Here is a 42042-nt window from a genome sequence, read left to right as displayed (position 1 = left end):
GCCCCTCAGAACAGCGCCTCGCTCTCGTCGAGGACGCGCGCCGGACCGCCGACCTCCCAGACGTCGGTGTCGACGCCGATCTCGGCGATCCGGCCCTCGACCTCGTCGACGTGGTCCGCGAGCGTGTTCACGTACACCGAGGCCCCGGTGTCGGTCGAGAAGTAGACGGGGACGCCCGACTCGCGGAGTTCGCGCACCGCGTTGAACACGGCGATCGTCTCGGGCTGCCAGTACACCCATCCCGCGGGGCCGGTCATCGTCGTGGCCGTCAGGGACAGCGAGTCGTGCTCCGCCGTCTCGAAGATCCGGTCGAAGTCGCCCGTGCGGAGCGCGTCGGTCATCTCGACTAGCTGGTCTTGGACGTGCGCGGTCCGCGCCTGCATCATGTGGCTCGCGGCGGCCTCGCGGTGGGCCTCCTCCGTCTCCTTGTACGCGGGGACGTGTGCGGCGACGATTCGGAGGTCCTCCTCGGGGTCGAAGCCGTCCTCGCTCACCCCCACGTCGAGCCGGGAGGAGCGACAGTCCTCGTCGTTGAGCCCGGCGTCGAGCCGCGAGTACGCGCCCGTCACCGAGCGGGCGGCAGAGGAGGAGCCGCGGCGGGCGACCGTCGAGACCTCCGGGAGAGACATGTCGAGGCCCGCGGCCTCCACGAGGGCGAGTGCGGCGGCCGCGAAGCCCGACGAGGAGGAGCCAAACCCGATGTTCGACGGGAAGGAGTTCTCGCTCTCCAGTCGGACGGCGGCGTCGACGCCGGCCAGGTCGCGGACGTGGTCGACGACCATGTCGATGCGCTCGGCCGCGCGGCCGTCGACCGCCTCGCCGCCGATGACGTATGCGTCCTCGCTCGCGTCCGGCTGCCACTCGACGGTGGTCGTCGTGGCGGTCGGCGCGGTACAGAGGCTGATGCTGTCGTGGTACGGGAGCCGCAGTTCCTCGTCGCGCATCCCGTGATACTTGACGAGCCCCTGAATCGGGTGGGCTCGCGCGGTGGCCTTGCCGGTCATGTCTCGGGAAGCGTCCGGCGGGGGATTAGTCGTTGCGATAGGTGGGAGGCGGTGCGCGACCGTTGTCGGAACAAGATATTACTGAGATGCGACGCAGGGCCCGACATGGTCCGCCGCGACGCGCTCCTCCGCCGGCCGCGAGCGAAGCCGTACGCCCTCGCCGCCGTCACGGCGGGAGTGGTGTTCCTCGAAGCCGTGACTCGGTCCCGCCAGTACGCGATACGGGAGGGACAGCCGGTGACCGCCCGAACGCCGCTCGACCTCGTGGTCGACGTCGCCGGAACCTACCTCGTGGTGCCGGGGCTTCTGTTCGTCGCGTTCTACGCGCTTATCGCTCCCGGCTCGCGGATTCCACTGACCGGCCGGTCGTTACTCGCGCTCTTCGCGGGCGCGCTCATCGGCGGGCTCGCGGGACAGTACGTCGGAGTCGCTCCCCACTCGCTCAGGACCCTGCTGTGGTCGGGGACCTTCGCGGCCGACCCGCAGATCCTGCGCCTGTGGGTCGACGTGTTCGGATCGATCGGTCGCGACTTCCTCGTCGCCGTCGGCGTGTTAGTCGTGGCGCGGACCGTTCGTGACAGGCGGAACGAGCGCTCGGACGCCGCCGCGTAGCGACCGAGCGCTCGCTTCCGTCCCCGCGCCGGCGACGGGATAGAGGGAACCCTTTTTGACCGGTCGGCGGGTACTCCGCGCCATGACAGAGTACACCGTCGAGTTCGTCGGCACCGACGAGACGATCGAGGTGGCCGACACGGAGACGATCCTCAGCGCCTGCTTCGAGGAGGGGATCGCTCAGGAGTACTCCTGCCGCGTCGGGATGTGTCTCGCCTGCTCCGCCGAGATCGTCGAGGGCGAGGTGACACAGCCCGCGGCTCGCGGCCTCTCCGACGAGGAGGCCGAGCGGTACGCGCTCACCTGTATGGCCCGCCCGCAGTCCGATCTGAAGCTCGACCGCGGGAAGTACCCGCCGAGCATCGAGGACGACGCGGCGACCGCAGCGGGCGACGGCGCGGCCGCGGACGACGACTGAACTACCTCATCATCTCCGGTCCTACTCGGCACGCTCGAACCGGTGTCTGACCACGTCGGCGTCGTCGTCCCACTCGAAGTTCCCGCCGTGGGCGCGGACCATTCGCTCCTTGTACGCCGACAGCGACGGCGACCCCTCGCGTTTCGCGTCCTCGTCGGTCATGTCGCCGAGCGTGCGCTCGGTCACCTCGACCAGTTCGAAGGCGACGCCGTCGATCTCGAAGGTGTCGCCCTCTTCGCCGTATCGGTTCCCGCGGTGGAGCTGCGTCACCTCGCCGTCGAGGGCCGCCTGCTTCACGCGGTCGTTCGGGAGCAGGTCGGCCGGGTCGTTGTCTGCCATGCGATCCGCTTCGGTCCGCGGCGGCTTATGTACGGCGGCGAGGGGCCGGCACGGCGGCGAGTCTTCGACTCTGTCGCGCCGATCCCGGACCGGTTCGGGGCGCGTTGCGGATATCGAAACGGCGACCCGAGCGGGTACGCACGTCCGTGAACACCCGCGCTGCGCCCCGAGCCGAGGGATTCAAGATACTGCCGACACCCATCTCTGACGATGCGACAGGACCACCTCATCACCGCGACCCAGCTCTCGCGGGATGACATCGAGGCCGTACTCGACCGGGCCCGGGCGGTCGCCGACGACCCCGCCGCCTACGCGGACCGGCACGCCGGCCGCGTGCTCGCGCTCTGCTTCTTCGAGCCGAGCACGCGGACCCGGATGAGCTTCGACAGCGCGGCCAAGCGCCTCGGGATGAACACCATCGACATGGGCGACGTCGACTCCTCGTCCGTCTCGAAGGGGGAGTCGCTGTCCGACACCGTCCGCGTCATCGAGGGGTACGCGGACGCCCTCGTCCTCCGCCACCCCAGCGAGGGTGCCGCGACGCTCGCCGGGGAGCGCGTCGACGTGCCGGTCGTCAACGCGGGCGACGGCGCCGGACAACACCCCTCCCAGACGCTCCTCGACCTCCACACGATCCGCGAGGACCACGGGCTCGACGACCTCACGATCGGGGTCATGGGCGACCTGAAGTACGGCCGGACGGTCCACTCGCTTGCGGCCGCGCTGACGGAGTTCGACGCCAACCAGCACTTCATCAGCCCCGAGTCGCTGCGGCTCCCGCGCTCCGTGCGCTTCGACCTCCACGAGACGGGCGCGCAGATCCGCGAACACGACGATCTCGAACCCGTCCTCGACGAGCTCGACGTGCTGTACGTCACCCGGATCCAGAAGGAACGGTTCCCGGACGAGAACGAGTACCACCGCGTCGCGGGCGAGTACCAGATCGATGCCGAGACGCTGGCGGACGCCCCCGACGACCTCACCGTGATGCATCCGCTCCCGCGCGTCGACGAGATCGCGCCCGACGTCGACGAGACCGACCACGCCCGCTACTTCGAGCAGGCGCACAACGGGATCCCGGTGCGGATGGCGCTGCTCGACACCCTGTTGGAGAACGCGAACCCCGACGGCGACGAGGGGACGGAGGTGGGTCGATGAGCGATCACGAGCTGCGCGTCTCGAAGATCCGCGACGGCACCGTTATCGACCACGTCGAGGGGGGCCAGGCGCTGAACGTCCTCGCAATCTTAGGCATCGACGGCTCCGAGGGGTTGGGCGTCTCCGTCGGGATGAACGTCCCCTCCGACCGGCTCGGCCGCAAGGACATCGTGAAGGTCGAGGACCGGGAGCTGTCGCAGTCGGAGGTCGACGTGCTCTCGCTCATCGCGCCCGAGGCGACGATCAACATCGTCCGCGACTTCGAGGTCGTCGAGAAGAACCGGGTCACCCGTCCCGACGGCGTCACCGGCGTGCTCTCCTGTCCGAACCGCAACTGTATCACCAACGCCGGCGAGCCGGTCGAGACGCGGTTCGACGTGGTCGCCGACGGCGTGCGCTGCGACTACTGCGCGACGATCCTGCGGTCCGACATCGCCGATCACATCGACGTCTGAGACGGCCGGCGCCGCGGGTCGCTCCGCTCGGGGCAGCCTGTTTTCGGTCCGTCCTACTCGGGGCGACCTGTCTTGTTCCGACCTATTCGGGGCGACCTGTTCTCGGTCCGGTAGGTTTTACCGCCCACCGTTCCAACCGGCAAGTATGAGCAAGAAAGCCAAGCTCGTCCTCGTCCTGTCGCTCGTCGCGCTCGCGTACTTCCTGTTCGCCGGCGACAAACAGCCGGTCGAAGTGGAGTAACCGCGAGACGCCGCGCTCGCGCTCTCCGCTCGACGCCGCGCTCGTCACACCACTCGCCGCACGGCACGCCGAATTAGACTCCGCGTCGACTCGCCTCCCCGATCGACCACCCCGATACCGTCCGTTTTTACCGACCAGTCACGTATACAACTCCATGTACGGGGTCGTCACGCGCAACGCCGACGAGGTCGCGATGGAGCCGTTCGACCTCGGCTTCTACGAGGTGAAAGACGTCACGGGGCGGGCGGCCGAGCCCCTGCCGGACGCCGTGAACATGGTGTCGTGCTTCGGCGACAACGCGGCCGCGAGCGAGGACGACGACCTCGTCCCGGTCGACGAGCGCGGCGAGCCGGCGACCCGCGACCGCGACTACTTCGACTGGGCGTACATCTGCCCGACACACCCGGAGTACCGCGAGGGACTCTTGGAGATCATCGCGGACTGCGCCGCCGAGAACGAGGACGTGCGCCTCGACGACGTGGGGTTCCCCCGCGAGGGGTTCTGTCACTGCGACCGCTGCGAGCGCCTGTTCGCCGAGAGCGACCGCGAGGAGTTCGCCGACTGGCGCGCGGACGTGATAACCGACTTCGTCGCCGAGGCGGCCGATCTGGTCCCCGGCCGACTCCTGCTGACGCTGTATCCCGACCCGTACCCCGACCACCTCTACGAGCGGGCCGGCCTCGATGTCGACCGCCTCGCCGCCCACGTCGACGAGTTCGTCGTCCCGCTGTACGACACCGAGTACGCGACGACCTACTGGCTGGAGACCATCGCGCGGGGGTTCCGCTCGATGCTCGGCGGCGACTACTCCCTCCACGGCGCGCCGCCGGAGACGCCGTTCTCGCTGGAACTGTACGCGGTCGAGGTCGACGTCGACGACCTGATCCACGCGACCGAGGTCGCCGAGACGTACGCGAAGGACGTGTTCTTCGGCTACGACGCGAACAACGCGGCCGCCGCGGTCCGCCGGAAGGACGCCGACTCGCGCGACGGCGAGGTCCACCGGCCGGAGTGACCGGGCGCGTCGGCCGTCCGCTTGCGACTCCGTGGACGAGGGTTTAAATACGCCCGCGGTCGACTGCTACTCGACCGGCCGCCGGCGTGCGACACAACCGGTCGTCTCGCGTTCGCGCGAGGCGATCGCCTTTCAACGTCCGCGCCGTAGCGGCGGTCGTCCTACACCGATGAGCCGCCGGCTCGCCGCGCCGCCTCAGCGGTCGACCTCTCCCATGATCGTGTCGAGACTGCCGAGCGCGGCGATCAGGTCCGGTATCGACTCCCCCTCGGCCATCTCCGGCAGCGTCTGGAGGTTCGAGAACGAGGGCCCGCGGATCTTGAACCGGGCGGGCTTGTCGGTGCCGTCGGCGCGGATGTAGATGCCGAGTTCGCCCTTGGCGCCCTCGACGGCCCGGTAGATCTCCGTGTCGTCGTCCGGCCGGATCGTCCGCGGGACGTTCGCCTGAACGGTCCGCTCGTCCTCGGGCCAGTCTTCGAGCAGGTCGACGCACTGCTCGATGATCTTCGCGGACTCCTCGACTTCGCCCATCCGGACGAGCAGGCGACTGTAGTTGTCGCAGCCGTCTTCGGTCACCACATCCCAGTCGAGCTCGTCGTAGTAGCCGTACGGGTCGTCGCGGCGGAGGTCGTAGTCAACCCCCGAGCCGCGGACGACGGGGCCGGTCGCGCCGTAGCTCTTCGCGACCTCCGGCGGGAGGGTTCCCGTGTCCACTGTGCGGAGCTGGAGGATCTCGTTCCGGGTCAGGAGGTCGTGGTACTCCTCGATGCGGCGCGGGAGGCCGTCGAGGTACTCGCGGACGCTCCGCAGGAACTCCTCACGGGGTTCGGGGAGGTCCCACGCGACGCCGCCGAGCCGGAAGTAGTTGAACATCAGCCGCTGGCCCGTCAGGTCCTCGACGATGTCCTGAACGCGCTCGCGCTCCTGTATGGCGTACATGAACGTCGCCGTGAAGTCGCCGATCACGTCGAGCGCGTACGCGCCCATCGCCAGCATGTGCGAGAGGATCCGGCTGAACTCCGCGGCCATGGTGCGGACGACGTGCGCGTACTCTGGCACCTCGATGTCGGCGAGGTCCTCGGCGACCCGGGCGTACGCCCACTCGTTGAGCAGCCCCGCGCCGCCCCAGTCCCAGCGGTCGGGGTACGGCATGATCTGGTGACGGTACGTCCCGGACTGCGCCATCTGCTCCTCGCAGCGGTGGATGTAGCCGATGTCGGGCTCCACGCCGACGACCGTTTCGCCGTCGAGGGTGACCTGGAGGTGTAAGACGCCGTGGGTCGCGGGGTGGTGCGGCCCGATGTTGAGCAGCATGGTGTCGCTGCCGGTCGCGGTCGACGACCCGGGTTCGATCGGCTCGTTCTCGGAGAGGGCGGCGATCTGCGGCTGATCCTTATCGTAGTCCATCGACAGGGGGTGCCCCTGCCACGTCTCGGGGAGCAGGATCCGGCGGAGGTCCGGGTGGTCGTCGTACTCGATCCCGACGAGGTCGTACGCCTCGCGCTCGTGCCAGTCCGCGGTGCGGAACACGGACGCGGCGGACTCCGAGACCGGGTCCTCCTTGTCGGTGGGAACCACGACGCTGAGCTCTCGGGTCGGGTCGTCGTAGGAGCGCAGGTGGTAGATCGACTCGTACCGGTTCTCGTACTCCTGTGCCGTGACGCAGGCGAGGTGGTCGTACCCCGCCTCGTCTCGCAGCGTGGAGAGCGCTTCCTGAACCGCGTCGGGTCGGACCCTCGCCGCGGGGGCGTTCAGGTGGCTCTCACGCCCCGTGATCAGCCCGCGGACGGACGAAAACGCGTCCGCCGTCTCCTCGTCGTCGCGCTCGCGCAGCAGCTCTGTCGACATACCGGAAGAGACGCGAGCGCACGACCCGAGGCTTCTGCCGGCTCAGTACGGATATTTATAAAACCGCCGTCGTCATTGTCCGCCGTGAAGTATCTGCGCCTCGAACTCCGGTACCCGCCGGAACTCATGCATCCGATGCACCGACTGGTCGACGAGTCGGACGCCATCGGTCGGGACGTGCTCCTTCACGGCAGCCTCTTCGACGAGACCGCCGACACCTTCCTGTTCTACGTGGAAGGGGACATCGACGTGTACGTCGACGCGCTGCGGTCAGTCGACCGCATCCGGGAGTTCGAGGTCACCCGGATCGACGGGACGGGCTACTACGTCTTCCTCACGCAACGGCGCGACGCCGTCGACGACGCGATGTTCGGGTCGCTCCGGCGGACCGGCATCGTCGTGGTCCCGCCGATCGACTTCCGTCCGAGCGGCGTCGCGAGGCTGACGATCCTCGGGGATCACGAGCCGCTCCGGGAGGGCCTCGCCGCGCTCCCGGAGCGGATCGAAAGCGAGGTCCTCCGCATCGGCGAGTACGACTGGCGCCAGCACCTCTTCGACCCGGGACTGACCGACCGGCAGTTCGACGCGGTCGCGGCCGCCGTCGAGTGCGGCTACTACGAGTCCCCGCGCGCGGCGTCCGTCTCGGATGTCGCCGAGCGGATCGGCGCCTCGCCGAGCACCGCGTCCGAACACCTCAGGAAAGCCGAATCGGCCATGATGAACGCGTTCATGCGACTGCGCGACGTGGCCTGACAGCGGGTGGCTGACGGCGTTCTCGCCCGACGATGCGCCAGGCCGACGACGCGTCCGTCCGACGACGCGCCCGTTCGACGACGCGTCCGTTCGACGACGCGTCCGTTCGACGACGCGCCCGTTCGACGACGCGCCCGTTCGACGATTCTCCTCAGTGAACGGTCCGGTCGTCGCTCGTGTCGATCTCTTCTCTCGGGTCCGCGTTGCCGAACTCGGGCGTCGGCCCGTCGCCAGGCTCCGCCCAGCCGACCGCGTTCCGGAGCACCCGTCGGACGTCCTCGTCGTAGTAGATCGGGTACGTCTCGTGACCGGGCCGGAAGTAGAACACCCGCCCGTTCCCGCGGCGGTAACAGCAGCCGGAGCGGAACGTCTCGCCGCCCTCGAACCAGGAGGTGAAGACGAGCGTGTCCGGCGCCGGCACGTCGAACCGCTCGCCGTACATCTCCGTCTCGTCGAGTTCGATCGCCTCGCCGATCCCGTCCGCGATTGGGTGGCTCGGCTCGATCGCCCAGAGCCGTTCGCGCTCGGCGGCCTCACGCCACTTCAGCGAGCAGCTGGTCCCCATCAGCCGCCTGAATATCTTCGAGTAGTGGGCGGAGTGGAGGACGAGGAGGCCCATCCCGTCGAGGACGCGCTCGTGGACGCGGTCGACGACCGCGTCGCGCACCTCGTCGTGAGCGGCGTGGCCCCACCAGACGAGCACGTCGGTGTCGTCCAAGACCGCTTCAGTGAGCCCGTGCTCCGGTCCCTCATCGAGGGTCGCGGTGCGGACCTCGTGGCCCCCCTCGCGGAGCGCGTCGGCGACGACGGCGTGGATGCCGTCGGGGTACACCTCGGCGACGGCGTCGCTCTCGCGCTCGTGGCGGTACTCGTTCCAGACCGTGACGCGTGCCATGCCCGGGGTCGACGCCGCACCGACTTGAGCGGTCGGCCTCGCCCTGGCGCGCGGACTCGGCGATAGGCGCCCACCCGAAGGTACTTGCTCCGCGCGCGAGACCACGGCATATGGCTGGTCCCCGACAGTTGTACCGCCGGGCCGACGACTGGGCGCGCGGCCTCTCGCGGCTGCGCTACGCCCTCTTCACCGGCGCCGTGGTGACGGCGTCGGTGCTCGCGGTCGGCGTCGCTCTCGGGGCGTCGACGACGGTTCAGGCAGTCACGATGGGCGTCGTGATGGCCGCGCTCTACTACGCCGGCGACGTGAACGCCGAAGACGGTTGAGTCCGTGTCGCGGCCCCGAACGTCGACTCAGGCCGTCGCTTCGACGTCCGCGAGCCGGTCCGCGAGGTACTCAGCGATGGAGACGGCCTCCTCCTCGACGAACCGCGCGACCTCCTCGCCCTCTGGCGACTCGACGACGACGGTTGGGATAAGCCCGATCTCGTACGCCTCGACGAGTTCGCCCTCCTTCCCGTCCGGGCCCTTCGTCACCGGGAACGACTCGATGCGGTCGTCCGGGACGCCGGCGGCGGCGAGCGCGGCACCGAACTCGGGGAGCTGTCGCTGGCAGTCGATACACCAGTCGCCGCCCCACACTTTGAACACGTAGTCGTCCGCCGCGAGCGCGTCGAGAACCGAGTCGTCGAACGCGTCCGCGTCGAGGTCGTCCGCGGGCGCGAGCGTTTCGAGAGTCATGGGGATCGATAGATCACGGAGGCACGTAAACGGCGCGTCGGTGGCAAGAGCACATTCGCTTCGGGTCCGTCGACGACACCTCGTCGAGTTCGCAGACACGCCTGATTTCTGTCCTCGGCTACAGACCGACTGCTGACACCCCCGAAGCCCCAGCCGCGGGCGACATCGATTGCCGGAGTCCGCGGGGCCTTTGGGTCACGACCGCCTCGGTTCGGGTAATGGACGACGACATCCTGTCGACGCTCGGCTCGCCGCTGGTGCGGGTCGACGCGCCCGCGGGGACGACGGTCGCGGCGAAGGTCGAGTCCCGCAACCCGGGCGGCTCGGCGAAGGACCGCCCCGCGCTGTACATGGTCGAGGCCGCCGAGGATGCGGGCGAGATCGAGCGGGGCGACCGCATCGTCGAGCCCACGTCGGGCAACACCGGCATCGGCCTCGCGATGGTCGGCGCGGCGCGCGACTACGACGTCACCCTCGTGATGCCCGAAGGGAAATCGATCGAGCGCCGCCGACTTATGCGGGCGTACGGCGCCACTGTCGAGCTCGTCGACGGCGACATCTCCGACGCGAAGGACCGCGCCGACGAGCTGGAGGCGGAGCCGAACACCGTCCAGCTCCGCCAGTTCGAGAACTCCGCCAACCCCCGCGCGCACTACGAGACGACCGGCCCGGAGATACTCGATCAGGTGGGCGACCGCACCGTCGACGCCCTGGTCGCCGGGGTCGGCACCGGCGGGACGATCACCGGGATCGGCCGCCGTCTCCGAGAGGCGTTCCCGGACGTCCGGATCGACGCCGTCGAGCCCGCGGACAACGCCGTCCTCTCGGGCGAGGAGCCGAGCGCCGACGACTTCCAGGGGATGGGGCCGGGTTTCGTCTCGCCGAACCTCGAGGTGGACCTGATCGACGAGGTCCACACGGTCGAACTCGGCGACGCCGAGACCGAGTGCCGCAGGCTCGCTCGCGAGGAGGGGATCCTCGTCGGCCAGTCGTCGGGCGCGTCGAACCTCGCGGCGAAGGTCGTCGCGGCCGAACTGCGCGAGAGCGGCGCGTTCGTCGGCGAGGAACCCCTCGTCGTCACCGTCTTCTGGGACAGCGGCGAGCGGTACTTGACGGCGGGGACCTTCGGCGAGTGACCGCGCCGCGGCGGTCGACCCCGGTGTTGATTAGCGTTCGGCGCCCAGATCGGGCGTGAACACGCGCGCCGAATCGGAGACGGAGCCGCCCGACCGCGACCCGGCCGACGGCGGTCCGACGGGGGGCTCGGACCGCCGCTTCGACGGACCGTGGCTCGCCGCGATAGCGGCGACCGTCGGAGCATGGACGGTCCTGTACGCGGTCGACTGGGCGCTGCTGACGCCTGCGACCCCGGTTGGACCGGCCGTCGCCTTCGCGCACAGCTACCTGCTCGCGCCCCTGGCGACCGCAACGATCCTGCTCGACGCGCTCTCGCTCGCCGAGCGACGCGTCGCCGACCTGGGCGTCTTCAAGTGGATCTACGCGCTGGCCGCGCTCCCCGCGCCTCCGGTCGCCGCGCTCTACTACGCGCACCGCGAATGGCTGAAGCCGGACGACACGACGCTTCTCGGGGAGCCCTGATGCCGGCCGATCGGCGACCCGAATCGAACGATGCGGACGCGGGCCCCGGCGCGGTCACTGCGCTCGTGACGGCCCCCGAGGGCGGCGCCCCGCCGGTCCGTCGCGAGGCGGTCGAGGTCTGTCCCGACGGCGTGGAGGGGGACCGCTACCGCCGCGGCGACGGCCACTTCCAACTCGACGGCTGCGCGGTCACGCTCGTCGCCGGGGAGGCGCTGACCGCGGTCCGTGAGGCGACCGGCATCGACGTGCGCGACGGCCGTCACCGTCGCAACGTGGTCGTCGAGGGGTTCGGCGCGGAGATGGACTCGCTCCTCGGCGCGACCGTCGCGGTCGGCGACGCCCTCCTGCGACCGACCCGACGGAGACCGCCGTGTGCGCACCTCGAGGAGCTCGCCGGCGAGGACGGCCTCGCGTCGGCGCTCCGGAACCGCGGCGGCCTCTGCTGTGACGTGGTCGAACCGGGGTCCGTCGCCGTCGGCGATCCGGTGACGGTGCGGGAGGCCGACCCGCGGACCGCCGGCGCGGCGATCGCCGACCGGTTGCGGGAGCGATCGTCGAGCGGTCACGAGTAGCGACCCCGCCTCGTCGGGCATCGGACTGCCGCCGGAGATCGGCTGTGCGTGTGAATTACACCTGCGCTGCGGATTTTATACGCTCGAAGCCGGAGACGACGACATGTACCGAACCCGTCGCGCGGCGCTGGCCGGGATCGCGGCGGTCGGCGGGGCGTCCCTCACCGGCTGCCTCGGGGGCCGAGCGACGGACTCCGTCACCGGAGGCGCTGAGGACACGGGTGCCGGAGCTCCCCCGCCGACCGTCGACGCCGGCTATCACCTCGCGTACGAGGCCGACACCCTCGTCTCCGAGTCGCTCGACGGCGGCGTCGGCAAGGATGGGATCCCTTCCGTCGACGACCCCGCGTTTCGGCCGATCGCGGAGGCGGATATGGCTGGCAACGAGCCGGTGTTCGGCGTCGTCCGCGGCGGCGAGGCGAAGGCGTATCCACGTCGCATCCTCTCGCACCACGAGATCGTCAACGACGAGGTCGGCGGCGAGTCGGTCGCGATCACCTACTGCCCGCTCACCGGGACGGCACAGGGGTTCCGTCGCGGCGACACGACGTTCGGCGTGTCGGGCCGGCTCGTGAACTCGAACCTGATCATGTACGACCGCGCCACCGACAGCTGGTGGCCGCAGATGCTCGCCACCGGGGTCGACGGGTCGATGGCCGACGAGACCCTCGACGAGTTCCGCGTCGTGTGGACGACCGCCGGCGAGTGGGCGACGCGACATCCCGACGCTTCCCTCATGACCGAGGAGACCGGCTACGTCCGCCGCTACGACAGCGACCCGTACGGGAGCTACGCGCCGCTGAGCGGGTACTACGTGCGGGACGGGACCAGGTTCCCGCCGCTCGCGTCCCCCGAGGACGGCCACGCGAAGTCCGTCGTCATCGGGGCGCGGACCGCGACGGGCGCGGTCGCCTTCGACAAGACCACGCTGCTCTCGGAGCGAGTGCTGACCGGGAACGTCGGCGAGGGCGGCCCCGCCGTCATCGCCGTCGCCGACCCTGCCCTCTCGACGGGGTACGTCTACCGGAACCCCGACGAGGTCGCGGTCGAACCGGACGGCGACGAGTACCGAGTCGACGGTGAGGGCGGGTTCGAGGCTGCGGACCTGCCGCTCGAACGGCTGCTCGCGTTCGACGCGATGTGGTTCGCCTGGTACGGCTTCTACCCGGACACCGCGTTCGTCGGGGAGCACACGCGGGCGGGCTATGGGGGCTGAGACCGCCGCGCCGGCCGCGTCGCCGCGCGCGTGGCTCGCCGGACTCGTCCGCCGGACGGTGTTCGCCGTCCGCGCCGCCCTCGGTCGGCGCGACGGCCGGGCGACCGCGGGTGCCGTCACCGGCGCCTATCTCATTGCCTACCACCTCGGACTCGGCCACCTCGGTCTGCGCGCCGGCGCGGTCGAGTCGGCCGGGACGCCGCGGTTCGACCTCGTCGTCGCCGCCGACCCGGTCGCGCTCGCGACCCGGCGCGTCGCGCCGTTCCAGTACGAGCCCGTGGCGCTGCTCTCCGCGGGACCGGTCGAGTACCTCTTCGCTCCCGTCAACGCCGCCCTCGGGCTCGCGCTCGCGGTGCTCGTCGGCGTCACGCTCGCCGTCTCGGTTGTCGCGTGGCGCGGCCCCTCGGCCTGTCGGATCGGCGCCGGCGCGGGGGTCGCCGCGGGCCTTCCGGGGATCCTCTCCGGGGTCGCCTGCTGCGGCCCCGCGTTCCTGGCGGTGATCGGCCTTCAGGCCTCGGCGGGACTGCTCGCCGCGTTCCGGTGGTTCATGCCGGCGTCCGTGGCCGGGCTCCTCCTCACGCTCCTGTGGGTCGGGAGCCGGGTCGACCCGGGGGCCGTGGGCTGACCTCGCCCGACCGGCTCACGGCCTGCTGGAACCGAAAGTGTTGACGGCCGACCGCCCCGATGAGTCGCCCGTGACTGTCGGATGAGCTGGCGGTACCGCCACACGGTGTTGACGCTGTGTATGCTGGCGTTCTTCGTGACGTACTTCGCGCGGCTGGCGATCAGTCCAGTCGTCCCCCTCATCATCGACGACTTCGGTGTCTCGAACACGGCGGTCGGGGTGGCGCTCTCGGGGATGTGGTTCGCCTACGGCCTCTCGCAGTTCCCGAGCGGGATCCTCGCAGACCGGTTCGGCGAGCGTCGGGTGATCCTCGTCGCCGTCGGCGGCACGACCGCGATGAGCCTCGCGCTCGCCGTCGTACCGGTCTTCCCCGCGTTCGTGCTGGCGGCGGTGCTCCTCGGGCTCGTGGCGGGGCTCCACTACGCGGTGGCGACCACGCTGCTCTCGCGGACGTTCGACGACCTCGGCACCGCGGTCGGGATCCACTCGCTCGGCGGCCCGCTCGCCGGGCTCGTGGCGCCGGTCGCCGCGACGTGGGTCGGCGTCCGCTACGGCTGGCGGCCCGGGGTCGCGCTGGCCGCGGTCGTCGGGGTTCCCATCTTCCTCCTGTTCGCGCGGCGGGTCCGGCCGACCGAGCCGCGGCGCCCCGACCAGCCGATGGCGGAGCGGCTCCAGGTCGGCCCGCTGCTCGAACTGGTCGGGCGCCGTGAGGTGCTCGTCCCGCTCGTCGTCGCCACGCTCGGCACGTACGTCGCGCAGGGCGTCATCTCTTTCCTGCCGACGTTCCTCGTGGAGCTCCGGGGGTACGACCCCGCGTTCGCCGGCGGCGTCTTCTCGGCGTTCTTCGTCGTCCGCGCCGGCGCGCAGGTCGGGCTCGGCCGGCTCTCCGACCGGCTGGGCCGCGACGCGAGCATCGCCGCGGCCCTCCTCAGCGGCGCGCTCGGCCTCGGAGGGCTGGTGGCGCTCCCCGACCTCGTCCGGCTGCCGGTCCCGGTCGGGCTACCGGCGCTGCCGACGGTCTCGTGGGCTCGGGATCGTCGTGCTGCTCGCCGGGCTCGGGTCGAGCTTCTTCTCCGCCATCGACCCGCGATTCATGGACGCCCTCGGCGACGCGGAACGAGGCGCCGGGTTCGGCCTGATACGGACCGTCTACACGGTGATCGGCTCGGCCGGCTCGGTCGGCGTCGGGCTCGTCGCGGACCTGTTCGGCTGGGGCGCGTCGTTCGCCGTCATCGCCGGCATGTCGGGGGTCGCGTTCCTCGTCATCTCCGCGAACGCGCTCGTCGGCGAGCGGCGGTGAGGGATGGCGCCTCGCCGACGTACTGCCCGTTAGCCGACGTACGGCCGCCTAACCGACGTACCGCCGCCTCGTCGTGCGCTCGCCGTCGGGGGCGTACACGGTGACGACCTCGCCCTCGTCGTCGAGCGCGGGCGCGTCGCGGCCGAGGTAGTGGTCGGTCGCCGTGTCCGCGCCGGCGCCGACGTGAACCGTCAGGGTCTCGTCGGGCCCGAGCGTCGCGTCCGGGAGGTCGTCGCGCTGGCCGTCGAGGTCGATGACGTACCCGGTCAGGCCGATCGGCTCCGCCGCGGCGTTCCGCAGGGTCACCGACTCGTCGAGCGCGTCGCCGGTCACGTCGCCGGCGTCACCGTTAGCTCCCGCATCGCCGCCGCTCCCCGGGCCCGCGTCGACGGCCTCGATCACCAGTCCGTCGGGGTTCGCCTCGGCCGCGAACGCCGTGATGTCCGCCAGCGTGTACCCGTCGGTCGCCGTCGGCTGCGGGAGGCTCGGCTCCCAGCCGTCGGGCGCGGCGTTGGGGTAGGCGGTCTCGTCAGCCTCGATCAGCCCGATCAGTGTCTCGGCGACGATCCGACTGCCGACCGCGCCGAGTCGCTCGCCGTCCTGCTGGTAGTCCGCCTCGGCGAGCACGTAGTACCAGAGCGGCGAGTCGGGGTCTGCGCCGCGACCGTGCGCCCGCAGCGTCTCCATGATCGCCGATTCGTCGCCGAACGCCTCGTTGCGGATCGGATCGTACCCCATCCGCGCGGCGACGTCCTGTCCGGAGGCCAGGCCGAGCGCCTTCCCGCGCCGGAGGTTCCGGACGGCGAGCGAGGAGTCCCCGGCGATCGGGAGGTTGAACAACGTCGGCGCGAGGAGGGGCTCGATCTTCCGCGAGGGCTGGTAGTCGCCGTCGCCGGTGTCGAGCAGCCGCGACCAGTCGACGACGAGGTCGCTCGGGACCGGTCGGCCGCCGCGGAGGTTCCGCCCGTCCCCGGGGCCGGTCGGGAACAGCGGCACCTCGCCGACCTCGTCGTTGACGTCGAACGCGTGTCGGATCATGCTGTGGCCGAAGCGGTACGCGGCGCCTCCGAACTCGACCGGGATCGCCGGCGTGCGCCCCGGCGGCACGAAGTGTTGTCGGCCCCGCTCCTCGATGTCGGCCAGGACGTAGCGGTCGCAGATCCGGGGGAGGAAGTCGCGTCGCACGACCCACTGGTAGTGCCACCTGACGAGTCGCTGCGCGGCTTCAAGGACGGACTCGCCGTCCTCGACGAGCGACGATCCGGGACCGCGGAGGTGGTCGACGACGCGGTTGTGGAAGTTCACGAAGGCGAGCTCGAGCTGCGAGACGACGACGTTCTCGTCGTTCCGCGGGTCGCCGATCAGCGCGATCCCCTGCTCGTTCCGCTGGAGGTCCGTCCCCGGGAGCCCCGAGAGCCCGCCGCCGTCCTCGGCGTCCGGCGCGACCGCGTCGCCGGTGAGAAGCTTTCGCTCGTCCGTCTCGTGGTCGTAGAGGAACGGCGCCGCCTCCGCGTTCGTCCGGTACAGCGAGTCGAGGTCGAGCGCCGGCGTCCGGAAGTTCCGCAGCGCGGCCGGGTCGTTGCGCCGGTCGATGTCGGAGGTCGGGTCGAACGTGAGGTCGTGGTCGACGAACTGACCGAAGATGCCGTAGCCGGCCGGCGTCTCGGCGTCCCCGACCGGGTCGTCGGGCGACTCCATCATCGGCGCCCCCGCCTCGCCGTCGGCGCCGCCGAGCGTCCGGAGTAACTCCTCGTCGCGGTCGTACGGGTCCAGCTCGGGGAACTGCGTGTGGAACCGGTGGCTCCGGACCGGGCCCGCGGCCGTACACGCGGCCTCGTTCATCCCGCGGTGGTCGCTCCCGCCGTGGAGGGCGACGCTGCGCGCGTTCACCGAGAGGTGGAGCGCCGCCTCGCTCCCGTCCGGTCGTCGCCGCCGTCGGACCGGCTCCTCGGTCCCGCCCCGCGCGGGGTTCCGCACGGTGAACGAGACCTTGTCGAGGTCGGCGCCGCCGTCCGCTTCGAGGACGAAGTTCCCGTCGTCCTCGGTCATCCAGTGGCCGATGCGGTCGCCGTCCTCCCGTTCGCCGATGACTATCCGCCCCGCCAGCGGCCGGGAATCGCCGTCGACGACGCGACATGTTATCTTGTCGGTAGCGCCCATGGGTTGATGTGACACACATAAGTATCAAAAAATTATCTAAATGAACTTTCAACTCGTTTCCCGGATTATATTGCTGGCTTCGCTCCCGTCGGTCGGGCGACGCGCGCTTGACGGGCCTCCGCACGCCAGCCGTTCGCACGCGACCCGAACATTCGAGTCCGCCCGAGACGAACTGCCGTCGTGTACGACTACCACGCCCACACGAACTACTCGGACGGGGCGTTCCTCCGGTGGATGGTCGAGGCCGCCGCGGACGCCGGGCTCGACGGGATCGGGCTCGCAGACCACTGTAACGTCTCGCCGGCGCCGAACGCGCGGGAGCACAAGCGCGCGTTCGGGTTCAACCTCGACCTGACCTACGAGCGGCGCCGCGACGCGATCGAGTCGGTCCGCGACGACGTCGACGTCGACGTGTTCGACGCGGCGGAGATGGACTACGACCCCGAACACGCGGACGCGATCGCCGAGTTCCTCGACGAGGCGGACTTCGATTACGCCGTCGGCAGCGTCCACGACCTCGACGGCGTCAACGTCCACACGCGCTCGCACTTCGCCGACAAGCCCGAGGCGGAGCGCCGCGAACTCGTCGACCGGTACTTCGAGAAGCTGGTCGCCCTGGTCGAGTCGGAGCTGTTCGCGATCGCCGCGCACCCGGACTTGGTCGAGCGCAACCCCCACCTCCGCGGGTTCGCGACCGAGGACCACTACGCCGCGGTCGCCGAGGCGTTCCGCGACTCGCGGACCGTCCCGGAGATCAACGCCGGGCGGCTGCTCGACGGCTACGGCGAGTTCCACCCGGCCCCCGCCTTCCTCGACCGCCTCGTCGACGCCGGCGTCGACGTGAGCGTCGGGACCGACAGCCACGAGCCCGACGTGATCGATCCCCGGGTACAAGAGATCGAGACGGAACTCGACCGTCGCGGGCTGGAGCCGGTCCCCCTCGACCGGATCGTCGCGGACGCCTGACGCGGTCGCTCACGCCCTCGAGAGAGCGACCTTCGAAAACGCAGCTATTTCCTCGTTTGATTTCGGCTTACGCCTCGTCAAACAGCGCAGCGCTTCGCGCTGCTGGCTCGCCCCGGCTTACGCCGGATCGGACGACGGGAATCGGAGATTCGCTCGCCCGACGAAGCTACGCTTCGTCGAACACCGATAGGCTCGCTCCGCTCTCCTATCGAGTTCGACTTCGGCTTACGCTTCGTCGAACAACGTCTCGCCCTCGACCATGTGGTCCTCGACGGCGTCCATGTCGAGCGTGACGCCGAGGCCCGGCTCTTCCGGCACCTCGATGTACCCGTCCTCGATCACACTCTCCTCGACGAGGTCCTCCCACCAGCCGAGCTCGTAGGAGTGGTACTCGATGGCGAGCGAGTTCGGGATGGCGGCGCCGACGTGCGCCGCGGCCATCGTCGCGACCGGCGAGGCGACGTTGTGCATCGCGACCGGCACGTAGTACTGGTTCGCGATGTCGGCGATCTTGCGGGTCTCGCGCATGCCGCCGACCTTCGGCAGGTCGGGCGCGACGATGTCGACCGCCTGGTTCTCGATGAGCCGGCGGAGCTCGGTGACGCGGTAGCGGTTTTCGCCGACCGCGATCGGCGTGACCGTGTTCTTCGTGACCTCCTCCTGGACTTCGAGGTTCTCCGGCGGGACGGGGTCTTCGAGCCACCACACGTCGTACTCCTCGATGGCGTCCGCGAGGCGCTTCGCGGAGCCGCCCGAGAACGTCCAGTGGCAGTCGAAGGAGACGTCCGCCTTGTCCTTCACGCGCTCGGTGACCTTCTCGACGATCTCCGCCTTGTGGCGGATCTCGCCGGGGCGGAGGTGGCGATTCGCGCGGTCCTTCTCGTGGCCCGAGGGGACGTCGAGGTCGAACTTCAGCGCGTCGTAGCCGAGTTCGTCGACGACGCGCTCGGCCTCGTCGGCGCAGGCCTCGGGGTCCGCCTCGTCCTCGGTGTGACAGTCGCAGTAGACGCGCATCTCGTCGCGGTACTTCCCCCCGAGCAGCTGGTAGGCGGGCACGTCGAGAATCTTGCCGGCGAGGTCGTGGAGCGCGACTTCGATGCCGGAGATGGCCGTGACCGTGACGCCCTCGACGGAGCCCTCGCCGGACATCTTCTGGATCAGGTGCTCGTAGAGGCGGTCGATGTCGAGCGGGTTCTCGCCGATCACGAACGGCTTCATGCGCTCGATCAGCTCCGGGACGCCGGCGCCCCAGTACGCCTCGCCGGTGCCGACCACGCCCGCGTCGGTGTAGACGCGGACGAGCGTCCACGGGAAGTTCCCGTCGACCATCGTCGTCTGGACGTCCGTGATCTCGACGTTGCGATCGCCGCCGCGCGTCCCCGTGGTCCCCATCGTCTCGGCGGAGAGCTCCCGCATCGTGTACTCCGCGTTCGGGTCGTGGAGCGACTCGTAGTTCCGGCTCATACCCCCCAATTTATTCGGAACAGGGTAAACGTTTACCATCGGGCGTGGGACGCCTGAACAGGTGGCTTTTCATCCCCGTGCGCGCAACGGGTGGGCATGGTCGAAATCACGGATTCTCTCGCGTGTCTGTACACGGGTCGGGTCGAGTCCCGCGGCGACGACTACGTCGTCACCGTCCCCGCGTCGGAGATCGAACACGGAAGCGTCAGCGTCGGCGAGACGTACCGGATCGCCGTCCTCGACCGCTCCGACGGCGAGCCGTCGGCGGCGGCCGACGACGGGGCCGCGTCGTCCGTTCCCGACGCCGACGCCGACGCCAGCGGCCCCCCGTCCGACGGGGGCGATCGACCCACCTCTCGCGGGGCCGCCGGGGCCGTCCAACCCGACCCGCCCGTCTCGGAGGGAGAGGTCCGCGAGGTGACGATCGAGACGCTGGGCGACAAGGGCGACGGGATCGCGAAGATCGAACGCGGTTACGTCGTCATCGTCCCCGACGCCGAGCCCGGCGAGGAGCCGACCGTCGAGATCACGAGCGTCCGGGAGAACGTCTCGTTCGCGAACGTCGTCGAGGAGTAGCGCCGCGCTGCGAGGTCGCGAGACCCTTCGAGGCCGCCGTCACGCGTCTCTCTCTACGCGGCCTTCCTCGGGCGGCTCGGCCCGCGAGAACAGCGCCCGGAGGTTCGACGGCGAGAAGAACGAGGACGGCTCGTCCATGTGGACGCCGATCTCGCCCGAGAGCGCCCGCAGCCCGACCCGCTGGACCGGCTCCGGCAGCGAGTAGCACCGCCGTATCGCCTTCCCGAGCCGGATCTCCGTCGACAGCTCCTCGCGCCACTGCGACTCGTAGTCGGCGAGCGTCGCCGGGTCGCGCGGGTCGATCGCCGCCGCGGCGACATCGGCCGCGCGCATCCCGTATAAGATTCCGCCTCCGGTGAACGGCTTCGTCTGCGCGGCGGCGTCGCCGATCAGGAAGCCGCGGTCGCTCGTCGTCCGCGCCGGCGGTCCCACGGGGATCGCGCCCGAGCAGCGACGGTCCGTCGTCGCGCCGTACGCGTCCGTGAGCCGGTCGAAGCCCGCCGACACGTCCTCGCTCGGCGGCGCCGCGAGCCCGTACTCGACGCCGGCGTCGCCGCGGGGGATCCGCCACGCGAAGAACGTCGGCGCGGTGAGGTGGACGTCGACGTAGTCGCCCGCGTCCGCCGCGTCGTCGAACGCGAGGACGCCGTGGAGCAGTTCGTCCGGCTCCGGGAGGTCGAGCGCGCGGCGCACCCGCGAGGTCGGACCGTCGCACCCGGCGACCATGCGCGCCTCGAAGCGCTCGGTGGCGCCGTCCGCGAGGCTAGCCTCGACGACGACGCGGTCGCCGCGCTCGTCGACCGAGACGACGGTGTGGCCCTCCCGGAGGTCCGCGCCCGCGTCCTCGGCGAGGTCCGCCAAGGTCCGATCGAGGCCGACCCGGTCGATCACGTTCGACACGGGCTCCCGCTTGTAGAACGGATAGGGGGCCGACTCCGGCCCGCCGACGTGGAACCGCGCGCCGAACACTCGGTTCTGCCGGAGCCGGTCTACCGCCCCGTCGTCGACGTACTCCCAGAGGTCCGTCGAGACGTGGCCGGAGCAGGCCAGCGGTTCGCCGACGGTCCCCGACTCCAGCAGGAGGACCTCGCGTCCCGCCTCGGCGGCCCGGCGCGCGAACCGCGACCCGGCCGGCCCCGCTCCGACGACGACGAAGTCGTACACGCCCGTAATCACCGTCCCGAGACGGCTAAACGGTTCCGGCTCCCGACCGGTTCGCGGATCACTCGTCGCCGCCGAGCCACGCGAGCGCCGCATCGAGGTCGGTCCGGGGCGGCGAGCAGGCGAACCCCTCGCAGACGTAGGCGGTCGGCTCGCCGTCGGTCGCGTCCCGGTCCGCCCAGATCGGCGGGGCCTCGACCATGTCAAGGCGGTCGAGCCACTCGTCAAGGCCCGCGTCCGTGGCCGGGCGCGGCGCGACGAGCGCGCCCGGCAGGTACCGCTCGCCGAGCGTCTCGCGCCACTCGTCCGGCACCTCGTCGGCGGCGACCGTCACCTCGATCCCCCCGGTCTCGACGAGGTCCGCGGCCCGGACGAGCGAGGCGTGTTCGAGCGGACCGCCGCGGATCCGGTCGGCGTGGGTCGTCACGACGCGCTCGGCGATCTCCCGGAACTCCCCGCCGGTCCGGAACCCGTCGAGGAGCGCGAGCGTCTCGGCCGCGACGCCGAGGCTCGACGGCGTCGACCGGTCGGTGAACTCCTGCGGCCGGGCGATGAGCGGGCCCGCGTCGGCGCGCTCTCCCGCCCCGCCGGTCCCGTCCCCGTCGAGGTCGCTCGTGAAGTATATCGTATCGTCGTCCGCGTCGTAGAACTCCGCGACGAGCGCGTCGGCCAGATCTAAGGCGAATCCGAGCGCCTCCGGGTCGCCGGTCGCGGCGTAGGTGTCGAGCGCGCCGCGGGCGAGGAACGCGTAGTCGTCAAGGTACCCCGGCCCGCGCACGTCGCCGTCGAGCCAGCGCCGGGCGAGCGCGCCGGTCTCGGCGTCGGGGTCGTAGAGCCGGTCGCGGCAGAAGTCGAGTGCCTCGCGGGCGCTCTCGGCGTACGGCTCGCCGAGAGTGTCCCCGGCCCGCGCGAACGCCGAGATCGCACGCCCGTTCCACGCCGCTAGCACCTTCTCGTCGCGGGCGGGCCGCGGTCGCGACTCGCGGGCGTCGAACAGCGCCGTGCGCGCCTCGGTCAGCGTCTCGCGGACCGCCTCGGGCGACTGCTCGCGGTCCGCGGCCAGCTCCGCGACCGACGCCGCGACCGTCGGGACCGTCGTGCCGCGCTCGAAGTTCCCGCCGGGCCGGATCCCGTACCGCTCCTTCGCCAGCGACGCCGCCGGCTCGTCGAGGACGGCGTCCACCTCCTCGGGCGTCCAGACGTAGAAGGCGCCCTCCACGTCCTCGCCGTCGCTCGCGCCCTCGCCGTCTCCGCGGCTCGCATCCCCGTCGTCCCGGCGGCTCGCGGGCTGTCGGCTCCGCGCGTCGAGCGTGCTGAAGAAGGCGCCGCCCTCGTGTCGCAGCTCGCGGTCGAGGAACGCTAGCGACTCGCTCGCGACGCGAGCGTACCTCGGGTCGCCGGTGAGCCGGTAGCCGTCGAGGTAGACCATCGGTAGTTCGGCGTTGTCGTACAGCATCTTCTCGAAGTGGGGGACGGTCCACTCGCGGTCGACCGCGTAGCGGTGGAACCCGCCGCCGATCTGATCGTACATCCCCCCGTCGGCCATCCCGTCGAGGGTTCCGGTCGCGGCCGACAGGAGCGCGTCGCGGCCGCGGCCGGCGTACGCCCGCATCAGGAGGTCGATCCGGCCCGGCATCGGGAACTTCGCGCCGCCGCTCCCGAAGCCGCCGTGTTCCTCGTCGTAGCCGCGCAGCGCGGCCGCCGCGGCCGTGTCGAGCAGGTCGTCGCCGGGCGGCGAGGCGCCCCCCTCCTCCGAAGCCGGCGGTTCCGGCGTCGGCACCGACTCCAGCTCGTCGCGCGCGCTCTCGGCCCACTGGTCGGCGCGCCGCTCCATCTCCTCGCGCTGCTCGGGGTCGCTCCACGAGTCGGCGATGCGCTCGCAGAGCTCGCGGAACCCGGGCTGGTTCCGCCGCGGCTCGGGCGGGAAGTACGTCCCGACGTAGAACGGCTTCCCCTCGGGCGTACACCACGCCGAGAGCGGCCACCCGCCCCCGCCGGTGACGAGCTGGGAGACGGTCATGAACGTGCTGTCGACGTCCGGGCGCTCCTCGCGGTCGACCTTGATCGGGACGAACGAGTCGTTCACGACCGCCGCGACCGACTCGTCCTCGAAGCTCTCCTCGGCCATGACGTGACACCAGTGACACGAGGAGTAGCCGATGGAAACGAACACCGGCGCGTCGTGCTCGCGGGCGCGCTCGAACGCCGCGTCCCCCCACGGCTGCCAGTTGACGGGGTTGTCGGCGTGCTGTCGGAGGTAGGGACTCGCCTCCCCGTCGAGGCGGTTCCGCTCGGTCGGCTGTGACATGGGCCCGGTTCGGCCCGGCGCGACAAAAGGCGTCCGGGGCGCGCCGAGCGCCGCCGCCCGCGACACGGGTATCCACGAACAAGCACATATCGGGCCGCGGAGAGAGTAAGGTTTACACTACCGTGCGGTCACCCGTCGGGCATGACGGAGACCGTGCTGCTTGTGGGGGGCGGCGGCCGCGAACACGCGCTCGCCCGAGCGGTGGCTGACGACTGCGCGCTGTACGCCTGCGCGAGCGTCCGGAACCCGGGGATCCGGCGCCTCGCGGACGGGTTCGAGTCGATCGACGAGACCGACGCCGAGGCCGTCGCCGAGTACGCGACCGCGGTCGGCGCGGACCTTGCGGTCATCGGCCCGGAGTCGGCGCTGGAGGCCGGCGTCGCGGACGCCCTCGACGACGCCGGCGTCTACGCGTTCGGTCCGCGGGCCGCGGAGGCCCGCCTGGAGACGGACAAGGCGTACCAGCGGGAGTTCATGGAGCGGAACGCGATCCCCGGCTGCCCGGACTACGCCGTGTTCGACGACACCGAGGCGGCCTGCCAGCACATCGACGAGTACGACGGCGACCTCGCGGTCAAGCCCGCCGGGCTCACCGGTGGCAAGGGCGTGAAAGTGATCGGCGACCAAGTGACGGCGGCGGAGGCCAAGGCGTACCTCCGCGACTCCGACTACGACCGCGTCGTCCTCGAGGAGCGGCTCGTCGGCGAGGAGTTCACGGTTCAGGCGTTCGTCGCGAACAGAGACGTGCGGACGACCCCCGCGGTCCAGGATCACAAGCGCGCCTACGAGGGCGATGAGGGGCCGAACACCGGCGGGATGGGGTCGTACACCGACACCGGCCGCTCGCTCCCGTTCATGGCCGAGGGCGACTACGAGGCCGCGGTCGACGTGCTGGAGGCCGTCGTCGACGCGCTCCCCGACTACAAGGGCGTCCTCTACGGACAGTTCATGCTCACCGACGAGGGGCCGAAGGTCGTCGAATTCAACGCGCGGTTCGGCGACCCCGAGGCGATGAACACGCTGCCCGTCCTCGACACGCCGTTCGTCGACGTGCTCGCCGCCGCTCGCGGCGGCGACGCGCTCCCGGAGCTCGACTTCTCCGGCGAGGCGACCGTCTGTAAGTACGCGGTCCCCGACGGCTACCCGACCGACCCTGACGCGGGCGCGGCGATCGCGGTCGACGAGGAGAGCGCGGGGGACGCGCTCCTCTACTACGCCAGCGTCGACGAGCGCGACGGCGGGCTGTACACCACCACCTCGCGGGCGTTCGCCGTCGTCGGCCGCGGTGACTCGATCGCGGCCGCCGAGGCGCAAGCGGAGGACGCCCTGGCCGCCGCGGGCGACCGCGTCCGCATCCGCCACGACATCGGGACCGCCGACCTCGTCCAGCGCCGGATCGACCACATGGACGAACTGCGACCCTGAACCGGCCCGGCCGCTCGGTCGGCGGGTCGGCGGCCCGGAGCGACCCTTTTATCCTCCCCGTCCGAACGGCGTGACGTGACAGACGACGACCCAGACGCGACGCGCGAGGATTTGTCCCGAAGCGACCGCCTCGACAGGTTCCCGACGCCTGGCGTCCGGAACTCCCTGTGGTCGTGGCCGGACGCGAAGTCGCCGCTCGCGGTCGTCCGCAACTACGTCGTCATCGTCCTCGCGCGGATCTGCCCGAGCCTCCGGCTGAAGAACTGGCTGCTCCGGCGGATCGGCGTCGCGGTCGGGGAGGGCGTCTCGTGGGGACTGGAGTCGACACCGGACGTGTTCTGGCCGGAGCGGATCCGGGTCGACGACGACGCGATAATCGGGTACGACGCCACGCTGTTGTGTCACGAGTTCCTCCACGAGGAGTACCGGCTCGGCGACGTTGTCGTCGAGGAGCAGGCGATGATCGGCGCCGGGGCGGTCGTACTCCCCGGCGTCACGATCGGTGAGGGCGCGCGCGTCGCCGCGAACTCGCTCGTCGCGGAGGACGTGCCGCCGGGCGCGACCGTCGCGGGGGTCCCGGCCGAGGTCGTCTCGCGGTCGGACCCGGCCGCGAGCGACGACTGACCGGGGGGCTACGCGGCAGCGGTTTACACGGCGTCGTCGTCCGCGTCGCCGCCGTCGCTCGCGGTCCCTTCCTCCTCCGCGTCGGTGATGTGTGCCTCGGTGCTCACCCGTTCGAGGTCGACGCCGACCTCCTCGGCGACGGCGTCGAGGACGGCCCGCTGCTCGGCCATCTCGTTTTCGAGCGTCTTGACGCGCTCAGAGGTGTCTATCACCGTCTCCTGCGTCTCGTCGACCTCGTCGCGGAGCTCGCTGATCTTCTTGTAGGTGCGCTCCGCGCGGTCGGCGAGCGTCTGGATCTTCTTCGCGGTGTCCCCGAATCCCATACCGACGCGTCGGTCCGGCGATACGTGTGCTTTTCCGTTCGGTGCGGCCCTCCCGAACCGTCGGTTCGCCGACCGCCGCGGCCCCGACCGACGGTGGACTTTTGCCCGACTCGCCCCTGATACGGGTATGAGCGTGGACCGGATCCTCCTGACCAACGACGACGGCGTCGACGCCGCGGGACTGCGCGCGCTGTACGACGCGCTCGCCGAGGAGTACGCGGTGACCGTCGTCGCGCCCGCGGCCGACCAGTCGTCCGTCGGCCGTCTGCTCTCCGAGGACGTGGCCGTCGAGGACCACGAACTCGGATACGTCGTCGACGGCACCCCCGTCGACTGCGTCGTCGCGGGGCTCGACGAGCTCGTCCCGGAGGTCGACGCGGTCGTCGCGGGCTGTAACGAGGGCGCGAACCTCGGGGCGTACACGCTCGGGCGGTCGGGGACCGTCTCGGCGGCGGTCGAGGCGGCGTTCTTCGACGTGCCCGCGGTGGCGGCCTCGATGTACGTGCCCGGCGGCGACGATTGGTGGAAACGCGAGTTCGAGGGCGCCGACTTCGCGCACGCGGCCCGGGCGACGCGGTTCCTCGTCGACGAGGCGGTCGAGGCGGGCGTGTTCGACCGCGCGGACTACCTCAACGTCAACGCGCCGATCGCGGACGAGGACCGCGCGCCGCTCCGCGTCACGACCCCCTCGACGTGGTACGGGCTGCGCGCGGAACGGAACGGGGACGGTCGCGTCGGGTTCTCCGATCCGATCTGGGGCCTGATGAACGACGACGACGTCCCGGACCCCGTCGGCACCGACCGGCGCGCCGTCGTCGACGGCGAGGTGTCCGTCTCGCCGCTATCGGTCCCCCACGCCGCCGAGCCGGAGGCGGGCCTCGACGAGCTGGCGGAGGCCTACGAGGCGACGGTGCGGTCGTGAAAAGCGGGCCGCGCTACTCGCCGTCGCCGGTGCTGACGGTCACCTTCGCCTCGCTCAGGACGCGGTCGCCCATCTCGTAGCCGGGCTCGTACACCTCGTGGACGGTCCCCTCCGGGCGCTCGCTATCGACGCGGAGCATCACCTGATGGCGCGCGGGGTCGACCTCCTCGCCCGGCTCGGGGTCGATCGCCTCGACGCCCTCCTCGGCGAGCACGTCGTCGAACTTCTCCAGCGTCGACTCGACGCCGGGGCGGAGGTCGCTCCCCTCGTCCTGGTCGAGCGCGCGCAGCAGGTCGTTCCGGACCGGCGTGAGCCGCTCGACGAGCGCCTCGGAGGCGCGCTCCCGGATGTCCTCCTGCTTCCGCTTCGCGCGCTCCTTGTAGTTGCTGAAGTCGGCCTTCACGCGGGCGAGCTTGCTCGTCAGCTCTTCGACCTCCTCGTCGCGCTCGCGGAGCGCCTCGCGGGTCTCGGCGAGGTCCGCCTCCAGCGCCGCCACCTCGCGGGCGAGCGCCTCGTCGTGCTCGGCGACGGCCGCGGCCAGCGCCTCGCTCTCGGCGCGGGCGCCGCCGTCGTCGCCGGCGGCCGACTCCCCGCTCGCTCCGTCGGCGGTCGCCTCCGCCGTGCCGTTCGCTCTCGCCGCGTCGCCCTCGTCGTCGGCGGACTCGACATCGACGGCGTCGTCGTCGCTCATACCCGATGGAAGTCGGTCGGCGGGGATAAGCGTTCAGAACCGCGGCGAGATCGACCCAGCGCTCCGCGATCTCGTCGGCGAGGTCGTCAACGCCGAACACCTCTCCGACGCCGCGGTCGGCGCCGACTAGGCCCCGAGCGTCACGGCGCTGACGGGGATCGCCTCCATCGCCGTCGACGACGGCGACGAGCGGTGGACCGTCGGCGGGTGGGGCGCGGCCTACGAGGACGTGGAGGCCGACCGGATCCACGTGACCGGCGCCGCGGCCCCGACCTGGGCCGAGCTAGCGGAGTGACGCGAATCTGGGCGGCGGAGTGACGCGAATCGGGGCGGCGGGGGCGACGCCGATCGAAGTGGCGACGTGACGCCGCCCGAAGCGCTCGACTCTGGCTCGCGCGACGGGCGGATTTATGCTCGTCGCCACCCACGATCGGTTCCGTATGCCACCTCGACCCTCGACGTTCTCGATCGCCGCGCGCGATCCGGAGACGGACGCGGTCGGCGTCGCGGTCCAGTCCAAGTTCGTCGGCGTCGGCGCCGTCGTCCCGTTCGTCAGCGCCGACGCGGGCGCGGTCGCCACACAGAGCTTCGCGAACGTCGCCTACGGCCCCGACGGGCTCGACCTGCTCCGCGAGGGGCACGCCCCCGCGGAGGCGATCGACCGGCTCACGGGCGCCGACGACGAGGCGCCCTCGCGGCAGGTGGGGATCGTCGGCGTCGACCCCGAGGAGCCCCCGGCGGCGTTCACGGGCGACGAGTGTCACGACCACGCGGGCGACCGACAGGGTGACCATTACACGGTCCAGGGGAACATCCTGGAGAACGCCGACACCCTCGACGCGATGGCCGCGGCGTTCGAGGAGACCGACGGGGGGCTCCCGGAACGGTTGATCGCCGCGCTCCACGCGGGCAACGAGGCCGGTGGCGACAAGCGCGGCGAGCAGTCCGCGGCGCTGTACGTCGCGAAGCCCGAGGGCGGCTACGACGGCAGGAACGACCGCTGGGTCGACGTGCGCGTCGACGACCACGAGCGGCCGATCGACGAGTTGGAGCGCGTGTTCAAGATATACGACGTGACCCTCCTCGAACGCGAGGCGCCCGACGAGACGCGGGAACTGGCCGGCGAGACGGCGGTCGCTGTCGGGTCGGCGCTCGCCGACCTCGGCTTCTACGACGGCGAGCCGACCGCGGAGTTCGGCGAGGACGCTCGCGACGCGCTGGAGTCCTTCCGCGGCATGAACAACTTCGAGAACCACTCGCTCGCGGTGTTGGAGGACGCCGTCGCACGCGGGTGGGAGGAGACGGCCCCCGGTGACGACGCCGAGTCGCGGCTCGTCGACGCTATCTGGAACGGGCTCTCGCGGCTCGACCGCGTCTGAGCGCGCTCCCCTTGCCAGAGCGCGTTCGCCCCGCCGGACGTGGCCGGTCGACTTTTGCCCCTCCGCAACCGAGCGGGACCATGCCGATCGAACCCGACAAGGTGGCCGACCTCATAGAGGCGGACCTCCCCGACGCGGTCGCCCGGGTCACCGCGCCCCGGATCCACAACGACGAGGACGAGGACGCCCACTTCGCGGCCGTCGTCGTCTCGCCGGCCTTCGAGGGCGAATCGCTCGTCGACCAGCACCAGCGCGTGTACGACGCGGTCGGCGATCACATGACGCAGTCGGTCCACGCGTTGGAAATCAAGACGTACACGCCCGAAGCGTACGTGGAGCACGGCGACGGTGCGCTCGCCGGTGACCTCCGCGATGCCGGGCTGCTCCCCGTCGACGAGGCCTGAAACTGCGCCGCGTTTTCGCCGACTTCCCGCTTCCACCCTCCACGCTGATGCGATCCGAACTCGTCCGCGCCGTCCGCGGGGTCCTCGCCGCGGTCTCGCTGCTGGCGTTCGTCGCGCTCTTTCTGGCCGTCGAGGCGCGCGTCACCTCTGCGACCGTCCTCGGCGGACTCGCCGCGGTCGCGGTCGCGGCGCTGTTCGCGGCCGCCGGCCGCTCCGGGATCCGGCGGCTGCTCGGCCGGGGGGATTCGGGTCCCCGTGGAACAGCGGAACGGACCGCCGAAGGCGACGCGTGGCTCGACGAGCCGGTCGACGATACGGCGTGGACTGACCGATCCGACCGTGCTGGCGACGACCCCGAGACCGACCGGCCGCTCGCGAGGCTCGAACCCGCGCTCGACGACGCCTGGAACCGGTGGTCGGACGCCGCGCTGACGCTCGGGCTGGCCGCGCTGGGAGTCGGCGCGCTCGTGCTGCTCGCGACTTATCCGGGCGACGATCCGCCGCTCGGGCTGCTGTTGCTGGTCGCGTTCGGGATCAACGGGGCGCTCGTCACGCTCCCGTTCGTTTTTAAATAAGGGAGTGCGGCGTCGGCGTTTCGGTCAGCCGTCCTCGCCGGTCTCGCTCGCAGTCGGCTCGTCGAATTCGGCCGCGGAGTCGTCGACCTCGTCGTCGTCGTCGCCGGCACCGTCGTCATTTGCGGCGCCGGCGCCGCCCGCGACGCGGTCGGCGACCAGTTCAGCGAGCGGGTCGACCGTGACGGTCAGGCGGGCGACGAGGAACACCACTGGGACGAGCGCGACGAACAGGAAGGCGGCGTCGTACGCCCACGCGGCGCCGTTCAACACGGGGACCGCGACGCCCGCGAGCCCGCGGTACGCGGCGAGTACCGCCCCGAAGACGACGAGCCAGTGGACCACGCCGCCCGCGTTCTCGGCGATCCGGTCCGGGCGAGCGTCCCCCTCCGCGTCGGCCTCGCCGAGCGCCAGGCGCGTCAGCAGCGCGAACTTCGGCGCGGCGTACAGGAGGATTCCGGCCACCGCGAGCGCGACGACGCCCGTCGCGACCGCGGCGAACGTCACCGGCGCGAACGGGACGAGCCGGTCTACCCCCGGTAGCAGCGTCACGAGCGAGAGCACGCCGACGACCGCCAGCGCGCCGATCAGCAGTCTGCTCGTCGACCGGACCGTGTCGCGGTCGAGCGCCGTTCCGATCGCTGAGTCGTTCGAGCTCATTGGCGCTCGGCCGTTGCCGCCGGACCGACATATAACGGGAACGCCGTCGCCCCGAGTTGAACCGGTTTTAGTCGAGTTAAATTCCCGGCCGAGAGCGGCCGATACATCTCAAGTGTGGCGCCACAGGCGGTTTCGTGGCGGCGCTCGCCCCATCGGGCCAGTCGACGGAACCCTCGTAAAAGTCGTGCTTCTCGGTGGCAATTGTGTTGCTACCGTACCGCACGATTTCACGTGGGTGACGCCTTCCAGTACCTTTTACAGCGTCTCGCGGGAAGGCCGAGGCATGGGAGACGACTACCGCACGGAGGAGGACAGCCTCGGCGAGATGCAGGTGCCGGCGGACGCCTACTGGGGCGCGCAGACCCAGCGCGCCGTCGAGAACTTCCCCGTCTCGGGGATCGGGATGAGCCGGCGGTTCATCCGCGCGCTCGGCGTCGTCAAGAAGGCGGCCGCGCAGGCCAACCGCGACCTCGGGCTCGTCGAGGACGACACCGCGGAGGCGATCGTCGCCGCCGCCGACGAGGTGATCGCGGGCGAGCACGACGACCAGTTCCCGGTCGACGTGTTCCAGACCGGCTCCGGCACCTCCTCGAACATGAACGCTAACGAGGTGATCGCCAACCGCGCCGCCGAGATCGCGGGCGCGGAGATCGGCGACCGGGTCGTCCACCCCAACGACCACGTCAACTACGGCCAGTCCTCGAACGACGTGATCCCCACGGCGATGCACGTCGCCGCGCTGGAGGCCGTCGAGAAGGACCTCGTGCCCGCGCTGGAGACGCTCCACGCCGAGCTGGAGGCCAAGGAGACCGAATTCGACGGTGTCGTCAAGACGGGCCGGACGCACCTCCAGGACGCCACCCCCATCCGACTCGGCCAGGAGTTCGGCGGCTACCGGACGCAGGTCTCGAAGGGGATCGAGCGCGCCGAGGCCGTCCAGTCGAACCTCCGCGAACTCGCCCTCGGCGGCACCGCGGTCGGGACCGGGCTCAACACCCACCCCGAGTTCCCGGAGCTGGCCGCGGAGTACATCTCCGACGAGACCGGGACGGAGTTCCGCGAGGCGGAGAACCACTTCGAGGCGCAGGCCGCCCACGACGCGATGGCGGAGGGCCACGGCGCCCTCCGAACGATCGCGGGTAGCCTCAACAAGATGGCCAACGACCTGCGGCTCCTCGCCTCCGGCCCGCGCAACGGGCTCGGCGAGGTCGAGCAGCCGGAGAACCAGCCCGGCTCCTCGATCATGCCCGGGAAGATCAACCCCGTCGTCGCCGAGTCGGTCAACCAGGTCCACAAGCAGGTCGTCGGCAACGACGCCGCCGTCTCCGCGGGCGCCGCGCGCGGCGAGATCGACCTGAACCTCTACAAGCCGGTCATCGCGCACAACTTCCTCGAATCCGCGAAGCTGATCGCGAACGTCGCCGAGACGTTCGGCGAGCGCTTCGTCGGGAAGCTGGAGGCGAACGAGGAGTTCGCGCGCGAACGCGTCGAGCAGTCGATGGCGCTGGCGACCGCGCTGAACCCCGCGATCGGCTACGATAAGGCCAGCAAGGTCGCGAAGACGGCCCTGAAGGAGGGGAAGAGCGTCCGCGAGGCCGCGGTCGAGGCCGGCTACCTAACCGAGGAGGAGGCCGACGAGGTGCTCGCCCCCGAGGCGATGACCCACCGCGTCATCCTCGGCGACGAGGACTGAGCCGCCCGCTCGGCGACCTCAGTCGGTGACTTCGCAGCCCAGTGCTTCCAGCCGCCGGACGGGCGCGGCGCGGTCGTCCCGCTTGACGAACACGTGGTCGGTCGCGTACGACGAGACGACGAACACCGAGGCGTCGACCTCGGCGAGCGCCGTCGCGACCGCCGCGAGGAACCAGACCAGCTCGAAGGGGAGCTCGGGCTCGAAGGTGAGGCGCTTCCACCCGGGCTCGACCGCGTCGGTCGCGACGGCGTCCGCCTCGTCCTGGTCGACCACCACCGTCGTCTCACCGACCTCCCGGACAGTCGCGAACGCGCCGGGGTGTTCGCCGTCGGTCCGGCAGACCGCGTACGTCTCCGCCGGGACGCTGACCGTCCCGTTCCGGAGGAGTTCGGCGGGATCCATGGGGGTAGCAGACGCCCGATGCCAAAGGAGGCGCGCCGAATCGGAACCATTTAAGCCGGTGTCGGTACCGATCCCACACGGATGAAACTTCACGAATATCAAGCGAAGTCTCTCTTCGCCGACGCCGGGATCCCGGTTCCGGACTCCCGGCTCGCGACGAGCGTCGACGAGGCGCTCGACGCTGTCGACGAGATCGGGTACCCGGCCGCGATCAAGGCGCAGGTCCACGTGGGGGGCCGCGGCAAGGCCGGCGGGATCAAGATCGCGACGGACCGCGAGGAGGCCGAGCAGTACGCCGACGAGATCCTCGGGATGGACCTGAAGGGATACACCGTCGATCAGGTCCTCGTCGAGGCCGGCGTCGACTTCGTCGACGAGCTGTACGTCGGCGTCACGATGGACCGCGGCGAGGGGAAGCCGGTCCTGATGGTGTCGACCGAGGGCGGCGTCAACATCGAGGAGGTCGCCGAGGAGAACCCCGACGCGATCGCGCGCGAACACGTCGACCCCGCGTTCGGCCTCCACCCGTACCAAGCCCGGAAGGTCGTCTACGAGGCCGGCGTCGACGCCGACGTGGCGCTCGACGTGGCCTCGATCCTCTCGACACTGTACGACCTCTACGAGGAGAACGACGCCTCCGAGATCGAGGTCAACCCCGTGATGATCACGGGCGACCGCGACGTGATCGCCGCGGACGCCGTGATGAACATCGATGAAGACGCGCTGTTCCGCCAGTCCGACCTGGCCGACATGGCCGAGGCGTCCTACGAGGACGACCTCGAACGCAAGGCCGGCGAGTACGGCTTCGACTACGTCCGCCTCTCCGGGAACGTCGGCATCATCGGCAACGGCGCCGGGCTCGTGATGACGACCCTCGACCTCGTCGACTACTACGGCGGCGCGCCCGCGAACTTCCTCGACATCGGCGGCGGGGCGAAGGCCGAGCGCGTCACGCAGGCGCTCGACATGGTGTTCTCCGACGACAACGTCGACGCCGTCGTCTTCAACATCTTCGGCGGGATCACCCGCGGCGACGAGGTCGCCAAGGGGATCAACGAGGCCCTAGAGCAGTTCGACGAGATCCCCAAGAAGGTGGTCGTCCGGCTCGCCGGCACGAACGCCGAGGAGGGGATGGATATTCTGAACACCGACCTCGTCGAGGTCGAGAAGACGCTGGAGGACGCGGTCCAGCGCGCGGTCGCGAACGCGGAGGAGGTGACCCAATGAGCATTTTCGTCGACGACGACACCAGAGTGGTGGTCCAGGGGATCACCGGCGGGGAGGGGAAGTTCCACGCCGGCCAGATGATCGAGTACGGCACCAACGTCGTCGCCGGCGCGGTGCCCGGCAAGGGCGGACAGGAGGTCGACGGCGTCCCCGTCTACGACACCGTCGACGAGGCCGTCGAGGCCGAGGACGCGGACGCCTCCGTCATCTTCGTGCCGCCGGCGTTCGCCGCCGACGCGATCTTCGAGTCGCTGGACACTGACCTCGACCTCGCGGTCGCGATCACCGAGGGGATCCCGACGCAGGACATGGCGAAGGTGAACAAGCGCCTGAGCGAGACCGACACCCGTCTCATCGGTCCGAACTGCCCCGGGATCATCACGCCCGGCGAGGCGAAACTGGGCATCCTCCCCGGTAACATCTTCTCCGAGGGGAACGTCGGGCTGGTCTCTCGATCCGGCACCCTCACCTACCAGGTCGTCGACAACCTCACCGAGCGCGGGCTCGGCCAGTCGACGGCGATCGGCATCGGGGGCGACCCGATCATCGGCACGTCCTTCGTCGACGCCCTCGAAGCGTTCGAGGCCGACACCGACACCGACGCGGTCGTGATGTGCGGCGAGATCGGCGGCGAGGACGAGGAGCAGGCCGCGAAGTTCATCGGCGAGCACATGGACACGCCGGTCGCCGGCTTCATCGCCGGGCGCACCGCGCCGCCGGGCAAGCGGATGGGCCACGCGGGCGCCATCGTCTCCGGCTCCGGCACCGGCACCGCGCAGTCGAAGATCGACGCGCTCAACGACGCCGGCGTCCCCGTCGGTGACACCCCCGAGGAGGTCGCCGACCACGTCGAGGACTTCCTGTAAGGGCCCCGCGGTCGGCGGGCTTTTCAATTTCGGTATCCGGAGCGAAAGCTAAAACTACCGGTAGGGGAACACACGCACATGAATTCTGAACCCGGCGACGCCTCTGCGGGGACCGGAGCGGCCGCGTCCGACGCGCCGGGATCGAACGCCGACTCGTCCCGATGTGTCCTGTTCGTCGACGACGAGCCGGGGGCGGCTGACCTCGCGGCCACGCACGTCGATCGGCTCGTGGACGGGATCGAGACGCTGACGCGGCTGTCGCCGGACGAGGGGCTGGAGGTGGTCCGCGACGGCCGCGTCGACTGCGTCGTCAGCGACTTCGACATGCCGGGATCAAACGGGCTCGAGTTCCTCGAATCGGTCCGCGATGTCGACCCCGGGCTCCCCTTCGTGCTGTTCACCGGGAAGGGGAGCGAGGAGATCGCGAGCGACGCCATCTCCGCTGGGGTGACGGACTACCTCCAGAAGGGGGCCGGTCGCGACCGCTACGAGATGCTCGCGAACAGCGTCGCGAACGCGCTCGGCCGCCGCCGGGCAGAGCGGGACCTCCGTGAGGTGAACGCGAAGGTCACGGCGATCCACGAGTTCGCGGCGGAGCTGGCATCGGTGACCGACGTTGCGACGGTGTTCGACCGGACGGTCGACGCGGCCGAGGACATCTTGGAGTTCGACCGCTGCGTCACCGCCCGCCGCCGCGGCGATAAGGTCGTCCCGGCCGTCCTCTCCGAGAGCGTCAGCGAGGAGGAGGTCCGGGCGTTCGACATCGGCGAGGGGGTCGTCGGGACCACGGTCGCGGAGCAGGAGACGATGGTGGTCGACAACCTCAGCGTCGACCCAGCGGACCCGGACGAACTGGAGGACCCCTCGTCTCCGGGTCGGTCGTCGGTCGGAGCCGACCGCCGGACCGGGTCGGAGGTGGCGGACCCGGTCGCCGACGACATCCGGTCGGCGATCAGCGTCCCGATCGGTTCCCACGGGGTGTTACAGGCCGTCTCGAACGGGCACGCCGCGTTCGACGAGCGCGACGTCGAGTTCGCGGAGCTGCTGGCGGCCCACGCGGCCAACGCCATCGAGCAGATCGAGACGGAGAACGCGCTCCGCCGGGAGCGAGATCGGCTGACGGCGCTGTTCCACGACCTCCCCCTCCCGGCGGTGCGCACCGTCGCCCTCGACGGGGGCGGCCGTCGCCTCGACGCCGCCAACGAGGCGTTCCGGGAGACGTTCGGCTACGGCGCCGACAGCGGGTACGAGGAGGTCTGCGACGAGGTCATCCCGGACAGCGCCGAGCGGTTCGAGCCGGAGGCGGTCCTCGAACGCGGCGAGCCCTCGCGGCTCGAAGTGCGCCGGCGGACCGTCGACGGGATTCGCGATTTCATCCTCCACGTCATCCCCGTCAAGCAGTCGGACGAGACGGTCCTCTACAGCGTCTACGCCGACATCGACGACCAGAAACGCATCGAGCGGACGCTTCGGCGGCTCCACGCGACGACCCGCGAGATGTTCGGCGGCGACTCGCGGGCGGAGATCGCCGAGGTGGCCACCCGCGCGGCGATCGACACCCTCGGGTTTCCGAGCAGCGGGGTCCGGCTGTACGAGCCGGAGACGAACGTCCTCCGCCCGACGGCGATAAGCGAGGAGGCCACCGCGGCGTTCGGCGACCGCCCCGCGTTCGGTCCGGGCGACGGCCGCGTCTGGGAGGCGTTCGAGTCCGGCCAGCCGATCGTAGTCGACGACCTCGACACGGTCGACACCGCGGTCGGGTACGGCGAACACCGGAGCCTCCTCGTCGTCCCGCTCGGCGAACACGGGGTGATGCCGTTGGGGTCGCGGGAGCCGGAGTTCTTCGACGCGACGGACGTCCAGTTGGCCCGCGTCCTCGCCGCGAACGTCACGGTCGCGCTCAACCACGCCGAGCGGACAGAACAGCTGCGCGAGCGGGACGCGGCGCTCCAGCGGGAGATAGACCGGCTGGAGAAGTTCGCCGGGCTGGTCTCTCACGACCTCCGGAACCCGCTCAACGTCGCGGCCGGCCGGACGGACCTGGCTCGGGCGCTGACCGACGACGCGGCGGTCCTCGATGAGCTCGATCGGGTGGAAGACGCCCACGACCGGATGACGCAGCTGATAGACGACCTCCTCGCGCTGGCGCGGCAGGGTCGGACGGTCGACGACATCGAGCCCGTCCCGCTGGACGAGGCGGCCGAACGCGCGTGGCGCACCGTCGACACGGCGGGCGCCACGCTCGACGCGTCGGCTGCGACGGACGCGGTCGACGCCGACCCGGAGCGGCTCCGGACGCTCCTCGAGAACCTGTTTACGAACAGCGTGGAACACGGTTCCACGAGCAGTCGGGCAACGCCCGACGACGGCGTCGAGCACGGCTCGGGCGACGCCGACGACCTCACGGTCTCCGTCGGATCGCTCCCGGACGGCTTCTACGTCGCGGACGACGGACGCGGTTTCGACATCGACCCCGAGGCGGCGACGGAGTACGGGCGATCGAGTACCCCGGACGGGACGGGGTTCGGCCTCGCGATCGTGCGAGAGATCGCGGCCGCTCACGGCTGGGAACTGTCGGTCGACGACAGGGACGGCGCGCGGTTCGAGTTCCGCCCTGAATCATAGTATATAAAAAGACGGTTGGCGTGCGCAGGGTGCGCACAGGCGGGCCACGGTTATGCGCGATTCGCCCCTGTAAGTAACGTATGGACGACGGAACCCGCGAGCTGCTCGAACCGCTCCCGCCGAGCGCCAAACTGGTCTACTACGTGCTCGACGCGGAGGGCCGGTTCGACCAGACCGGCCTCGCCGAGGAGACCCGCCTCTCGACCCGCACCGTCCGGTTCGCGGTCGAGAAGCTCACCGAGGTCGGCCTCGTCGAGGAGGGGCTGTGCCCCCGCGACGCCCGCCGGTCCGTCTACCAAGCGGTTCCGCCGGCCGAGCGCGACCCCGTCGACGAGCCGGAGGCGACCGCCGACTCGGCCTCCGAGGCCGACGCGCCGACTGCCGCGGTCGCGGAAGACTGACGCGGAACGGGGCCGACTCGCCGGGCCGCCGACGCCCCGATCCGTCGCGCTTTTGCCCTCGGGACCGATAGTAAGGACACTCCGATGGCGACGTACCACATCGAAACGTACGGCTGTAGCTCGAACCGGGGAGAGAGCCGGGAGATCGAGCGCGCCCTCCGCGACGGGGGGCACCGCCCGGCCGACGGCCCGGACGACGCGGACGTCGCCATCCTCAACACCTGTACCGTCGTCGAGAAGACGGAGCGGAACATGCTCCGCCGCGCCGAGGAGCTGTCGGAGACGACGGCCGAACTCGTCGTTACCGGCTGTATGGCGCTGGCACAGGGCGAGATGTTCGCCGAAGCCGACGTCGACGCCGAGATCCTCCACTGGGACGAGGTCCCCTCGTACGTGCTCAACGGCGAGTGCCCGACGGTCACGCCCGACGCCGAACCGGTCCTCGACGGCGTCGTCGGTCTCCTCCCGATCGCGCGCGGCTGTATGAGCAACTGCTCGTACTGTATCACCAAGTTCGCCACCGGCCGGGTCGACTCCCCGTCGGTCGAGGAGAACGTCGAGAAGGCCCGGGCCTTGATCCACGCCGGCGCGAAGGAGATCCGTGTCACCGGGCAGGACACGGGCGTCTACGGCTGGGACGACGGCGACCGGAAGCTTCCCGAGCTGCTCGACCGCATCTGCGACATCGACGGCGACTTCCGGGTGCGGCTGGGGATGGCGAACCCCGGCGGCATCCACGGCATCCACGAGGAGCTGGCCGACGTGTTCGCCGAGAACGAGGAGCTGTACGACTTCATCCACGCGCCGGTCCAGTCCGGTTCCGACGACGTGCTCGAAGACATGCGCCGCCAGCACCGCGTCGAGAAGTTCCGCGAGGTCGTCGACACCTTCGACGACCGGCTCGACCACTGGACGCTGTCGACCGACTTCATCGTCGGGTTCCCCACAGAGAGCGAGGCCGACCACGAGCGCTCGATGGACCTGCTCGCCGAGGTCCGGCCCGAAAAGATCAACGTCACCCGCTTCTCGAAGCGTCCCGGCACCGACGCGGCCGACATGAAGGGGCTCGGCGGGACCGTCAAGAAGGAGCGGTCGAAGGCGATGTCCGAGCTGAAGATGGAGGTCGTCGGCGAGGCGTACGAGTCGATGGTCGGCGGGACGTTCGAGGTGCTCGTCGTCGAGGAGGGGACGGGCGACTCGGTCAAGTGCCGCGACGGCGCCTACCGACAGATCATCGTCCAGAACGCGACCGATCGCGGCGTCGAGGTCGGCGACTTCCTCACCGTCGAGGTGACCGGCCACAACACGGTGTACGCGTTCGGCGACCCCGTGACGGAGTCGACACCGGCCGACGGCGACTCGGTCGAGCGCGACGAACAGCCGGAGTCCACGCCGTCGTCGGCCTAACGCCACGCGAACGGCGCGCTTCTCCCACGCCTAACGAACTGACCGCGACCTCGGTGTCCAACGAACGGCTCGCGCCGCCACGCGGTCGACGCGGCGCCCGAACCGACCGAGATCGCTCCCGCCCGGGTCGCACGGCCGCTACTCCGAGGCTTCCGACCTCACTCTCACCGCCGATCCTCTCCGGAGTCGACGCCGGCCGAGCCGTCCGAATCCGGCCGATCGGGGAGGCGGATCCGGACCGCCGTTCCCCCCGGCTCGTTCTCCGCGAACTCGACCGTTCCGCCCGCCCGGTTCACGGCCCAGTAGATCAGCCACAGCCCGACGCCTTCGGTGTGTTCGAGCGGGGTCTCCTCGGAGTTTCGAAGCGTCCGCCGCTCGATCCGCGGGATGCCGCGTCCGTCGTCCGCGACGACGAGGTGTACCGCATCGTCGCGCCACACGCGCACCGTCACGGTCACGTCGTCGTTATGTTCGACGGCGTTCCGCAGCGCCTCTTCGAACGCGACCCGGACGGACGGATGCGTCCGGACGACGCAGCGCTCCGGCAGCTCCGTGCGGATCGTCGCGTCGGGCGCTTCGGCGGTCAACTGCGCCACCTCCTCCTCGACGACGGTGACCAGGTCCACCGAGCAGCGCGCGTCGGTCTGCCAGATCGACGCGAGCCGTCGCGTCCGCTCGCTCGTGTCGAGGAGCGACTCCAAGTGGTCGCGGATCGTCGCCACCTGCGCTCGGGTCTCCGGGCTGTCGTCCGCCGCCTCGATCTCGGTGAGGTACCCGAGCGCCACCGAGAGCTCGTTCCGGATGTTGTGGCGCAACACCCGGTCGTTGATCGAGAGCAGCGTCGCGAGCTCCTGCGCCTCGGTGAGCTGTTCGTCCGCCTTCACCGCGTAGAGGCTCCCGCGAGACCCGACCGCCGCGCCGAGGCTGGCAGCGAACGAGAGCAGAAAGGGGAGCTTGAACGCGTGGTGTCCGATCAGCCAAATGAGCCAGACGACGGCGGCGAGCCCGGTGAACCCGAGCGCGGTCCCCGCGCCGATCCGGACCGCTCGCCACTGGCCGGAGCGAGAGATCCCCCAGCGCGGGAGGTCGCGAACGGTGTAGAAGGCGACGCCCGAGAGGCCGAGTATCAGCACCGATTCGAGTGCGATCCCCACGGTCGGGCCCGCGTGAGTCAGGTGGAGCACACCGAGGCCGAAACAACACCCCCCCAGAGCGGCGAAGCCGTATCGGGGCGGTACGTGGGGACCCATCGCCGAATTTACTCTCTCGCGACGGATATCGGTTTCTAGTTCTGCCCGGTTCCGGCCGCTCTACTCCTCGTAGATGACCTCGACCTCGTCGGCGAATCGGTCTAAGATGTTCCGTCGCTTCTTCTTCATCGTCGGCGTGAGCAGGTCGTTCTCCTCGGTGAACTCCTCCTCGACGAGCCGGAACTGCTTGATCTTCTCGTACGACTCGAACTCCTCGTTCACGCGGTCGACTTCCTCCTGAATCCGCTCGCGGACGCGGTCGTCGCGGCAGACCGCGGCGCGCTCCGCGGGCAAGTCGATCCCGTTGGCCTCGGCCCACGCCTCGACCCTCTCGAAGTTCGGCACGATGAGCGCCGAGACGAACTTCCGGCCGTCGCCGAGGACGACGCACTGCTCGACGAACTCGTTGGCGGCGAACCGGTCCTCGATCGGTCCGGGGGCGACGTTCTTCCCGGTCGAGAGCACGAGCAGCTGCTTCGCGCGCTCGCGGAACGCGACGTAGCCGTCGGGGCGGAGCTGGACGATGTCACCGGTGCGAAACCACGGCTCCGCGGCGGCGGCCTCCGCGTCTCCGGGGCCGTCCCCGCCGACGCCGACGCGGTCGTCGGCCGGGGTCCCGGCGGTGACGGCGTCGGTCGGGAGGTCGTCCGCGTCGACGAACGCGTCTGCGGTCGCGTCCGGCCGGTTCCAGTAGCCGTCCGTCACCTGTGGCCCCCGGACGAGCAGTTCGCCGACGTCGCCGGCCAGGTCCGCGACCTCTTGTCCCACCACGGAGCCGTCGATCGCGATCTCGGTGTCGACCACCGGCGGCCCGATGGTGCCGACCTTCGGCTTCTCGGGCGGGTTGACGCAGATGACGGGCGACGTCTCCGTCAGGCCGTATCCCTCCAGTATCGGCAGGTCCATCGCGTGGTACAGCGCGCACAGCTCCGCCGACAGCGACCCGCCGCCCGAGATGAAGAAGTCGATGTTCCCGCCGATCGCCTCCCGGACCGACGAGAAGACGAGCCGATCGGCCACCGCCCGCTTGGCGTCGAGTAGCGGACCGGGGGCGTCGGCCTCGTGGTGGTCGCGGCCCACGTCGACCGCCCACTCGAAGATGCGCTCCTTCACCGGCGACTCGCTCGCCTGCTCCCGGATCGCGTCGTACAGCTTCTCGTAGACGCGCGGGACGCTGGTGGTCGTCGTCGGGCGGACGAGCCCGAAGTCCTCGCGGAGCGTGTCGGGGCTCTCCGCGTACGCGACCGTCGCCCCCGCCGCGAACATCATGTAGTGGCCGGCCATCCGCTCGAAGACGTGCGCGAGCGGGAGGAACGACAGCGTCGTCGACTCGGCGGAGATGCCGTGCACCTCCGGGTCGCGGTCGGGTCGGTCCGCGAACCGCCGGTAACACTGGGAGACGTTGTCCCGGAAGTTGCCGTGGGTGAGCCTGACCCCCTTCGGCTTCCCGGTGGTCCCGGAGGTGTAGATCAGGCTGGCGAGGTCGTCGACGCCGACCGCGTCGAGCCATCCCTCGTAGGCCGCCTCGTCGAACGCCGCGGCGCCGCGCTCGTGGACCTCGCCGAGGGTGTACACGTCGTCCACGTCAGCGTCGGCATCGTCCCCGAGGTCGACACCGACGACCTCGGGGACGATGCCGACGCTGACGTGGACGACGTGTACACCCTCGGCGAGGTCCACGAGCGCGGCGCCGCGGCGTTCGACGAGGCGGCCTACGAGGGATGGCTCGACGCGGTCGGCGTCGAC

42 protein-coding genes and 1 pseudogene are annotated in these 42042 nt (G+C 70.7%); 28 read left to right on the top strand and 15 right to left on the bottom strand.

Annotated elements, in window-relative coordinates; all coding sequences use genetic code 11:
• Window positions 1–5: 5 nt before the first annotated feature.
• A complete protein-coding gene (mvaD, locus tag Z052_RS18240; RefSeq protein WP_049929418.1) occupies window positions 6–1004 on the bottom strand; it encodes a phosphomevalonate decarboxylase MvaD in 999 nt (332 codons plus the stop codon).
• A gap of 105 nt (window positions 1005–1109) precedes the next feature.
• Here mvaD and Z052_RS18235 point away from each other — a divergent pair, with 105 nt between their 5' ends.
• Window positions 1110–1616 carry a hypothetical protein gene (locus Z052_RS18235; protein ID WP_089307587.1) on the top strand — a complete coding sequence of 169 codons (507 nt, stop codon included), beginning with the start codon at window positions 1110–1112 and terminating at the stop codon, window positions 1614–1616.
• An 82-nt stretch (window positions 1617–1698) separates the two neighbouring features.
• A complete protein-coding gene (locus Z052_RS18230; RefSeq protein ID WP_049929421.1) occupies window positions 1699–2034 on the top strand; it encodes a 2Fe-2S iron-sulfur cluster-binding protein in 336 nt (111 codons plus the stop codon).
• A gap of 21 nt (window positions 2035–2055) precedes the next feature.
• Here Z052_RS18230 and Z052_RS18225 read toward each other — a convergent pair whose 3' ends face one another.
• On the bottom strand, window positions 2056–2373 hold the full coding sequence (locus Z052_RS18225) for an ASCH domain-containing protein (protein ID WP_049929422.1): 318 nt from the start codon (window positions 2371–2373) through the stop codon (window positions 2056–2058).
• A 210-nt stretch (window positions 2374–2583) separates the two neighbouring features.
• On the opposite strand from Z052_RS18225, the gene pyrB reads away from it, so the two are divergent.
• From pyrB to Z052_RS18210, 3 genes are all read left to right on the top strand, one after another.
• Window positions 2584–3531, top strand: a complete 948-nt coding sequence (pyrB, locus tag Z052_RS18220) for an aspartate carbamoyltransferase (protein WP_086216721.1) — start codon at window positions 2584–2586, stop codon at window positions 3529–3531.
• Entirely contained in the window at window positions 3528–3986 is a 459-nt protein-coding gene (gene pyrI, locus Z052_RS18215) for an aspartate carbamoyltransferase regulatory subunit (protein ID WP_049929424.1), read from the top strand. The genes pyrB and pyrI overlap by 4 nt, the downstream gene beginning before the upstream one ends.
• Window positions 3987–4381: 395 nt before the next feature.
• Window positions 4382–5242 (top strand): hypothetical protein, encoded by an 861-nt coding sequence (locus Z052_RS18210; RefSeq protein WP_094494224.1) that lies wholly within the window; start codon window positions 4382–4384, stop codon window positions 5240–5242.
• Window positions 5243–5437: 195 nt separating this feature from the next.
• Here Z052_RS18210 and Z052_RS18205 read toward each other — a convergent pair whose 3' ends face one another.
• On the bottom strand, window positions 5438–7090 hold the full coding sequence (locus Z052_RS18205; protein ID WP_094520480.1) for an NADH-quinone oxidoreductase subunit D: 1653 nt from the start codon (window positions 7088–7090) through the stop codon (window positions 5438–5440).
• Window positions 7091–7174: 84 nt separating this feature from the next.
• Here Z052_RS18205 and Z052_RS18200 point away from each other — a divergent pair, with 84 nt between their 5' ends.
• Window positions 7175–7843: a helix-turn-helix domain-containing protein gene (locus Z052_RS18200; RefSeq protein ID WP_086216718.1), complete on the top strand. Its 669-nt coding sequence runs from the start codon at window positions 7175–7177 to the stop codon at window positions 7841–7843.
• Between the two features lie 151 nt (window positions 7844–7994).
• On the opposite strand, the gene Z052_RS18195 is transcribed toward Z052_RS18200, so the two are convergent.
• Complete coding sequence (locus Z052_RS18195; protein ID WP_049929428.1) at window positions 7995–8738, bottom strand: ThuA domain-containing protein; 744 nt, start codon at window positions 8736–8738, stop codon at window positions 7995–7997.
• 110 nt (window positions 8739–8848) lie between these two features.
• Between Z052_RS18195 and Z052_RS18190 the strand changes: the two genes are divergently transcribed.
• Complete coding sequence (locus Z052_RS18190; RefSeq protein ID WP_049929429.1) at window positions 8849–9064, top strand: hypothetical protein; 216 nt, start codon at window positions 8849–8851, stop codon at window positions 9062–9064.
• Between the two features lie 27 nt (window positions 9065–9091).
• Here the strand turns inward: Z052_RS18190 and Z052_RS18185 are convergent, their stop codons facing one another.
• Window positions 9092–9478 (bottom strand): thioredoxin, encoded by a 387-nt coding sequence (locus tag Z052_RS18185; RefSeq protein WP_049929430.1) that lies wholly within the window; start codon window positions 9476–9478, stop codon window positions 9092–9094.
• A gap of 218 nt (window positions 9479–9696) precedes the next feature.
• Here Z052_RS18185 and Z052_RS18180 point away from each other — a divergent pair, with 218 nt between their 5' ends.
• The 6 genes and pseudogenes from Z052_RS18180 (at window position 9697) to Z052_RS18155 (ending at window position 14790) form a co-directional block, all read left to right on the top strand.
• Entirely contained in the window at window positions 9697–10614 is a 918-nt protein-coding gene (locus Z052_RS18180) for a PLP-dependent cysteine synthase family protein (RefSeq protein ID WP_094494226.1), read from the top strand.
• 55 nt (window positions 10615–10669) lie between these two features.
• A complete protein-coding gene (locus tag Z052_RS18175; protein ID WP_086216715.1) occupies window positions 10670–11077 on the top strand; it encodes a hypothetical protein in 408 nt (135 codons plus the stop codon).
• A complete protein-coding gene (locus tag Z052_RS18170) occupies window positions 11077–11649 on the top strand; it encodes an MOSC domain-containing protein (RefSeq protein WP_094520478.1) in 573 nt (190 codons plus the stop codon). The genes Z052_RS18175 and Z052_RS18170 overlap by 1 nt, the downstream gene beginning before the upstream one ends.
• 103 nt (window positions 11650–11752) lie before the next feature.
• Window positions 11753–12865, top strand: coding sequence for a DUF3179 domain-containing protein (locus Z052_RS18165; RefSeq protein WP_094520477.1), 1113 nt, complete (start codon window positions 11753–11755; stop codon window positions 12863–12865).
• Window positions 12855–13490, top strand: a complete 636-nt coding sequence (locus tag Z052_RS18160; RefSeq protein ID WP_094520476.1) for a hypothetical protein — start codon at window positions 12855–12857, stop codon at window positions 13488–13490. Before Z052_RS18165 ends, Z052_RS18160 begins: the two co-directional genes overlap by 11 nt.
• 81 nt (window positions 13491–13571) lie before the next feature.
• Window positions 13572–14790: pseudogene (locus Z052_RS18155) on the top strand (MFS transporter).
• A 48-nt stretch (window positions 14791–14838) separates the two neighbouring features.
• Here the strand turns inward: Z052_RS18155 and Z052_RS18150 are convergent.
• Window positions 14839–16950, bottom strand: a complete 2112-nt coding sequence (locus Z052_RS18150; RefSeq protein ID WP_094520475.1) for a peroxidase family protein — start codon at window positions 16948–16950, stop codon at window positions 14839–14841.
• A 180-nt stretch (window positions 16951–17130) separates the two neighbouring features.
• On the opposite strand from Z052_RS18150, the gene Z052_RS18145 reads away from it, so the two are divergent.
• Window positions 17131–17916, top strand: coding sequence for a PHP domain-containing protein (locus Z052_RS18145; RefSeq protein WP_049929439.1), 786 nt, complete (start codon window positions 17131–17133; stop codon window positions 17914–17916).
• 225 nt (window positions 17917–18141) lie between these two features.
• Here Z052_RS18145 and Z052_RS18140 read toward each other — a convergent pair whose 3' ends face one another.
• On the bottom strand, window positions 18142–19380 hold the full coding sequence (locus Z052_RS18140) for a mandelate racemase/muconate lactonizing enzyme family protein (RefSeq protein ID WP_049929440.1): 1239 nt from the start codon (window positions 19378–19380) through the stop codon (window positions 18142–18144).
• Window positions 19381–19476: 96 nt separating this feature from the next.
• On the opposite strand from Z052_RS18140, the gene Z052_RS18135 reads away from it, so the two are divergent.
• Window positions 19477–19956 carry a TRAM domain-containing protein gene (locus tag Z052_RS18135; RefSeq protein WP_049929441.1) on the top strand — a complete coding sequence of 160 codons (480 nt, stop codon included), beginning with the start codon at window positions 19477–19479 and terminating at the stop codon, window positions 19954–19956.
• 39 nt (window positions 19957–19995) lie between these two features.
• Here the strand turns inward: Z052_RS18135 and Z052_RS18130 are convergent, their stop codons facing one another.
• Window positions 19996–21120 (bottom strand): geranylgeranyl reductase family protein, encoded by a 1125-nt coding sequence (locus Z052_RS18130; RefSeq protein WP_049929442.1) that lies wholly within the window; start codon window positions 21118–21120, stop codon window positions 19996–19998.
• A gap of 58 nt (window positions 21121–21178) precedes the next feature.
• The gene (locus tag Z052_RS18125; protein WP_094520474.1) at window positions 21179–23425 is read right to left on the bottom strand and encodes a thioredoxin domain-containing protein; all 2247 of its coding nucleotides are present in this window, start codon (window positions 23423–23425) and stop codon (window positions 21179–21181) included.
• Between the two features lie 141 nt (window positions 23426–23566).
• Here Z052_RS18125 and purD point away from each other — a divergent pair, with 141 nt between their 5' ends.
• Entirely contained in the window at window positions 23567–24850 is a 1284-nt protein-coding gene (gene purD / locus Z052_RS18120) for a phosphoribosylamine--glycine ligase (RefSeq protein WP_094520473.1), read from the top strand.
• 75 nt (window positions 24851–24925) lie between these two features.
• Window positions 24926–25474 carry a DapH/DapD/GlmU-related protein gene (locus Z052_RS18115; protein WP_049929445.1) on the top strand — a complete coding sequence of 183 codons (549 nt, stop codon included), beginning with the start codon at window positions 24926–24928 and terminating at the stop codon, window positions 25472–25474.
• 23 nt (window positions 25475–25497) lie between these two features.
• On the opposite strand, the gene Z052_RS18110 is transcribed toward Z052_RS18115, so the two are convergent.
• Window positions 25498–25797 (bottom strand): DUF5798 family protein, encoded by a 300-nt coding sequence (locus Z052_RS18110; RefSeq protein WP_049929446.1) that lies wholly within the window; start codon window positions 25795–25797, stop codon window positions 25498–25500.
• A 127-nt stretch (window positions 25798–25924) separates the two neighbouring features.
• Here Z052_RS18110 and surE point away from each other — a divergent pair, with 127 nt between their 5' ends.
• On the top strand, window positions 25925–26719 hold the full coding sequence (surE, locus tag Z052_RS18105) for a 5'/3'-nucleotidase SurE (protein ID WP_049929447.1): 795 nt from the start codon (window positions 25925–25927) through the stop codon (window positions 26717–26719).
• A gap of 13 nt (window positions 26720–26732) precedes the next feature.
• Here surE and Z052_RS18100 read toward each other — a convergent pair whose 3' ends face one another.
• Window positions 26733–27410, bottom strand: coding sequence for a nucleotide exchange factor GrpE (locus Z052_RS18100; RefSeq protein WP_086216808.1), 678 nt, complete (start codon window positions 27408–27410; stop codon window positions 26733–26735).
• Between the two features lie 148 nt (window positions 27411–27558).
• Here Z052_RS18100 and Z052_RS21275 point away from each other — a divergent pair, with 148 nt between their 5' ends.
• From Z052_RS21275 to Z052_RS18080, 4 genes are all read left to right on the top strand, one after another.
• The gene (locus tag Z052_RS21275; protein ID WP_303648461.1) at window positions 27559–27705 is read left to right on the top strand and encodes a TrmB family transcriptional regulator sugar-binding domain-containing protein; all 147 of its coding nucleotides are present in this window, start codon (window positions 27559–27561) and stop codon (window positions 27703–27705) included.
• A 145-nt stretch (window positions 27706–27850) separates the two neighbouring features.
• Entirely contained in the window at window positions 27851–28789 is a 939-nt protein-coding gene (locus Z052_RS18090) for a DUF1028 domain-containing protein (RefSeq protein WP_049929449.1), read from the top strand.
• Window positions 28790–28869: 80 nt separating this feature from the next.
• On the top strand, window positions 28870–29193 hold the full coding sequence (locus Z052_RS18085) for a BolA family protein (protein WP_089307600.1): 324 nt from the start codon (window positions 28870–28872) through the stop codon (window positions 29191–29193).
• A gap of 47 nt (window positions 29194–29240) precedes the next feature.
• On the top strand, window positions 29241–29768 hold the full coding sequence (locus Z052_RS18080; protein WP_094520472.1) for a hypothetical protein: 528 nt from the start codon (window positions 29241–29243) through the stop codon (window positions 29766–29768).
• Window positions 29769–29792: 24 nt separating this feature from the next.
• Here Z052_RS18080 and Z052_RS18075 read toward each other — a convergent pair whose 3' ends face one another.
• Window positions 29793–30425, bottom strand: coding sequence for a hypothetical protein (locus tag Z052_RS18075; RefSeq protein WP_094520471.1), 633 nt, complete (start codon window positions 30423–30425; stop codon window positions 29793–29795).
• A gap of 283 nt (window positions 30426–30708) precedes the next feature.
• Here Z052_RS18075 and Z052_RS18070 point away from each other — a divergent pair, with 283 nt between their 5' ends.
• Window positions 30709–32118 (top strand): class II fumarate hydratase, encoded by a 1410-nt coding sequence (locus Z052_RS18070; RefSeq protein WP_086216726.1) that lies wholly within the window; start codon window positions 30709–30711, stop codon window positions 32116–32118.
• 18 nt (window positions 32119–32136) lie between these two features.
• On the opposite strand, the gene Z052_RS18065 is transcribed toward Z052_RS18070, so the two are convergent.
• Window positions 32137–32520, bottom strand: coding sequence for an ACT domain-containing protein (locus tag Z052_RS18065; RefSeq protein ID WP_094520470.1), 384 nt, complete (start codon window positions 32518–32520; stop codon window positions 32137–32139).
• Between the two features lie 81 nt (window positions 32521–32601).
• Between Z052_RS18065 and sucC the strand changes: the two genes are divergently transcribed.
• From sucC to Z052_RS18040, 5 genes are all read left to right on the top strand, one after another.
• A complete protein-coding gene (gene sucC / locus Z052_RS18060) occupies window positions 32602–33747 on the top strand; it encodes an ADP-forming succinate--CoA ligase subunit beta (protein WP_086220948.1) in 1146 nt (381 codons plus the stop codon).
• Entirely contained in the window at window positions 33744–34613 is an 870-nt protein-coding gene (gene sucD, locus Z052_RS18055; RefSeq protein ID WP_049929456.1) for a succinate--CoA ligase subunit alpha, read from the top strand. Before sucC ends, sucD begins: the two co-directional genes overlap by 4 nt.
• A 78-nt stretch (window positions 34614–34691) precedes the next feature.
• The gene (locus tag Z052_RS18050) at window positions 34692–37238 is read left to right on the top strand and encodes a GAF domain-containing protein (protein ID WP_094520469.1); all 2547 of its coding nucleotides are present in this window, start codon (window positions 34692–34694) and stop codon (window positions 37236–37238) included.
• 80 nt (window positions 37239–37318) lie between these two features.
• The gene (locus Z052_RS18045; RefSeq protein ID WP_049929458.1) at window positions 37319–37639 is read left to right on the top strand and encodes a hypothetical protein; all 321 of its coding nucleotides are present in this window, start codon (window positions 37319–37321) and stop codon (window positions 37637–37639) included.
• Window positions 37640–37723: 84 nt separating this feature from the next.
• A complete protein-coding gene (locus tag Z052_RS18040; protein ID WP_086220498.1) occupies window positions 37724–39046 on the top strand; it encodes a tRNA (N(6)-L-threonylcarbamoyladenosine(37)-C(2))-methylthiotransferase in 1323 nt (440 codons plus the stop codon).
• A gap of 164 nt (window positions 39047–39210) precedes the next feature.
• Here the strand turns inward: Z052_RS18040 and Z052_RS18035 are convergent, their stop codons facing one another.
• On the bottom strand, window positions 39211–40296 hold the full coding sequence (locus Z052_RS18035; protein WP_080508527.1) for a sensor histidine kinase KdpD: 1086 nt from the start codon (window positions 40294–40296) through the stop codon (window positions 39211–39213).
• A 60-nt stretch (window positions 40297–40356) separates the two neighbouring features.
• The coding region (locus tag Z052_RS18030) for an AMP-dependent synthetase/ligase (RefSeq protein WP_394338390.1) at window positions 40357–42042 on the bottom strand (1686 nt) is incomplete at its 5' end.

The organism is Halorubrum sp. C191 (assembly GCF_002727095.1).
Taxonomy (GTDB): Archaea; Halobacteriota; Halobacteria; order Halobacteriales; family Haloferacaceae; genus Halorubrum; species Halorubrum ezzemoulense.
This window is presented reverse-complemented; position numbering and strand designations above follow the sequence as displayed.

What these genes read in the sequence shown, in the direction of transcription:
- mvaD (WP_049929418.1), bottom strand. Translation starts at nt 1,004, where the DNA reads ATGACCGGCAAGGCCACCGCGCGAGCCCACCCGATTCAGGGGCTCGTC.
- Z052_RS18235 (WP_089307587.1), top strand. Translation starts at nt 1,110, where the DNA reads ATGGTCCGCCGCGACGCGCTCCTCCGCCGGCCGCGAGCGAAGCCGTAC.
- Z052_RS18230 (WP_049929421.1), top strand. Translation starts at nt 1,699, where the DNA reads ATGACAGAGTACACCGTCGAGTTCGTCGGCACCGACGAGACGATCGAG.
- Z052_RS18225 (WP_049929422.1), bottom strand. Translation starts at nt 2,373, where the DNA reads ATGGCAGACAACGACCCGGCCGACCTGCTCCCGAACGACCGCGTGAAG.
- pyrB (WP_086216721.1), top strand. Translation starts at nt 2,584, where the DNA reads ATGCGACAGGACCACCTCATCACCGCGACCCAGCTCTCGCGGGATGAC.
- pyrI (WP_049929424.1), top strand. Translation starts at nt 3,528, where the DNA reads ATGAGCGATCACGAGCTGCGCGTCTCGAAGATCCGCGACGGCACCGTT.
- Z052_RS18210 (WP_094494224.1), top strand. Translation starts at nt 4,382, where the DNA reads ATGTACGGGGTCGTCACGCGCAACGCCGACGAGGTCGCGATGGAGCCG.
- Z052_RS18205 (WP_094520480.1), bottom strand. Translation starts at nt 7,090, where the DNA reads ATGTCGACAGAGCTGCTGCGCGAGCGCGACGACGAGGAGACGGCGGAC.
- Z052_RS18195 (WP_049929428.1), bottom strand. Translation starts at nt 8,738, where the DNA reads ATGGCACGCGTCACGGTCTGGAACGAGTACCGCCACGAGCGCGAGAGC.
- Z052_RS18190 (WP_049929429.1), top strand. Translation starts at nt 8,849, where the DNA reads ATGGCTGGTCCCCGACAGTTGTACCGCCGGGCCGACGACTGGGCGCGC.
- Z052_RS18185 (WP_049929430.1), bottom strand. Translation starts at nt 9,478, where the DNA reads ATGACTCTCGAAACGCTCGCGCCCGCGGACGACCTCGACGCGGACGCG.
- Z052_RS18180 (WP_094494226.1), top strand. Translation starts at nt 9,697, where the DNA reads ATGGACGACGACATCCTGTCGACGCTCGGCTCGCCGCTGGTGCGGGTC.
- Z052_RS18170 (WP_094520478.1), top strand. Translation starts at nt 11,077, where the DNA reads ATGCCGGCCGATCGGCGACCCGAATCGAACGATGCGGACGCGGGCCCC.
- Z052_RS18165 (WP_094520477.1), top strand. Translation starts at nt 11,753, where the DNA reads ATGTACCGAACCCGTCGCGCGGCGCTGGCCGGGATCGCGGCGGTCGGC.
- Z052_RS18160 (WP_094520476.1), top strand. Translation starts at nt 12,855, where the DNA reads ATGGGGGCTGAGACCGCCGCGCCGGCCGCGTCGCCGCGCGCGTGGCTC.
- Z052_RS18150 (WP_094520475.1), bottom strand. Translation starts at nt 16,950, where the DNA reads ATGGGCGCTACCGACAAGATAACATGTCGCGTCGTCGACGGCGATTCC.
- Z052_RS18140 (WP_049929440.1), bottom strand. Translation starts at nt 19,380, where the DNA reads ATGAGCCGGAACTACGAGTCGCTCCACGACCCGAACGCGGAGTACACG.
- Z052_RS18135 (WP_049929441.1), top strand. Translation starts at nt 19,477, where the DNA reads ATGGTCGAAATCACGGATTCTCTCGCGTGTCTGTACACGGGTCGGGTC.
- Z052_RS18125 (WP_094520474.1), bottom strand. Translation starts at nt 23,425, where the DNA reads ATGTCACAGCCGACCGAGCGGAACCGCCTCGACGGGGAGGCGAGTCCC.
- purD (WP_094520473.1), top strand. Translation starts at nt 23,567, where the DNA reads ATGACGGAGACCGTGCTGCTTGTGGGGGGCGGCGGCCGCGAACACGCG.
- Z052_RS18110 (WP_049929446.1), bottom strand. Translation starts at nt 25,797, where the DNA reads ATGGGATTCGGGGACACCGCGAAGAAGATCCAGACGCTCGCCGACCGC.
- surE (WP_049929447.1), top strand. Translation starts at nt 25,925, where the DNA reads ATGAGCGTGGACCGGATCCTCCTGACCAACGACGACGGCGTCGACGCC.
- Z052_RS18100 (WP_086216808.1), bottom strand. Translation starts at nt 27,410, where the DNA reads ATGAGCGACGACGACGCCGTCGATGTCGAGTCCGCCGACGACGAGGGC.
- Z052_RS18090 (WP_049929449.1), top strand. Translation starts at nt 27,851, where the DNA reads ATGCCACCTCGACCCTCGACGTTCTCGATCGCCGCGCGCGATCCGGAG.
- Z052_RS18085 (WP_089307600.1), top strand. Translation starts at nt 28,870, where the DNA reads ATGCCGATCGAACCCGACAAGGTGGCCGACCTCATAGAGGCGGACCTC.
- Z052_RS18080 (WP_094520472.1), top strand. Translation starts at nt 29,241, where the DNA reads ATGCGATCCGAACTCGTCCGCGCCGTCCGCGGGGTCCTCGCCGCGGTC.
- Z052_RS18075 (WP_094520471.1), bottom strand. Translation starts at nt 30,425, where the DNA reads ATGAGCTCGAACGACTCAGCGATCGGAACGGCGCTCGACCGCGACACG.
- Z052_RS18070 (WP_086216726.1), top strand. Translation starts at nt 30,709, where the DNA reads ATGGGAGACGACTACCGCACGGAGGAGGACAGCCTCGGCGAGATGCAG.
- Z052_RS18065 (WP_094520470.1), bottom strand. Translation starts at nt 32,520, where the DNA reads ATGGATCCCGCCGAACTCCTCCGGAACGGGACGGTCAGCGTCCCGGCG.
- sucC (WP_086220948.1), top strand. Translation starts at nt 32,602, where the DNA reads ATGAAACTTCACGAATATCAAGCGAAGTCTCTCTTCGCCGACGCCGGG.
- sucD (WP_049929456.1), top strand. Translation starts at nt 33,744, where the DNA reads ATGAGCATTTTCGTCGACGACGACACCAGAGTGGTGGTCCAGGGGATC.
- Z052_RS18050 (WP_094520469.1), top strand. Translation starts at nt 34,692, where the DNA reads ATGAATTCTGAACCCGGCGACGCCTCTGCGGGGACCGGAGCGGCCGCG.
- Z052_RS18045 (WP_049929458.1), top strand. Translation starts at nt 37,319, where the DNA reads ATGGACGACGGAACCCGCGAGCTGCTCGAACCGCTCCCGCCGAGCGCC.
- Z052_RS18040 (WP_086220498.1), top strand. Translation starts at nt 37,724, where the DNA reads ATGGCGACGTACCACATCGAAACGTACGGCTGTAGCTCGAACCGGGGA.
- Z052_RS18035 (WP_080508527.1), bottom strand. Translation starts at nt 40,296, where the DNA reads ATGGGTCCCCACGTACCGCCCCGATACGGCTTCGCCGCTCTGGGGGGG.